37 protein-coding genes are annotated in these 40,953 nt (G+C 73.5%); 15 read left to right on the top strand and 22 right to left on the bottom strand.

Translation table 11 applies throughout. The features are described from left to right. Positions 1 to 107: 107 nt before the first annotated feature. Together NX794_RS34010 and NX794_RS34005 are read right to left on the bottom strand one after the other, a co-directional pair. Positions 108 to 785, bottom strand: coding sequence for an AIM24 family protein (locus tag NX794_RS34010; RefSeq protein WP_258783547.1), 678 nt, complete (start codon positions 783 to 785; stop codon positions 108 to 110). Positions 786 to 824: 39 nt separating this feature from the next. Beyond that, complete coding sequence (locus NX794_RS34005; protein WP_258783546.1) at positions 825 to 2,012, bottom strand: serine hydrolase domain-containing protein; 1,188 nt, start codon at positions 2,010 to 2,012, stop codon at positions 825 to 827. A 307-nt stretch (positions 2,013 to 2,319) separates the two neighbouring features. Between NX794_RS34005 and NX794_RS34000 the strand changes: the two genes are divergently transcribed. Beyond that, positions 2,320 to 4,092 (top strand): M4 family metallopeptidase, encoded by a 1,773-nt coding sequence (locus NX794_RS34000; protein ID WP_258783545.1) that lies wholly within the window; start codon positions 2,320 to 2,322, stop codon positions 4,090 to 4,092. A 194-nt stretch (positions 4,093 to 4,286) separates the two neighbouring features. Continuing rightward, the gene (locus NX794_RS33995) at positions 4,287 to 5,507 is read left to right on the top strand and encodes an SGNH/GDSL hydrolase family protein (RefSeq protein WP_258783548.1); all 1,221 of its coding nucleotides are present in this window, start codon (positions 4,287 to 4,289) and stop codon (positions 5,505 to 5,507) included. A 22-nt stretch (positions 5,508 to 5,529) separates the two neighbouring features. Here the strand turns inward: NX794_RS33995 and NX794_RS33990 are convergent, their stop codons facing one another. The 4 genes from NX794_RS33990 to NX794_RS33975 form a co-directional block, all read right to left on the bottom strand. Beyond that, positions 5,530 to 5,880 (bottom strand): UBP-type zinc finger domain-containing protein, encoded by a 351-nt coding sequence (locus NX794_RS33990; protein ID WP_258783544.1) that lies wholly within the window; start codon positions 5,878 to 5,880, stop codon positions 5,530 to 5,532. Continuing rightward, positions 5,877 to 7,337 (bottom strand): ATP-binding protein, encoded by a 1,461-nt coding sequence (locus tag NX794_RS33985; RefSeq protein WP_258783543.1) that lies wholly within the window; start codon positions 7,335 to 7,337, stop codon positions 5,877 to 5,879. The genes NX794_RS33990 and NX794_RS33985 overlap by 4 nt, the downstream gene beginning before the upstream one ends. Continuing rightward, on the bottom strand, positions 7,334 to 9,010 hold the full coding sequence (locus NX794_RS33980) for an NAD(P)/FAD-dependent oxidoreductase (protein WP_258783542.1): 1,677 nt from the start codon (positions 9,008 to 9,010) through the stop codon (positions 7,334 to 7,336). Before NX794_RS33980 ends, NX794_RS33985 begins: the two co-directional genes overlap by 4 nt. 120 nt (positions 9,011 to 9,130) lie before the next feature. Next, a complete protein-coding gene (locus NX794_RS33975; protein WP_258783541.1) occupies positions 9,131 to 9,487 on the bottom strand; it encodes a VOC family protein in 357 nt (118 codons plus the stop codon). Positions 9,488 to 9,659: 172 nt separating this feature from the next. On the opposite strand from NX794_RS33975, the gene NX794_RS33970 reads away from it, so the two are divergent. Then, a complete protein-coding gene (locus NX794_RS33970; RefSeq protein WP_258783540.1) occupies positions 9,660 to 10,526 on the top strand; it encodes a universal stress protein in 867 nt (288 codons plus the stop codon). Between the two features lies 1 nt (position 10,527). Here the strand turns inward: NX794_RS33970 and NX794_RS33965 are convergent, their stop codons facing one another. From NX794_RS33965 to NX794_RS33955, 3 genes are all read right to left on the bottom strand, one after another. After that, on the bottom strand, positions 10,528 to 11,778 hold the full coding sequence (locus NX794_RS33965) for a DUF4032 domain-containing protein (RefSeq protein WP_258783539.1): 1,251 nt from the start codon (positions 11,776 to 11,778) through the stop codon (positions 10,528 to 10,530). 31 nt (positions 11,779 to 11,809) lie between these two features. Then, positions 11,810 to 12,556 carry an MBL fold metallo-hydrolase gene (locus NX794_RS33960; RefSeq protein ID WP_258783538.1) on the bottom strand — a complete coding sequence of 249 codons (747 nt, stop codon included), beginning with the start codon at positions 12,554 to 12,556 and terminating at the stop codon, positions 11,810 to 11,812. Between the two features lie 102 nt (positions 12,557 to 12,658). Then, positions 12,659 to 13,297, bottom strand: a complete 639-nt coding sequence (locus NX794_RS33955; RefSeq protein ID WP_258783537.1) for an alpha-ketoglutarate-dependent dioxygenase AlkB — start codon at positions 13,295 to 13,297, stop codon at positions 12,659 to 12,661. Between the two features lie 139 nt (positions 13,298 to 13,436). Here NX794_RS33955 and NX794_RS33950 point away from each other — a divergent pair, with 139 nt between their 5' ends. Next, a complete protein-coding gene (locus tag NX794_RS33950) occupies positions 13,437 to 14,072 on the top strand; it encodes a TetR/AcrR family transcriptional regulator (RefSeq protein WP_258783536.1) in 636 nt (211 codons plus the stop codon). 17 nt (positions 14,073 to 14,089) lie between these two features. Further along, complete coding sequence (locus NX794_RS33945) at positions 14,090 to 15,763, top strand: FAD-binding dehydrogenase (RefSeq protein WP_258783535.1); 1,674 nt, start codon at positions 14,090 to 14,092, stop codon at positions 15,761 to 15,763. A 281-nt stretch (positions 15,764 to 16,044) separates the two neighbouring features. Here NX794_RS33945 and NX794_RS33940 read toward each other — a convergent pair whose 3' ends face one another. Continuing rightward, entirely contained in the window at positions 16,045 to 17,034 is a 990-nt protein-coding gene (locus NX794_RS33940; protein ID WP_258783534.1) for an alpha/beta hydrolase, read from the bottom strand. 134 nt (positions 17,035 to 17,168) lie between these two features. On the opposite strand from NX794_RS33940, the gene NX794_RS33935 reads away from it, so the two are divergent. From NX794_RS33935 to NX794_RS33915, 5 genes are all read left to right on the top strand, one after another. Further along, positions 17,169 to 17,819, top strand: coding sequence for a helix-turn-helix domain-containing protein (locus tag NX794_RS33935; RefSeq protein ID WP_258783533.1), 651 nt, complete (start codon positions 17,169 to 17,171; stop codon positions 17,817 to 17,819). Positions 17,820 to 17,989: 170 nt separating this feature from the next. Then, the gene (locus tag NX794_RS33930; RefSeq protein WP_258783532.1) at positions 17,990 to 19,417 is read left to right on the top strand and encodes a M1 family metallopeptidase; all 1,428 of its coding nucleotides are present in this window, start codon (positions 17,990 to 17,992) and stop codon (positions 19,415 to 19,417) included. A gap of 64 nt (positions 19,418 to 19,481) precedes the next feature. Further along, positions 19,482 to 20,225 carry a L,D-transpeptidase family protein gene (locus NX794_RS33925; protein WP_258783531.1) on the top strand — a complete coding sequence of 248 codons (744 nt, stop codon included), beginning with the start codon at positions 19,482 to 19,484 and terminating at the stop codon, positions 20,223 to 20,225. 11 nt (positions 20,226 to 20,236) lie between these two features. Continuing rightward, entirely contained in the window at positions 20,237 to 20,941 is a 705-nt protein-coding gene (locus NX794_RS33920) for a response regulator transcription factor (protein WP_258783530.1), read from the top strand. Next, a complete protein-coding gene (locus NX794_RS33915) occupies positions 20,938 to 22,872 on the top strand; it encodes a HAMP domain-containing sensor histidine kinase (protein ID WP_428986013.1) in 1,935 nt (644 codons plus the stop codon). The genes NX794_RS33920 and NX794_RS33915 overlap by 4 nt, the downstream gene beginning before the upstream one ends. A 74-nt stretch (positions 22,873 to 22,946) precedes the next feature. Here the strand turns inward: NX794_RS33915 and NX794_RS33910 are convergent, their stop codons facing one another. Further along, entirely contained in the window at positions 22,947 to 23,198 is a 252-nt protein-coding gene (locus tag NX794_RS33910) for a WhiB family transcriptional regulator (RefSeq protein ID WP_258783528.1), read from the bottom strand. 212 nt (positions 23,199 to 23,410) lie between these two features. Continuing rightward, a complete protein-coding gene (locus NX794_RS33905) occupies positions 23,411 to 24,298 on the bottom strand; it encodes a LysR family transcriptional regulator ArgP (protein WP_258783527.1) in 888 nt (295 codons plus the stop codon). Positions 24,299 to 24,365: 67 nt separating this feature from the next. Here NX794_RS33905 and NX794_RS33900 point away from each other — a divergent pair, with 67 nt between their 5' ends. Further along, a complete protein-coding gene (locus NX794_RS33900; protein WP_258783526.1) occupies positions 24,366 to 24,980 on the top strand; it encodes a LysE/ArgO family amino acid transporter in 615 nt (204 codons plus the stop codon). Positions 24,981 to 25,073: 93 nt separating this feature from the next. Continuing rightward, positions 25,074 to 26,408 (top strand): MFS transporter, encoded by a 1,335-nt coding sequence (locus NX794_RS33895; RefSeq protein ID WP_428986014.1) that lies wholly within the window; start codon positions 25,074 to 25,076, stop codon positions 26,406 to 26,408. A 2-nt stretch (positions 26,409 to 26,410) separates the two neighbouring features. Here NX794_RS33895 and NX794_RS33890 read toward each other — a convergent pair whose 3' ends face one another. Both NX794_RS33890 and NX794_RS33885 read right to left on the bottom strand, forming a co-directional pair. Further along, positions 26,411 to 26,869: a cyclic nucleotide-binding domain-containing protein gene (locus NX794_RS33890; RefSeq protein ID WP_258783524.1), complete on the bottom strand. Its 459-nt coding sequence runs from the start codon at positions 26,867 to 26,869 to the stop codon at positions 26,411 to 26,413. Positions 26,870 to 27,136: 267 nt separating this feature from the next. Next, on the bottom strand, positions 27,137 to 27,379 hold the full coding sequence (locus NX794_RS33885; protein ID WP_258783523.1) for a hypothetical protein: 243 nt from the start codon (positions 27,377 to 27,379) through the stop codon (positions 27,137 to 27,139). A gap of 128 nt (positions 27,380 to 27,507) precedes the next feature. On the opposite strand from NX794_RS33885, the gene NX794_RS33880 reads away from it, so the two are divergent. Both NX794_RS33880 and NX794_RS33875 read left to right on the top strand, forming a co-directional pair. Beyond that, complete coding sequence (locus tag NX794_RS33880; protein ID WP_258783522.1) at positions 27,508 to 27,942, top strand: ATP-binding protein; 435 nt, start codon at positions 27,508 to 27,510, stop codon at positions 27,940 to 27,942. Positions 27,943 to 28,162: 220 nt separating this feature from the next. Beyond that, entirely contained in the window at positions 28,163 to 29,005 is an 843-nt protein-coding gene (locus NX794_RS33875; RefSeq protein WP_258783521.1) for an RNA polymerase sigma factor SigF, read from the top strand. A gap of 21 nt (positions 29,006 to 29,026) precedes the next feature. On the opposite strand, the gene NX794_RS33870 is transcribed toward NX794_RS33875, so the two are convergent. From NX794_RS33870 to NX794_RS33855, 4 genes are all read right to left on the bottom strand, one after another. Next, on the bottom strand, positions 29,027 to 31,249 hold the full coding sequence (locus tag NX794_RS33870) for an FUSC family protein (protein WP_258783520.1): 2,223 nt from the start codon (positions 31,247 to 31,249) through the stop codon (positions 29,027 to 29,029). Positions 31,250 to 31,436: 187 nt separating this feature from the next. Continuing rightward, on the bottom strand, positions 31,437 to 32,813 hold the full coding sequence (locus tag NX794_RS33865) for an NAD(P)/FAD-dependent oxidoreductase (RefSeq protein WP_258783519.1): 1,377 nt from the start codon (positions 32,811 to 32,813) through the stop codon (positions 31,437 to 31,439). Positions 32,814 to 32,964: 151 nt separating this feature from the next. Further along, positions 32,965 to 33,399, bottom strand: a complete 435-nt coding sequence (locus tag NX794_RS33860; protein WP_258783518.1) for an ATP-binding protein — start codon at positions 33,397 to 33,399, stop codon at positions 32,965 to 32,967. A gap of 153 nt (positions 33,400 to 33,552) precedes the next feature. After that, on the bottom strand, positions 33,553 to 35,448 hold the full coding sequence (locus NX794_RS33855) for an AMP-dependent synthetase/ligase (RefSeq protein ID WP_258783517.1): 1,896 nt from the start codon (positions 35,446 to 35,448) through the stop codon (positions 33,553 to 33,555). Positions 35,449 to 35,599: 151 nt separating this feature from the next. Here NX794_RS33855 and NX794_RS33850 point away from each other — a divergent pair, with 151 nt between their 5' ends. Beyond that, positions 35,600 to 35,833 carry a DUF6480 family protein gene (locus tag NX794_RS33850; protein WP_258783516.1) on the top strand — a complete coding sequence of 78 codons (234 nt, stop codon included), beginning with the start codon at positions 35,600 to 35,602 and terminating at the stop codon, positions 35,831 to 35,833. Positions 35,834 to 35,878: 45 nt separating this feature from the next. Here the strand turns inward: NX794_RS33850 and NX794_RS33845 are convergent, their stop codons facing one another. From NX794_RS33845 to NX794_RS33830, 4 genes are all read right to left on the bottom strand, one after another. Then, complete coding sequence (locus NX794_RS33845) at positions 35,879 to 36,967, bottom strand: glutamate--cysteine ligase 2 (RefSeq protein ID WP_258783515.1); 1,089 nt, start codon at positions 36,965 to 36,967, stop codon at positions 35,879 to 35,881. A gap of 105 nt (positions 36,968 to 37,072) precedes the next feature. Further along, complete coding sequence (gene glgB, locus NX794_RS33840; protein ID WP_258783514.1) at positions 37,073 to 39,316, bottom strand: 1,4-alpha-glucan branching enzyme; 2,244 nt, start codon at positions 39,314 to 39,316, stop codon at positions 37,073 to 37,075. A gap of 4 nt (positions 39,317 to 39,320) precedes the next feature. Further along, complete coding sequence (locus NX794_RS33835; RefSeq protein WP_258783513.1) at positions 39,321 to 40,685, bottom strand: maltokinase N-terminal cap-like domain-containing protein; 1,365 nt, start codon at positions 40,683 to 40,685, stop codon at positions 39,321 to 39,323. A 30-nt stretch (positions 40,686 to 40,715) separates the two neighbouring features. Then, the coding region (locus tag NX794_RS33830) for an alpha-glucosidase C-terminal domain-containing protein (protein ID WP_258783512.1) at positions 40,716 to 40,953 on the bottom strand (238 nt) is incomplete at its 5' end.

Below are 40,953 nucleotides of genomic sequence, written 5' to 3'. Positions count from 1 at the left end.
CCGGAAAAGGTCCCCCGGCCGCCCGGGGCGGGGGCTGGGTCTTTTGTGGAAAAAGGCGGGGGCCCGGGGGGGGGGGTTCCCCGCCCCGCCGGTTCAGTTGTGAAGGTTCAGTGCTGCTGTGCCTTCTGCGGCGTCACCTCGCTCGGCCGCACCACGACGAACCCCTCGCCCTGGAGCATGAGTTGCACCGCCTCACCCGAACCGCCGCGCAGCATCGAGCCGATGGACTGCGAGCGGTGCAGCGAGGTCTCCAGGTGCGCGGACCAGCCCACCACGGCGTCGGTGTCGACGTACACCGGCGCCTGCGGCGAGACGGGAATCACCAGCGGATTGCCCTCGCAGACCAGTCCGAGCTCGCCGTGCCCGCTGAACACGCTGTTGAACAGGCCGCCGCCCGCGATGCCCGAGCCCTTCACCGTCTTGATCTCGTACGACAGCGAGGCGTCGAAACACAGGACGTTGCGGCCGTTGACGGTGAACCGGTCGCCGGGCTCCACCTCGACGATGAAGCAGTTCTGCGCCTCGTGCGCGAACCAGGCCTCGCCCTGCCCGCGCACGGCCATCAACGGCAGCCCCTCGCCCGTGACGGCGCGCTTGAGCATGCCGCCCACGCCCTGTCCCTTGCGCTCGAAGGCGAGGCCGCCGCGGTAGGCGATCATCGCGCCCTGCCGCGCGTACATCTCCCCGTTCACCGCGTACCGCAGGCACTTGGCGTTCTCGACGGACATGCCCGGCGCCACGGCCGGCTGCACCACGTGCTGACTGGAGAAAAGATCACCCTTCATGTGGTGCATGGTGGCCCGGAGCCTCCCGTTCCGCCAAGGTCAGGTGCGCGGCGGGACGCCCCGCGCCTTCCGCGGCGCGCCGCAGAACGCGGAATCCAGCGTCCCCGCCAGCGTGTCCAGCACCTTGCCGTTGTTGGACGTGTTGGCCACGGCGGTCAGGGCACGGCCGCCGTCCTTGGTCGCGAAGGCGTACGTGTAGTACCCCTGCACCGCGCCCGTGTGGCCGTACACCGAGATCCCGCAGGACAGGTCCCGGCGGCGCAGCCCGAGCCCGTAGGCGGTGGTGCTGTTGACCCGCTGGAAGCGCTCCATCTCGGCGAGCCGGGCCGGCGACATCAGCTTGCCGCCGAGCAGCGCCGCGTAGAAGGTGTCCAGGTCCCGGGCGCTGGAGATGACAGCCCCCGCGCTCTGCGCCCAGGACACCGTCTGCGCCGTCGCGTCGACCAGCTTGCCGCCCGCCGTGTCCGGGGTGAGGTATCCGCGCGCGTACCGGCCGGGGATCGCGGTGTCCGGGTGCACATAGAAGGTGTCGCGCAGCTTCAGCGGCTCGAAGACCCGCTTTTCGTAGGCGTCCTTGACCGGTTTCCCGGTGAGCTTCTCGATGAGCAGCCCGGCGACGACGAAGTTGGTGTTGGAGTACGCGTAGGCGGCGCCCGGCGCGTTGGTGCGCGGCTTCTTCAGGGACAGCGCGACGAGCCGGCGGTAGGTGAACACCTTGTCGCGGACCGCCTCGAAGCCGGAGACGCTGCTCGCGAACAGGTCGTTGCTGTAGTCGTACAGCCCGCTGCGGTGGCCGAGCACGTGGCGGACCGTGATCCGGTCGTCTGGCAGCAGCCCGGGCAGGTAGCGGTTGACCGGCGCGTCGAGCGACAGCTTGTGCTCGTCGACGAGTTGCATCAGGACCACCGCCGAGAACGTCTTCGTGACACTCCCGACGCGGAACCGGTCCCCGGTGGCGATGGCCCGCCCCGTGCCCCGGTCGGCGACCCCCCGGGTGACCCGGTAGGTGCTGCCGTGGTCGTCGATCCGGGCCAGCGCCCCGGGCGCGCCCTGGTCGACGGCCCTGCGCAACACCGCGGCCAGGCCCGTGGTGTCGGGCGCCGGCAGTGCCGGGGCCGCACGCCCCGCGGGCTCCGGCCGCCTGGTCGCCGCCTGCGCCGGAACCGCGAGGAGCGACAGCGCCACCACCCCGAGAACCGCGCCCCGCCCCACCGTTGCTGAGACCATCCGGCATCCCTCCATCCCCGCACCGACCTGATGCGATATCGGTCACATTCCGGCCTCGGAACCTAGAGGGTCAGGGCAACATCTCCACAGTCGACACACAGAGGTCGACTGGTGATCACTCTCTGGCGTCCATTTGTAAAGGATTGCCATAGAAGTTCGCGAAACCGATCATTCCGGCTTTACGCGTACATGACTGATCCGTAAGGGTGGACCCCGGGGCCCGACCAGCCCCCGTGGCGCGAACCGCGCCATGCGCAAAGGCGGTTCGGGACACCGGCCGCCTTCGAACGAAGGAACCCTGATCAGATTGCGTAGACCGCACATACGCACCGTGGCGGTCGCCGTCGCGGTGGCGACGGCTGCCACAGGCCTGGCCGGCACGGCCTTCGCGGGTCCCTCCACGGCGGGGGTGGAGCGATCCGCCACGGCCACCGGCCCCACGGCCGTCGTGAAGGCGGCGCAGGCCGCGGCCTTCGCCCACGCCTCGGCCACCGGCGTCTCCCAGGGCGACGAACTCCAGCCCCAGGACGTCCTGATCGACCCCGAGGGCGCCCGGCACGTCCGCTTCGAGCGCACCCACGGCGGCCTGCCGGTCCTCGGCGGCGACCTCGTCGTCCACCTGGACCACAAGCTCGCCTACACCGGGGTGACCCGCGCCGCGGACCACGCCGTCAAGGCGGCCACCGGCACGGCCAAGCTGACCGAGAAGCAGGCCGCCGCCAAGGCCGCCCAGGCGGCCAAGGGCGACGCGGGCAGCGTCCAACTGGTCGTCGACGCCCGCGAGGGTGCCTCGGCCCTCGCCTACCAGGTGAAGGTGACCGACCAGGGCACCTCCCACACGGTCGTCGTCGACGCCGTCACCGGCAAGGTGCGCAGCAACACCCCCGACAGCGACGAGTTCCTGTCCCCGAAGCTGCTCGACACCCTGCAGGAGCGCGGCGAGAGCGCCGACCCGGCCACCGGCACGCCCGCCTCGGGCCTGCTCGGCGCGGGCGCCTCCGGCGCGGCGGCCTACCCGTCGTCCGCCAAGGGCACCGGCAAGACCCTCTTCGTGGGCAACGTCGGCCTCACCACCACCCAGACCTCGCGCGGCCACTACCAGCTCAAGGACCCGAGCCGGTACGGCACCGAGGTGCGCGACGCCAAGGGTTCGCAGACGGAGAAGTTCAGCTCCGGCAGCAAGCTCACCAACACGAACAACGTGTGGGGCAACGGCAAGACCACCAGCCGGGCCAGCGCCGCCGCCGACGCCCAGTACGGCATCACGAAGACGCTCGACTTCTACAAGAGCACCTTCCAGCGCAAGGGCATCGCGAACAACAGCAAGCCCGCACAGGGCATGGTGCACTGGGGCAAGAAGGTCGCCAACGCCTTCTGGGACCCCACCTGCAACTGCATGCTGTACGGCGACGGCGACGGCGACATGTTCAAGAAGCCGCTCGTCGTCCTCGACGTCACCGGTCACGAGCTGACCCACGGCGTGGTCGAGGCGACCGCCGACCTGCAGCCGACCTTCGTCGACGAGGACGGCAACCAGTACGGCGAGCCCGGCGCGCTCAACGAGTCGCTCGCGGACATCTTCGGCTCGAACGTCGAGTTCTACGCCAAGAACACCAAGGACACGCCGGACTACCTGATCGGCGAGAAGCTGGGCCTCGCCCAGAAGTTCCTGCGCCGCCTCGACCACCCGTCGCTGGACAAGCTCGAAGGCACCATCGACTACTGGTCCTCGGACACGTACTACACCGAGGTGCACGCCGGTTCCGGTGTCTCCTCGCACGCCTACTACCTCCTGGCGGAGGGCAGTGGCAAGAAGACCATCGGCGGCGTCGCCTACAACTCGCCGACGTACCAGAACATCGCGGTCAAGGGCATCGGCCGGACCAAGGCCACCGCCATCTTCTACCGCGCGCTCACCCGCTACATGGTCTCCACGACCGACTTCCACCAGGCGCGCACCGCGACCCTGAAGGCGGCCAAGGACCTGTACGGCGCGAGCAGCACCGAGTACAAGACGGTCGACAAGGCCTGGTCCGCGGTCAACGTCACCGCGGCCAACACCCCGAGCGCCCGTCACTGACACCGGACGCACGACACCGCAGCACCGGATGCCCCGCCCCGCGCGGGGCATCCGCCTGTCCGGGCCGCTCCGCTCCCGCCGGGGTGCGCGGCCGTGGCATCGGCGGGACCATGTCGAGCGTGGGACACGCAAGGCATGTCCCGGAGGGTCCGGCCCCGGCCCGGCGGATCCGCGACGATCCGGGACCCCGCCCGGTGAGCGGCCGTCCGGCCCGCGTGTGCCGCCTCGCCGCCGCCCTGCTCGCCGCCACCGCCTGTCAGACCGGGCCCGCACGGGCCGGCGAGGCGCCGGCCGGCCTCACCTCGCGGGTCACCGGCGTGGTCACCTGGGCGGCGAGCGCCGACCGCCTCGGTGCGGGCACACCCGGCCGGGACTACCGGCTCATCGTCCGCACCAGCGTCGGCGGCACCGGCCTCCGGGTCCGCTTCACCAACGCCTTCGGCGACCGGCCGCTCACCCTGGACGCCGTCTACGCCGGGGTACGGCAGCGGGAAGCGCGGCTACGCCCCGGCAGCAACCGACGGCTGACCTTCGGCGGGGCACGCACCGTCACCGTGCCCGCCGGGTCGGCCGCCTGGAGCGACCCGCTGCCCGGCCGGCTGCCCGCCGGCACCGACCTCGCCGTCAGCCTGCGCACCCCGGACGCCGCCGGCCCGGCCACCGGCCACCCGGAGGCCCGGCAGACCTCCTACACCGGCCAGGGCGCGGACACCGCCCAGGAGAGCGGCGCCGGCTGGACGGGGACCACCGGCTCCTGGTGGTACGCGGACGCCGCCTCCGTACGGCCCGACGACGAGGGCACCGGCGCGGTGGCCGTGCTCGGCGACTCCCTCACCGACGGCAGGGAGTCCACCAGCGGCCTCGACCGGCGCTGGCCCGACTACCTCGCCCGGCGCCTCGCGAGTGCCGGCACACGGCTCAGGGGCGTGGCCAACGAGGGCATCTCCAGCAACCGGCTGCTCGCCGACGGCGCCGGACAGGCCGCCGTGCACCGGCTGGAGCGGGACGTGCTGTCCCAGCCCGGGGTGCGCACGGTCTTCCTGTTCGAGGGCGTCAACGACATCAGGGCGCACACCGGTGTCACGGCGGCCGGCCTGATCGCCGGCTACCGGGACATCGCCCGGCGGGCGCACACGGCCGGTGTCTGCGTGGTCGCCGCCACCGTGGGCCCGTTCAGGGACGCGCCGGAATGGGACCCGGCCGCCGAGGCGGTACGCCAGGACGTCAACCGGTACCTGCGCACCAGCGGGGACTTCGACCGCGTCACCGACTTCGACCGTGCCCTGCGGGACCCGCACGACCCCGAGCGGATCGCCCCCCTCCTCGACGGCGGCGACCATCTGCACCCCGACGACCGGGGCATGCGGGCGCTGGCCGACGCCGTGGACCTCGGCGGCCTGGACTGCCGTCGCTGACCGGCACCGGCCGGTGCGCGTCTCAGTGCAGGGTGCGCGCCCAGTCGGCCGGGACCCGCCCGGCAGGGCCCGGCACCGGCTGGTTGGCGGGATGCTCGGCGGGCGGGGCCAGTTCGGGACCGGAGGTGAACAGTTCCTCGGCCGCGAAGTCCCAGAACCAGGCCTCACCCGGCTCGAAACTGCGCATCACCGGATGCCCCGTCTCCCGGTAGTGGGCGGTGGCGTGCTTGCCGGGGGAGTCGTCGCAGCAGCCGATGTGCCCGCACTGCGCGCAGCGCCGCAGGTGGAACCACCAGCCGCCGCTCTCCTCGCACTCCACGCAACCGGACCCGGTCGGGGCCGCGTTCGGATCGATGCCTTCGGGCATGCTCATGCGATTGCCTCCGGTTCCTCCGCCGCGGGTTCGGCGGTCAGCGGGAGCAGCACCTGGAAACGGGTGTCGCCGGGCACCGACTCCACCCGCAGGGTGCCGTGATGCTTGTTCACCACGATCCGCCAGGAGATGTCCAGGCCCAGGCCCGTGCCCTCGCCGACCGGTTTGGTGGTGAAGAACGGGTCGAAGATACGGCCCTTGATCTCCGGCGGGATCCCCGGCCCGGTGTCGCGGAACTCCACCAGCAGCCGCTCGTGGTCGAGCGCGGTCCGCACGGTCAGCGTGCCCGTGCCGCTCGCGCCGCCCATGGCCGACACCGCGTTGTCGATCAGGTTCGTCCACACCTGGTTCAGCTCGGCCGGGTAGCCGGGCACCGGCGGGACGGAACGGTCGTACTCCTTGATGACCTTGAGGCCGGGGCCGCGCTTGCCGGAGAGCATCAGCAGGGTGCTGTCGAGGAGTTCGTGCACGTCCACCACCCGGTAGGGCGCCCGGTCCAGCTGCGCGTACTGCTTGGCCGCGTCCACGAGATGCGAGATCCGGGTGGTGGAGTCCTCGATCTCGGTCATCAACAGCTCGGTCTCGACGGTGTAGTTGAGCCAGCCGACCGCGCCGGGCAGGATCTCCTCGCCCACCGTCGCGGCGACCCGCTCCAGCCAGTCCACGTCGAGCCCGGCCTGCACGAAGGTGGGCGACAGCTGCCAGCCGTGGTCGATGCCGTGGTCCTCCAGCCAGTCGGTCAGCAGGTCCTCCCGGTCGGCGGCCTCCAGCGGACTGAGTACCGGGGCCTTCGCGACCCGCTCCGCCGTGCGCTCCTGGATCTCGATCAGACTCGCCAGCGCGTCCCGGGAGAACGGCCCCTCGGCGATCACACCCAGCTTGTGCCGCATCTTCGCGACCCGCTCCCGCAGCGTCGCGGTGGCCCGCACCGCCGCCGCGGCCGGGTTGTTCAGCTCGTGCGTGAGCCCGGCCGACAACGAGCCCAGCGCCAGCAGCCGTTCGCGCTGCCCGATCGCCGCCTGGGTGTTCTTCGAACCGAAGAACAGGCCCTCCAGCAGGTGCACGGCCATCGGGAACCACTCGCGCATGACGTCCGCGAAGATGTCGGCGGGCAGCACGAAGAACCGGGTCGGCTCGGTGACCCGCATCGAGTTGTTGTAGACCTGCCGCACCCGGTCGCCGAGGTAGGCCTGCATCGCCCCCGCGTACACGCCCGGCTGCGCGGTCCGGGTGACCTCCACGTCGTCGCCGCCGACCCGGCGGGAGAGCACCACCGTGCCCTCGACCATCACGAAGAAGCAGGTCGCCGGGTCGCCCTCGGTGTAGACCGGGCCCGGCTCGAACAGCTCCACCCGCCCCTCGCCGCACAGCCGCCCCAACTGCTCGGGGGCGAGCCGCTCGAACAGGAACAGTGCGGCGATCTCCCGCGGGTCGCACGGCATGACCCGCCCGCTCATGACTGCTCCAGGTACCGGTGGACGAGCATCACGGCCATGGCTCCTTCTCCGACGGCGGACGCGACGCGCTTGGCGGACTCGGCGCGCGCGTCGCCCGCCACGAACACGCCGGGAACGCTGGTCTCCAGGTGGTACGGCGGCCGGTCGAGATCCCAGCCGTCCGGTGGCCGCCCGTCGGCGGTCAGGTCGGGCCCGGCCAGGATGAAGCCCCGCCCGTCGCGCAGCACCGTCTCGCCGAGCCAGTCGGTGAGCGGGGCGGCGCCGATGAACACGAACAGCCACTGCGCGTCGACCTGTTCGCTCTCCCCGGTCACCGTGTGCCGCAGCGTCAGCCGCTCCAGGTGGTCCGAGCCGTGCGCCGCGTCCACGGTCGTGTGCGGGCGCACCGAGATGTTCGGCGCCTCCTCGATCTGCTGGATCAGGTAGTGCGACATCGACGCCGACAGGTCGGGGCCGCGCACCAGCAGTGTCACGGACTTCGCGCCCCGCGCCAGGTACATCGCCGCCTGGCCCGCCGAATTGGCGCCGCCGACGATGTGGATGTCCTGCCCCTGGCAGGCGGCGGCCTCGGTCAGCGCCGAGCCGTAGAACACCCCGCAGCCGGTGAGGTCGAGGCAGCCCTCCGCCTCCAGCTGCCGGTACTGCACCCCGGTCGCCAGGATCACGCTGTGCGCGGCGACCGCCGAGCCGTCCGTGAAGCGGACGACCCGGGCGGCGCCGTTCACCTCCAGACCGCTCACCTCGCGCGCGGTGAGGATCTCGGCGCCGAACCGGGCGGCCTGCCGCCGGGCCCGGTCGGTGAGCTGCGCGCCGGAGACGCCGTCGGGAAAGCCGAGGTAGTTCTCGATCCGGGAGCTCTGCCCGGCCTGTCCGCCGGTCGCCGACCGCTCCACCAGCACGGTCCGCAGCCCCTCGGAGGCCCCGTACACCGCGGCGCCGAGCCCGGCCGGCCCGCCGCCGATCACCACCAGGTCGTAGAAGTCGGCGGTGGGCGTGGTGGCGAGCCCGACCCGGGCCGCGAGTTCCGGCGCCTCCGGCTCGACCAGCACCCCACCGTCCGGCGTGATCACCACCGGCAGCCGCTGCCCGTCCGCTCCGGCCGCCCCCAGCAGCCGCCGCCCCTCCGGCTCCTCCACCGAGTACCAGCGGTACGGCACCTGGTTGCGGGCCAGGAACTCACGCACGTCCGAGGAGCGCGCCGACCAGCGGTGCCCGACCACCTTGGTGCTCGGCACCGGCTTGGAGCCGCTGCTCCGCCACGCCTCCAGCAGGTCGTCCAGCACCGGATAGAGCTTCTCCTCCGGCGGGTCCCAGGGCTTGAGCAGGTAGTGGTCGAGGTCGACGACGTTGATCGCGTCGATCGCCGCGTTGGTGTCCGCGTACGCCGTCAGCAGCACCCGCCGGGCCGCCGGGTACACGTCCAGGGCCTGTTCGAGGAACTCGATGCCGTTCATCCGCGGCATCCGGTAGTCGGCCAGGATCACCGCCACCAGATCACCGCGCAGCTTCAGCTCGCGCAGCGCCTCCAGCGCGGAGGCGCCCGACTCGGCGCGCACGATCCGGTACGACTCGCCGTAACGCCGTCTGAGGTCCCGGGCGACGGCACGGGAGACCCCCGGGTCGTCGTCCACGGTCAGGATGACGGTCCGCGCTGCGTCGGCGGCCTGTGCCATGCGTCTCCCACCCGGAGCGTCGGTCCGCCCGGCCCGGTGCCGCGGGACCACCGCGCCGCTCCACCGTTCATCGTAGGTGCGGGCTCCCGCCGCCGCCCCGGTACCTGGTCGCGGCCTTGATCAGCCCCCGGGACGCTGCCCGAGGACACAGAACTCGTTGCCCTCGGGATCTACCAGCGTCACCCACGACTGCTCGCCCTGCCCGATGTCGGTGTGCCGGGCGCCGAGCGCCAGCAGCCGGGTCACCTCGGCCGCCTGGTCCACGGGGCGGAAGTCGAGGTGCAGCCGGTTCTTGACCGACTTGGCCTCGGGCACCCGCACGAACAGCAGCCCCGGCAGCCGGTCCGGCGTGGGCCGGATCTCGAACTCGTCGGCGCTGTCGTCCACCACGGCCCAGCCGAGCGCCTCGGCCCACCAGCGGCCCAGCGCCGCCGGGTCGGCCGCGTCCACGATCACCTGTTCCCATTCCAAGGTCATGGCGGCAGCGTAATCATGGAAGGGCCCGGCGTCTCGTTGTTTTTCCCGGGCACCCCGGCACCCCGGGCGACCGGCCGCCGGCGCGTGGCGAGATGATCACGGTGGCGCTCGCGGACGCCCGACAGTGGGTGCCGTGTCCGCCGGCAGGTGGCGACGACGAGGAGGCCCGCGCATGACACGCCCGATCACGGCAGGGGTGGACGGTACCGAGGAGAGTCTGGCCGCGCTGGACTGGGCGGCCCGGGAGGCCGTGCGCCGGCGCCTGCCGCTCCGTGTGGTGCACGCCTGGCGCTACGCCGAGGCGCTCGCCGCGGCCGACCGGGACACCCAGCACGGCTGGGTCACCGACGGCGTGGACCAGGCCGTGCGCACCGTCTCCGAGCGGCATCCGGAACTGGAGGTGGGCGTCGACGTCGTCGAGGGTGACGCCCCGCACGCGCTGGCCACGGCCGCGGCAGGGGCCGAGATGCTGGTGCTGGGCTCACGCGGGCACGGCCCGGTCGTCGGGTTCCTCCTGGGCTCCGTCGGCCAACAGGTGATCGCGGGCGCGGACCGGCCCGTGGTCCTGGTCCGGGCCGGCGACTTGGCCGCCGCGGAGGCCGCCGGGCGGGAGGTCGTGGTCGGCCAGCACGGCAGCCCCGAGGACAGCGCCGCGGCCCTGCGCTTCGCCTTCGAGACGGCGGCGGCCCGCGGTGCTTCCGTCCGCGCCGTCCGCGCCTGGACCCTGCCGCCGGTCTTCGCCTACAGCCCCGGCTCGCTGAAGCTGCTGGACGACGCGGGCGGCCTGGAGCCGTACGAGAGGCAGGCGCTCGCCGAGGCGCTCAAGCCGTGGCGGGAGCGGTTCCCGGACGTCCCCGTCGCCGAGCACATCGAGATGGGCAGCGCCGGCCAGGTCCTGCTGTCCGTCTCCGGCCGGGCCCAGCTGATGGTCGTCGGCCGCCGCGCCCACCGCACGGCCGTCGGCGCCCGCATCGGCTCGGTCGCCCACGGCGTCCTGCACCACGCGGACTGCCCGGTCGCGGTGGTCCCGCACGACTGAGCTAGCCGGCGTCCGTCCGCTCCGGGTCCGTCGGCCGCAAGGTGCCCCGGGCGCGGGGCAGGACGCGCGCGATGTAGTCCGCGACGGCCGTGTCCAGGCCGAGGTCGTGCTCGGCGCGCTCGGAGAGGTACCAGCGGTGTTCCAGCAGCTCGTGGTAGATCTCCGCCGGGTCCATCGAGCCGCGCAGTTCCGGTGGCACCGCCCGCACGGTGGGCCGGAACACGTCCCGCACCCACCGGTGGGCGAGTACCTCGGGGCGGGCGGCGAGGGGGTCGCCCGGGGCGTGGTCGTCCTGGGTGGCCATCCAGCTCTCCAGGTCGTTCAGCAGCCGCCGCGCCTGGTTCTCCTCGGCGTCCAGGCCGGTCAGGCGCAGCAGTTGGCGCTGGTGGTGGCCGGCGTCCACGACCTTGGGCACGAAGGTGACCGAGTCGCCGTCGAGGGAGTGCTCGATCTGCATCTCGGCCACGTCGAAGCCGAGGTCGTTCAGCCGCCGGATGCGGCGCTCGATGTAGTGGTACTTGCCCGCCGGGTACACCGAGGTGCGGGTCAGCTCCCGCCACAGCCCGTCGTACCGGCCGCGGATCTCGTGGCCGAACTCGACCGGGTCGACGGACGGGTGCAGCGCCCCCGACGCCTCCAGGTCCAGCAGTTCGCCGCTGATGTTCACCCGGGCGAGGTCGAGGTCGTACGCGCGCTGCCCGGGGCTCAGCCGCGGCCGCAGCTCACCGGTCTCGGCGTCGACCAGATAGGCGGCGTAGGCGCCGGCGTCCCGCCGGAACAGGGTGTTGGACAGCGAGCAGTCGCCCCAGGCGAACCCGGCCAGGTGCAGCCGCACCAGCAGCACGGCCAGCGCGTCCATCAGCCGGTGCATGGTCGCCGGGCGCATGGTCGTCTCGAACATCGACCGGTACGGCATCGAGCCGCGCAGGTGCCGGGTGACCAGCACCGGTTCCAGCGGCTGCCCGGAGCCGTCGGTGCGGCCGGTGACCACGGCGAGCGGGTCGACGGCCGGGATGCCGAGCCGGTCCAGGTCGCGCAGCAGCCCGTACTCGCGCAGCGCGGGCCGCTCGGCCAGCTCCTTGACGGCGATCACCTCCTCGCCGGCGCGCGCGTAGCGGACGACGTGCCGGGAGATGCCGCGGGGGAGCGGCACGAGGTACTCCTCGGGCCACTCCTCCAGGGGCACGTCCCAGGGCAGGGCGAGCAGCAGCGCGGGGTGCTCCGGGTTGGTCGCGTTGATCTGCAGGGCCATGGCAGGAACCCTACGGCCCCGCGCGGGCTCGCTAGGAGGCCCGTTCCCGGGCCTGTTCGGCCGCCGCGCGGACCGCGCCCCGGTGCACCGGCCCGTGTCCGGGCAGCAGGGTGTCGCCGTCGAGCGCCGCGATCACGTCCAGGGACGCCACGACCCGCGCCCGCTCGTGGTGGAAGAAGTCGGGCAAGATCTGCGGGCCCTTGACCCGGGAGGTGGCGTGCCCGCTGACCAGGGCGTCCCCGGAGATCACGATGCCCTGTCCGGGCAGGTGGTAGGCGCAGTGGCCGTCGGTGTGGCCGGGGGTGTGCACGGGCACGGGCCGGCCGGGCAGGTCGAGCGCGCCGGTGCCCGGGAACGGCTCGGGCGCGGTGACCGGGTGCTGTTCGATGCCGCCCACCCGGATCGCGTGCACCGCCCAGGGCAGCACGCCGGGCCGCCAGGCGTTGCGCACCACGTCGCCGATGGTCGCCTGCTGGAGGAACTCCCGCCGGGCGTGCGGGACTTCGGCGGGGTGCAGATAGACCGGCGTGCCGTGGGCGGCGCGCAGGTACTCGGCCGAGCCGAGGTGGTCGTTGTGCGCGTGGGTGATCAGCACCGCGGTGACCGCCTCCGGTGAACTGCCCACCGCCGCGAGGGACTCCAGCAGCCCCTGCCGGTCCCCGGGATACCCGGTGTCCACCAGCGTGACGGCGTCCCCGTCCTTGAGGATGACCCAGTTGGTCTCGTGCCCGTGCACCAGATAGGTGTGGTCGGCGACTTGGCGTACGTCGGCGGTCATGATCTCCCCGGGGGCCTTGATCGACAGAGCGTCGGGACCAGCCAAGCAGACCGGCCGCCGCCCCGCGCGACCGGGTGGCGGGCACCGAGCCGTCCGGCGGTGTCAGCGCACCGCGTGCGGCCGGAACTGGATGCTGACGCGCGGGCCGGCCGCCCGCCCGGTCTTGGGCACGCAGTGCTCCCAGGTGCGCTGGCAGGAGCCACCCATCACGATGAGGTCGCCGTGGCCCAGCGGCCGGCGCACCGTGGCGCCGCCCCCGCCGACCGGACGCAGCAGCAGGTCGCGGGGCGCGCCGACGGAGAGGATCGCGACCATCGTGTCCTCGCGGGCGCCGCGCCCGATCCGGTCCCCGTGCCAGGCCACGCTGTCCCGGCCGTCCCGGTAGAGGCAGAGCCCGGCCGTCGTGAACGGCTCGCCCAGCTCCTCGGCGTAGTGCCGGGACAGAGCCGTCCGCGCCTCGTCCAGCACCGGGTGCGGCAGCGGGTCGGCCGCCTGGTAGAAGGCGAGCAGCCGGGGTACGGCCACCACGTGGTCGTACATCTTCCGCTGCTCGGCCCGCCACGGGACCTCCGCCGCGAGCCGTTCGAACAAGGCGTCGGCACCGCTCAGCCAGCCCGGCAGTGCGTCGATCCAGGCGCCGGAACCCAGCTCGGTGCGGCGCAGCCCGTCGAGGGGGCCGAGCCGCGTCTCGTCGGCCTGGTCGAACAGGGAGCCCTGGAGGCCCGGGAGGTGCGTGGCCATGCGTCCAGCGTACTCCGTAATCGAAAATCTGTTCCCATGTGATCGACAGGGGGTCCGATGGGTGAAGCCGGGGGCTTTCGATACATGGGTGTATCGGATACGTTCCTGTATCGAACAGGTCGGGAGAGGAGCGGCGCCCATGGACGACACCGTCAAGCGCGTCACCCGGCGCCGGGGCCGGACCCGGGCCCGGCTGCTCGACGCCGCGTTCGAGGTGTTCGCCGCCAAGGGCTTCGGGCGGGTCTCCATCGAGGAGGTCTGCGAGGCGGCCGGGTACAGCCGGGGCGCCTTCTACTCGAACTTCGCCACCCTGGACGAACTGTTCTTCGCGCTCTACGGCGAGCGCGCCGACCTCATCGCCGCCCAGGTGGCCGACGCCCTCGCCCACGACGGGCCCGACCTGGACGTGCCGGCCTCCGTGGACCGGGTCACCGAGGTGCTGCTGCTCGACGTCGACTGGCTGCTCGTCAAGACCGACTTCCTGGTGCACGCCACCCGCGACCCGGCCGTGGCCCGTGCCCTGCTCGACCACCGCGCCCGGCTCCGGGAGGCGATCGCCGACCGCCTCTCCCGGGCCCGGGGCCACACCGAGCTGCCCGCCGTACTCGGCGACGTGGACGGCGCCGCGCACGCCGTCGTCGCCGCCTACGACGGCGTGACCACCCAACTCCTGCTGGACCGGGACGTCGAGGCGGCCCGGGCCTGGCTGAAGCGACTCCTCACCGCGCTGCTCACGGACGGCGGCGGCGCCCCCCGACACACCACCACGCACTGAGGAAGGAACCCCACGCCATGGACGCGGACGTCATCGTCGTCGGAGCGGGCCTCGCCGGTCTGGTCGCGGCGCACGAACTCACCAGCCGGGGCCGCCGGGTCGCCCTGGTCGACCAGGAGAACGCCGCCAACCTCGGCGGCCAGGCGTTCTGGTCCTTCGGCGGGCTCTTCCTGGTCGACTCCCCGGAGCAGCGTCGCCTCGGCATCAAGGACTCCTTCGACCTGGCCTGGAACGACTGGCGGGGCAGCGCGCGGTTCGACCGGCCGGCCGACGAGGACTCCTGGGCGGTGCGCTGGGCCCGCGCCTACGTCGCGTTCGCGGCCGGCGAGAAGCGGTCCTGGCTCCAGGGCCACGGCATCGAACTGCTGCCCACCGTCGGCTGGGCCGAGCGCGGCGACCTCCGGGCGGACGGCCACGGCAACTCCGTCCCCCGCTTCCACATCGCCTGGGGCACCGGCACCGGCGTGGTCGAACCCTTCGTCGGCTACGCCCGGCAGGCCGCCCGGGACGGACTGCTCACCTTCCACCACCGCCACCGCGTGGACGAGCTGGTGGTCGAGGACGGCACCGCCCGCGGCGTACGCGGCACCGTCCTCGCCCCCGACGACTCGCCCCGCGGCGTCGCCTCCGGCCGCGACCGCGTCGGCGACTTCGCCCTCACCGCCCAGGCCGTGATCGTCACCACCGGCGGCATCGGCGCCAACCACGACATCGTCCGCCGCTACTGGCCCGAGCGCCTCGGCACGCCCCCCGCCGACATGGTCACCGGCGTCCCGGCCTACGTCGACGGCCGGATGCTGGACATCAGCGCCGAGGCCAGCGTCCGGCTCGTCAACCGGGACCGCATGTGGCACTACACCGAGGGTCTGCAGAACTGGGACCCGGTCTGGCCCGGCCACGGCATCCGCATCCTGCCCGGCCCGTCCTCCGTCTGGCTCGACGCGCTCGGCCGCCGGCTCCCCGACCCCTGCCTGCCGGGCTACGACACCCTCAGCACCCTGGAGTACCTGCGCACCACCGAGGACATCGCCGGGTACGACCACTCGTGGTTCATCCTCACCCGGAAGATCATCGAGAAGGAGTTCGCGCTCTCCGGCTCCGAGCAGAACCCGGACATCACCGCCAAGGACCGCAAGGCGGTGCTGCGCGACCGGCTGCTCGGCAAGGGGGCGCCCGGACCGGTGCGGGCCTTCCTCGACAACGGCGCGGACTTCGTCACCGCCGGCACGCTGGAGCAACTGGTCGGCAAGATGAACGCCCTCACCGACAAGCCGCTGCTCGACGCGGCCGAGGTGCGCCGCCAGATCGAGGCCCGCGACCTCCAGATCGCCAACCCCTACAGCAAGGACGCCCAGGTCCAGGGCATCCGCAACGCCCGCCGCTACATCGGCGACCGGCTGGGCCGGGTGGCCGCCCCGCACCGCCTCCTCGACCCCGCTGCGGGCCCGCTGATCGGCGTACGGCTGCGCGTGCTCACCCGCAAGACCCTCGGCGGCATCCAGACCGACCTCGACTCCCGCGCCCTCGGCACCGACGGCTCGCCCATCGAGGGCCTGTACGCGGCCGGCGAGGTGGCCGGCTTCGGCGGCGGCGGCGTCCACGGCTACAACGCCCTGGAGGGCACCTTCCTCGGCGGCTGCCTCTTCTCGGGCCGGGCGGCGGGCCGGGCGGCGGCGCGGGACGCCGGCTGACGGGGCGTGGGCGCGGGGCGCCGCCTTGACGCCGCGGGCGGGGAGTGAGGGGAGCCGCGCCGGGGCGGGGGACTTCCGTGCGCGGCGGACGACTTCACGGCCTGCGTCCCGGGCTGACGGGCCGCCCTGAGGCGGCGGCCATGCGGACGACGGCACGTGAAGGAACGCCACGGAACCAGCCGTCGGCCGGACCGGGCGGTTCGCGGATCCGGCCGCACGTGAGGGAAGTACGCGCGGATTCCGAAAGCGTGCCGACAGCCTGAGAACGCCTACCCGGCCCATCAGCCCCGGAGGCCGGCGAGCCAGTCGGTCAGCAGGCGGTTGACCTCGTCGGGGCGCTCCTGCTGGACCCAGTGGCCGCAGCCGTCCAGGAGGTGGGAGGCCGACAGGCCGGGGAGGGTGGCGGGGTAGGCGTCGATGGCGTCGGACATCCAGGTGGTGGAGGCGTCCAGGGTGCCGCCGATGAACAGGGACGGCTGCCTGATCGGGGCTCCGCGGTGCGGTGCGAGGTCTTCCCAGTCCCGGTCCATGCTGCGGTAGCGGTTGAGCGCGCCGGTGATCCCCGTGCGCTCGAACTCCCCGGCGTAGACGTCGAGGTCGTCCTCGCTCAGCCAGGCGGGGAGGACCCCCGTGGGGAAACGGTCCCGCAGCCGGCCGCCGCCGCGGGCGACGAAGTGCGGGTCCGGCTCGCCCTGGGCGGGCATGGTGTCGGCGGACAGGGCCGCGTAGAAGCCCGCGAGCCAGCCCCGGACGTCGGGCTCGATCTCCGCCTCGGCGCGGCCGGGCTCCTGGAAGTAGGAGACGTGGAACTCCTGCTCGGGGCCGCCGATCCGGCCGAAGACGTCGGTGGGGCGGGGGCCGCCGGGCGGCGCGTAGGGGACGCTCAGCAGGCCGACGGCGCGGAAGACCTCGGGGTGCAGCAGGGCGGAGGCGGCGGCGATGCTGGAGCCCCAGTCGTGGCCGACGACCACCGCGTTCTCCTCGCCGAGGGCGCGTACGACGGCGACGTTGTCCGCCACCAGGTCCAGCATCCGGTAGGCGTCGGTCGCCTCCGGCTTGGAGGAGCGGCCGTAGCCGCGCACGTCGATCGCCGCCGCCCGGTAGCCGGCCGTGGCGAGGGCGGGGAGCTGGCGGCGCCAGGAGTACCAGGACTCGGGAAAGCCGTGCACGAGCAGGACCAGCGGACCGGTGCCCTGCTCGACCAGGTGCAGGCGCCCGGCCGGGGCCGCGACGGTGTGATGGCGGAGTGCGGCGGTCGGCTGGGCTCGCATGGGGGCTTCTCCTCGGTTCGCGGCGGACGCGGTCACCCGTCGATCATGCGACGCGGCCCCCGGCCGACGCGATCAGCTTTGCCATGCTGGCAAACTCGCAGGACAGGGCACTGTCCAGGAGAAGGAGCGGCATCGTGGCGGTCGACGACGCGGACGGCACAACGGCCTCGATGGGGCCTCGGTTGCGGGCCGCGCGTGAGCGCCACGGCAGGACGCTCGTCGGTGTCGGTCACGCGACCGGCATCCCGATCAGCACGCTGTCCCGGATCGAGACCGGCCGGCGCAGGCCCACCCTGGAGGTGCTGCTGCGGTTGTCGAAGGAGTACGGCGTCTCCCTGGACGAACTGGCCGGGCTGGCAGCCGCTCCCGCCGCCGAGCCGCGCGCCACGGCGCCGCTGAGCTTCGGCGACGACAAGGCGGTGCTGCCGTTGACCCGGTACGTCGGCGGCCTGCACGCCCACAAGCATGTCCTGCCCGCCCTCGGCGACCCGCCCGCGCGGCCCCGTACGGTCTCCCACGACGGCTACGAGTGGCTGTGCGTCCTGTACGGGCGGCTGTGGCTCGCGCTCGGCGACCACGACCTCGTCCTGACCGCCGGGGAGGTCGCCGAGTTCGACACCCGCACCCCGCACGGGATGGCGAACACCAGCCCCGACGGCCCGGTCGAGTACCTGATCATGTTCGGACCGCAGGGTGAGCGCCTACGGCCGCGCACCCTTCCAGCCCCCGGTCGCGGGAGCCGCCGGCCGGATCGTGCCCAGGCCGGCCGGGACGAACAGCCGTAGGCTCCGGAACCCGTACCGGGCCGGCCCGACCCCTCCCACCAGCGAGGCGCCCCGCTCCACCGCGCCCGGATCCCTCGCGACTTGACCTGGACAAGGGGGAAATCGGCGGGACACCGCGCCTAGTCTTACGGCCAGTCGATCATCAGCCACCCCCCTTGAGGAGCGCGCCCGTGACGTCGCCCAGCAGACAGCCCGCCCGACGCCGTACCGCCGTCCTGCGCCGCGAGGCGGTCCTCGCCACCGTGCCCGTCGCCGTCGCCGCACTCCTCGCCGCCGCCGGGCCCGCAGCGGCCGGCACCACCGGAGGCGCCGGCGCCGGCGACCCCTACTTCCCGCTCGCCGGCAACGGCGGCTACCACGTCGGCCACTACGGCCTGACCCTCCGCTACGACACCGGCACCCGCCACCTCGACGGCAAGGCCGTCCTCACCGCCCGTGCCACCCAGAAGCTCACCCGCTTCGACCTCGACCTCAAAGGCCTGAAGGTCACCTCGGTCACCGTGGACCGCACCCCCGCCACCTTCAAGCGCGGCGGCCAGGAACTCGTCGTCACCCCGCGCCACGCCCTGCGCGCCGGCCAGGACTTCCGCGTCACCGTCGCCTACCACGGCACCCCGAAGCCGGTCACCGACCCGGACGGCTCGGCGGACGGCTGGATCCCCACCGACGACGGCGCCTTCGTCGCGGGCGAGCCGCAGGGCGCCATGACGTGGTTCCCGGCGAACAACCACCCCAAGGACAAGTCGGCGTACGACTTCACGATCACCGTGCCGAAGGGCCGTACCGCCGTCGCCAACGGCGTGCTGCTCGGACAGCGCACCACCGGCGGCCGTACCACCTTCCACTGGCGCGAGACCCAGCCCATGGCCGCCTACCTGGCCACCGCCACCGTCGGGAAGTTCAAGGTCGAGCGGTACACCACCGCCGGCGGCATCCAGGTCTACAACGCCGTCGACGCCCGCGAGGCCACGGCCGCCGCCCCGGTGCTGAAGAAGCTGCCCTCGGTCCTCGCCTGGGAGAGCAAGCTGTTCGGCCCCTATCCGTTCCGCGCCGCCGGCGCCATCGTGGACCACGCCCCGGGTGTCGGCTACGCCCTGGAGACGCAGACCCGGCCCGTCTACGACTCCGCGCCCGACACCAGCACCCTCGTGCACGAGAGCGCCCACCAGTGGTTCGGCGACTCCGTCTCGCTGACCTCCTGGAAGGACATCTGGCTCAACGAGGGCTTCGCCACCTACGCCGAGTGGCTCTACAGCGAGCAGCACGGCGGCGACAGCGCCCAGAAGTCCTTCGACCGGCTCTACGCCCGGCCCGCCGGCGACGGCCTGTGGGCTTACCCGCCCGCCGACCCGGGCAGCGGCGAGAACATCTTCGGCACGCCCGTCTACGCCCGTGGCGCCATGGCCCTGCACGAACTGCGCGAGGCCGTCGGCGACAAGGACTTCTTCCGCATCCTGCGCGCCTGGGCGTCGGCACACCGCGGCGGCCACGGCACCACGGCCCAGTTCGAGAGGCTTGCCGAGCGGACGTCGGGGAAGCAGCTCGACGGGCTGTTCCACACCTGGCTGTACACCCAGGGCAAGCCGGGCCGCGCCTGAACACCGTCCGGTTCCGTGCGACGGCCCTGACCGATTCCACACAACTCTCGGCCAAGGTCGATCCATGATCGAACGCAGAACCGCCGTCGCCCTCCTCGCCTCCCCGCTGCTGCTCGCCGGCTGCGGCGGAGCCGGGGAGACCGGGCGCCGGGCACCGGGGCCCCGTGGCGCCGCCGCCCCCCGGGTCGCGGCCCAGCAGGCACCTCGGACACCGCGTGGCATACCCGGCCTCGGCCCCCGGCGCTCGGCGGCGATATCCGAGCGCTGCGGGCAGGCCGTCGTCGTCACCGGGCGGGGCCCCGACTCCCCGCTGTGCACGGTCGTCCTGCACCAGCGCACCTCCGACGGCTGGCAGGCAGGCCCGGCCTGGCCCGCGCACAACGCCCTGCACGGCTGGAGCGGCCACCACCTCCTCGACGACCTGCGCTCCCCGCTCGGCGTCTACACCCTCTCCGACGCCGGGGGACTCCTCCCTGACCCCGGCAGCAGGCTTCCGTACCACCGGTCGCGCGGCTTCCACTCGCCCGGCACCGGCTTCAAGGGCGAACCCCTGGAAGGCTCCTTCGACTACGTCATCGCCATCGACTACAACCGCAAGCCGGGCACCTCGCCGCTGGACTGGACCCGGCCCCTCGGCCCCGGCCGGGGCGGAGGGGTGTGGCTGCACGTCGACCACGGCGGACCCACCCACGCCTGCGTCAGCGTCGCCAAGGCCCACATGAAGGAGTTGCTGCACACCCTCGACCCGGACCGGCACCCCGTGGTCGTCATGGGGTACGCCGACTGGCTCGCCGAGCGGGCGGCCTAGGATTCGCACTCGTGTGCGCACATGTACTGGTCGCCGAGGACGACGAGAAGCAGGCCGAGCTGATCCGGCGCTCGCTGCTGGCCGAGGGACACACCGCCACGGTGGTCCACGACGGGGGCGCCGCCCTGGACGCGGCCCGTCGGCTGCGGCCCGACCTCGTCGTGCTGGACCTGATGCTGCCGGTGGTCGACGGCTTCGGCGTGTGCCGAGTGCTGCGGGGCGGCGCGGACCCGGAGATCCCGGTGGTGATGCTCACCGCGCGATCCGGCGAGGACGACGTCCTGCTCGGCCTCGAACTGGGCGCCGACGACTATCTGACCAAGCCGTACAGCCCCCGCGAGCTGATGGCCCGCATCCGCACCGTCCTGCGGCGCAGCGGACGGGGGGTGGACGGCCGGGGCGGGGACCCGGTCGTACGGGCCGCCGGGATCAGCGTCGATCCGGTACGGCACGAGGTGCGCTGCGAGGGGGTGGTGGTGGAGTGCACCCCGGCCGAGTTCCAGATCCTGCTGGCGATGGCCGGGGAACCCGACCGCGTGTTCACCCGGCGGCAACTGCTCCACTGCACCCGCGGGTTCGACCGCTCCTCCACCGAACGCGCCATCGACGTCCACATCATGAACCTCCGCCGCAAGACAGAGTCCGACCCCCGCCGGCCGACCCGCCTGCTGACCGTCTTCGGCGTCGGCTACAAACTCGACGGCACCCGCCCATGAGCCGGGAGCGGTACGGGAGTCGGGGGACCGGCGCGGCGCGCGCGTGCGGGGCAGAGACCGGGACGCACGGCGACCCCGGTCGCGCGCCTCGGCGTCGGATACCGCTGCGCAAGCGTCTCCTCACGCGGCTGCTGTTCGTGTCCGCGCTGATCGCGGTGTGCTCGGTCGCCGCCACCGCCTGGCTCGCGGTGACCACCACCACCAGGGCCCTGAAGGAGGAGCAGGGGCAGGATCTGGCCGCCGACAACAGCATCCTCGCCCGGCTCAGCGGGTACGCGGCCACCCACGCCGACTGGACGGACGTCCGCCGTACCGTCCGGGACCTGGCCGCGCGCACCGGCCGCCGGATCGCGCTCACCACGGCCGACCGGTCCCTGGTCGCCGACTCCGCGCCGCGCGGCACCCCGTTGCCGCCCCGGCCCGCCGCCTCTGTCGACCCGCTGCGCACCGACACCTACAGCGAGACCGGCGCCCAGCTCAGCGGCATCGACCCGCGCGTGGTGGGCCCCTACCGGCTGCCCGGGAAGGAACGGGCCGGGCTCGACACGCTGGCCGCCCGGCGCAAGGCCTGCTACGACCGCTACGGCCTGCGGACGAAGGTCGTCCGGACCGCGAGCGGACGCCCGGTGGTCACCACGGCGGACGGCGGCGACCCCGCCGGCTACGGCGCCACCGCCTGCGAGGACGGCCAGCTCAACACCCCCACCGCGACCGAACGGCGCGCCCTGGACGCCCTCTCCGACCTGGCCAGGCCCTGTCTGAAGCGGGCGGGTCTGGACCTCGGCGGCCCGCTGTTCCTCACCTACGACCCCAGCGGCAAGGACCCCTTCGGCGGTGGCTACCTGATCGCCAAGTACGCCGCGGCGAAGAAGGGCGAGGCCACGAAGGCGGCCCGGCGCTGCGTCCTGACCGCCCGCCGCGCCCAACTGGAGCCTTACGTGGCTCCCACGACGGAACTGTTCCTCGGCATCGGCGACCAGAACCCCACCCGGTTCCACATGTCACCGGCCAACAAGGCCAAGGTCGTCGGCGCGGCCGGCCTGGTGCTCGCCGTCACCGTCGCCGTGACCGCCGTCGTCGCCGTCCGCCTGGTCCGGCCGCTGCGCGCGCTCACGGAGGCCGCGGGTGCCCCGCCCGAACTGCACGTCCGGGTCCCGGTGACCACCCGCGACGAGACCGGCATCCTCGCGGAGGCCTTCAACGACCTGGCCGAGCGCCGCGAACGCCTGGAGGCCCAGCGCAAGGCGATGGTGAGCGACATCGCCCACGAACTGCGCAGTCCCCTGACGAACATCCGCGGCTGGCTGGAAGTGGTCCGCGACGGCGTCGTCGAGCCCGACCCCGCGCTGCTGGACTCCCTGCACGAGGAGGCCCTGGTCCTCCAGCGGATCATCGACGACCTCCAGGACCTGGCCGCCGCCGACGCCGACACCCTGCGCCTGCGTCCCGAACCGCTGCGCGCCGCCGACCTGCTGGACCAGGTCACCGCGGCCCACCGGGTCGCCGCCGACGCGGCCGGGGTCGCCGTCACCGTCGAGGCCGAGCCCGCCGCCTGGCTGGACGCGGACCCGGTGCGGATGCGGCAGGCCCTCGGCAACCTGGTCTCCAACGCGCTGCGGCACACCCCGGCCGGCGGCACGGTGGCACTCGCCGCCCGGCGGGCCGGCGACCGGGTGGTCCTCACCGTCACCGACACCGGTCCCGGTATCGCGCCCGAGGACCTGCCGTACGTCTTCGACCGGTTCTGGCGCGCCGAGAAGTCCCGCAGCCGGCGTACCGGCGGCAGCGGCCTCGGCCTGCCGATCGTGCGCCACATGCTCGCCGCGCACGGCGGCACGGCCGAGGCCGCGAGCGAGCCGGGCCGGGGCGCGGTCTTCACGCTGCGGCTGCCCGCCGGCCGGCCGCCCGGGGGCGAGCCGGACCAGCCCTGAAGCCGGACCAGCCTTGAGGCCGGACCAGCCCTGGGGCCGGGGCGCGTCCCAACGCGCCGCCGACGGAAGCCCGTTCAGCCGGAACGCGGCCGGGAGCGGGCGCGGCGGCGCAGCGCACGGCGCTCCAGCTCGGTCGTACCGCCCCAGACGCCGATGCTCTGCCCGGTGTCCAGCGCCCAGTCGAGGCACTGCTCCCGGACCGGGCAGCCCGCGCAGACCGCCTTGGCCTGCTCCGCCTGCACCTGGGCGGGCCCGGTGCTGCCGATGGGGAAGAAGAGGTCGGGGTCCTCGTGACGGCACGCGGCGTGTTCGCGCCAGTTGTCCATGGAAGTCTCCTGGGTTCGCATCGCATCTCCCGGTTCCGGGTCGCGGTCGTCCGTCTCCTGTCGGGTTCAGGTATTCGGGTCACCGGTCGTGGCGTTGTGAAACGGGGTGATGGGCACTTGATCGGCCGAGCGGACCCGATCCGGTCACGACCGCGGCTCAACTCCAGCCCCCACGTAGGTGGTTCAGGGACCGGATGAAAAGAGGGCCGGCGTCAGCGGCGCAGCGCCTCGGCCGCCGTCGCCGACACCGCGTCGGCCAGGGCCGCGAGCCCGGGGGAGTCGAGCCGCCACTGCTGCCAGTGGAGCATGGCGTCCACCCACCGCCCGGGGGCGAGCAGGGCCAGCCGGCCCGTGCCGAGCAGCGCGGCGGCCTGGCTCTCCGGGACCAGGCCCCAGCCGAGCCCGGCGGCGACCGCTTCCACGAACCCCTCCGAGGTGGGCACCTGGTGCCGCAGCGGGCCGGCGGAGCCGCCGCCGAGGCGCCGGACGAAGCCGTCCTGGAAGTCGTCCTTGCGGTCGAAGACGATGACGGGGGACCGGGACAGCGCCTCCGGCAGCGGGGCCCCCTGCAGGTGGACGCGGACGAACTCCGGTGCGGCGACCGGCAGATAGCGCAGCCGGCCGAGCGGCCGGACCGTGCAGCCCGGCACCGGCTCGGCCGCGGTGGTGACGGCCGCCATCACCAGCCCCTCGCGCAGCAGGGCGGCGGTGTGGTCCTCGTCCTCCCGGTGCAGTTCGAAGCAGAGGCCCGGCGCCCGGCTCAGGGCCGGCAGGAACCAGGTCGCCAGCGAGTCGGCGTTCACCGCGACCGACACCCGCTGCGGCTGCCCGGCACCGCTCAGCCCCAGCTCGCCCCACGCGTCCCGCTCCAGCCGGGCCAACTGCCGGGCGAACCGCACCAGTACCGCGCCGGACTCGGTGGGCCGTACCGGCTTCGTGCGCTGCAACAGCACCCGGCCGGTGCGCTGTTCGAGGGCCTTGATCCGCTGGCTGACCGCCGACGGCGTCACGTGCAGGGCCGCCGCCGCCGCGTCGAAGGTGCCCTCGTCCACGACGGCGAGCAGCGTGCGCACCTGCTCCACCGGAAGATCTGCCATCACAAGTGCTAAGGATACGTAAGAATCTTTAGCTGTACTTGCGCGAGGCCTGCTGCCTAGCGTCGAGCGCATGAACCAAGCACTGACCGCCGCCCTCGCCGGATTCGCCTCCGGTCTGTCCCTGATCGTCGCCATCGGCGCCCAGAACGCCTTCGTGCTGCGGCAGGGGATACGGCGGGACGCCGTCCTCGCGGTGGTCGGCATCTGCGCCCTGTCCGACGCGGTGCTGATCGCGCTCGGGGTCGGCGGGGTGGGCGCCGTCGTGGTGGCCTGGCCGGGCGTGGTCCGGGCGGTCGGCGTCGTCGGCGGTCTCTTCCTGCTCGGCTACGGCGTCCTGGCCGCCCGCCGGGTCCTCAGGCCCGGCACCGGACTGCGCGCGGCCGACCCGGCGGGCGGCTCGCGGCGCCGGGCGGTGCTCACCTGTCTGGCCATGACCTGGCTCAACCCGCACGTCTACCTGGACACCGTGCTCCTGCTCGGCTCCCTCGCCGCCGGCCACGGGGCGCTGCGCTGGACCTTCGGCCTCGGCGCCGTCCTCGCCAGCCTGTGCTGGTTCACCGCGCTGGGCTTCGGCGCCCGGCTGCTCGCCCGGTATCTGGCCCGGCCCGGCGCCTGGCGCGTCCTGGACGGTCTGGTCGCGCTCACCATGCTGGCGCTCGGGGCCACTCTGCTGGCCGGATCCTGAGACGGACTGCTCGCCGCGCACGGGTCCCACCTGAGATAGTTAACTTCGCGAAGCGAAAAGCTGTAACAGGCAACCATGACATCCAGGACACCCGTGGACACCAGCGAGACCAGCGAGACCAGCCAGACCGGCGACACCAGGAGGACCGGCGGCGCCGACACCGCGCTCACCGCGCCGTCGGCCGGGGCCCCGTCCCGGCGCGGCTGGCGCCGCTGGGCGATGGACACCCGCCCCCTCGCGGTCCCCGCCTACCGGCGCCTGTGGTCGTCGACCATCGTCACCACCGTCGGCAGCCAGCTCACCGCCGTCGCCGTACCGAAGCAGATCTACGACATCACGCACTCCTCGGCCTGGGTCGGCTACGCGAGCCTCGCCGGCCTGGTGCCCATGGTCGCGTTCGCGCTGTGGGGCGGCGCGGTCGCCGACGCCGTGGACCGCCGCAAGCTGCTGCTGGTTACCAACATCGGCATCGCGGTCACCTCGGTGCTGTTCTGGGCGCAGGCGTTCGCGGGCGTCGGCTCGGTGCTGCTGCTGATGGTGCTGCTCGCGCTGCAACAGGCCTTCTTCGGGCTCAACGCCCCGGCCCGCACCGCCTCCATAGCCCGGCTGGTGCCCGCCGAACAGCTGGCCGCGGCCAACGCGCTCGGCTCCACGGTGGCGCAGACCGGTCTGGTGGTCGGCCCGCTGCTGGCCGGCGCGCTGATCCCGGTCGTCGGCCTGCCGGAGCTGTACCTCCTCGACGCCGTGGCCCTGTGCGTCACCGTGTGGGCCGTCTACCGGCTGCCCGCGCTGCCGCCCCTCGGGGACAGCGCCCGCCGGGCCGGCCTGCGCGAGATCGGGGAGGGGTTCCGCTATCTGCTGCTGCGCAAGGTGCTGCTGCTCTCCTTCCTGGCCGACATCGTCGCCATGGTCTTCGGCATGCCGCGCGCGCTCTTCCCGCAGCTGGCCGCCGAGACGTACGGCTCCTGGGGCGAGGGGCTCGCGCTCGGCCTGCTGTTCGCCGGCATCCCGGTCGGCGCGGTGCTCGGCGGGCTGTGCTCCGGTGTCTTCTCCCGGGCCCGCCGGCACGGCTGGATGGTCATCGGGTCGGTGGTCGGCTGGGGCGCGGCCATCGCCGGGTTCGGGCTGAGCGGCAACCTCTGGGTGGCGCTGGCCTTCCTCGCCGTCGCCGGTGTCGCCGACATGGTCTCGATGGTGTTCCGGGGCGCGATCCTGCTGTCGGCCGCGACCGACGAGATGCGCGGCCGGATGCAGGGCGTGTTCACGGTCGTCGTCGCGGGCGGCCCGCGCCTGGCCGACGTGCTGCACGGCACCGCCGGCTCGGTGTTCGGGCCGCGCGCCGCGGTGGCCGGGGGCGGCGCCCTGGTGGTCCTGGTGATGCTGGTCCTGACCCTCGCGGTCCCGGCGCTGCGCCGCTACCGGATCTGAGGTCAGAGCAGCCCGGTGCGGCGCCGGATCGCGTACTGGTCCATCAGCTTGCCGCGGGTCGTCTCCAGCCGGTGGGCGAGGATCTCGGCGACCGTCCGCACCAGCGACAGGCCCAGCAGCGGATCCTCCACACACACCGCGAGCACCGAGGGCCCGTCGAACTCGTAGGCCCGCACGTTGCTGAAGGCGACCGCGCCGAAGTCCCACCGGTACGGCGGGAACAGCCAGGACCAGCCGAGCAGGTCGCCCGCGCCGAGCGTGGCCACACTGACCCGCTGCCGGGAGGTGACCTGCTGGTCCAGGTGGACCGCGCCCGAGCGGATCACCCAGAACCGGTCGGCCGTACCGCCCGGCTCGAAGATGCGGGTGTCCTCCGGGAAGGACACCTCCCTGGCCAGTTCCATCAGGCGCTCGCGCTGGGCCTGGGGCAGCGCGGTGAGCAGTTTGATCGCTTTGGTCATGGCGCGGGGCTCCTCGCCGGCTGCGGTCCTGGTGCGGTGCTCACGTCCATTTCAGCCGCTGCCGCCGCCCCGAGCACCTCGAAGGGAGCGGATTTCTCCGCTCCGCCCCGGTGCGGGGCAGAAAAACGCCCTGGCTGGACGGGGGAAGCCAGCCAGGGCGGTCTGTGGTGACGCGGGGCGCGCGAAAGCACGGTTCCGGATGGACCCCAGTGCCACGTTGTAGAACGATAAATCATTCTGGGTGCGGGGGGAAAGCCCGGAAACGGATCAGGTGACCCGCCTCGTGCCCTCCGCCGCAGCCGGCGCCCTTCCGGGATCGACGATCTCCTCGAGCACCCGCAGCACCGCCCCGAACGCCAGTGCCCGGCCCGCCGCCTCCCGCGCGCCCTCCGGGTCCGTCGCCGTGAGGTCCCCGGCCCGCTCCAGCCAGGCCCGCTCCTCCTCGGCCGCACGCTCCCGGCCCCGCCTGATCCGCCGCAACAACTCGTCCGCGTCCACCACATCGGTCATGACCGACGGATACCCCGCGGGCGCGGTCGTGATGGCACCGGCACCGAACGCGTTTGAGGATGCGGGAAAGGGTCAGCCGAAACAGCGGAGAACCGGACCATCCGGTCACCGCTCAGGGGAGGAAAGGGATGCGCGACACCAACCGGACCAGCTCCTCCGCGACCTTGCGGGAACCCGCCCGCCGGCTGCCGGGCCGGCCGGCCGACGCCCGCAGAACCGTCCGGCGCGCGGTGGCCGAGGGATGCAGGGCCCACGCCCTGTCGTGCGGCACCGACGCCATGGCGGACGCCCTGCTGGTCACCTCGGAACTGACCACCAACGCCCTCCTGCACGGCGGCGGCATCACCGGTTTCGACGTGGACGTCGACTCCGGTGGCGTCCGGGTGTCGGTGAGCGACCGCAGCGACGAACTCCCGGTGGCCGCCGCGCCGGTGGACGAGAGCGGGCGCTTCCGGCCCGGCGGCCGCGGCTGGCCCATCGTCTGCCGGCTGGCCCGCGATGTCCGGGTGGCCGAACTGCCCTGCGGCGGCAAGCGCATCACCGCCGTCGTGCCGCTGAGCTGAATCGGTTGTTCCGCCCGCGTTTGCCTGCGCGGGCGGGGGGCAGGCGGAATCTCGTGCTTCGGACCGGAGGCGCGCGCCCAGCGGGGAGACCACCGCTGTCCGGGCCCCCTGCCGGCGGGCCCGGTGATTCCCCGCGGCGACCCTGACACCACCGTTCGGGCGAGATCCCGGAGCCTCGGTTCCGGACCGGCCCTGAAACCATGTTCAGGAGCGATTCCGCATGCTGACCGACATGTCGACAAGCCGTCCCGGTGCGCCCGGCACGACCACCGCCGCGTCCACCCGGCGCCCCCACGACGACGCACCGGAGACCGCCGAGCTGTTCACCCGGCTGGCGGAACTGGAGGACGGCCCCGAGCGGGACGCCGTACGCGACGAACTGGTCACCGCCTGGCTGCCCATGGCCCACCGGATCGCCGGCCGGTTCCGCGACCGCGGCGAGTCCGTGGAGGACCTGCGCCAGGTGGCGGCGCTCGGCCTGGTGAAGGCCATCGACCGCTTCGACCCCTCGCGCGGCGCCTTCGAGAGCTATGCCGTGCCGACCATCACCGGAGAGGTCAAGCGGCACTTCCGCGACCGGATGTGGGCCCTGCGGGTGCCCCGCCGGGTCCAGGAACTGCGCAACCGGGTACGGCTGGCCCGCCGCGAGCTGACCCAGCACCCCGGCAGCCCCGAGCCCACCGTGGCCGCCATAGCCGAGCACACCGGCCTCAGCGAGGAGGAGGTGTCCGCCGGGATGGAGGCGCTGGAGAGCTTCAGCACCCTGTCCCTGGACGCCGAACTCACCAGCGACGAGGACGGCTACAGCCTCGCCGACACCCTCGGCACGACGGACGGTTCCTTCGACGTCGTCGTGGACCGCGAGGCCGCCAAGGAGGGGCTGCGCCGACTGCCCGAGCGGGAGCGGGCCATCCTCTACATGCGCTTCTTCGAGGACATGACGCAGAGCCGGATCGCCGAGCACCTCGGCATCTCCCAGATGCACGTCTCCCGGCTCATCAGCCGCAGCTGCGCGCGCGTCCGCGACGAGGTGATGGGCCGCCGTCCCGGCGGCGCCGTGTGACACCGGCGGCCGGACGGGCCGTCACGTCTTCGGCCGCGCGGCGCCCGTACCGACCCCCAGCGGTCGCGCCAGACCGGAGACCGCCTCGTCCAGCCGCTGCAGATGGCGCAGCACCCGGTCCGTCACCCGCCCGTAGCGCGGGGTGCCCAGGGTTCCCGGCTCCAGCATCGACGCGATGCTGGGGCCGGACTCGATCTCGGCCTCGCCCCGCGGGTCGCCGAGGTGCGCGGCGATCGTCGCCATGTTCTGCACGATCCGCCCGCAGGCCCCGCGCAGCCGCGGGTCCGCCGCGATCGCCGGATGCGTCGGCAGCAGCTCGGCCGTCGCCGCGAGGGACCGCGCGTGGTACGCGCAGGTCTCCAGCAGCGCCACCACATAGCGGGCGGTGTCCCGCCGCGAGCGCAGCGGGGTGATGGGATGCGTCAGCGGCTGGGTGGCCCCGCGCAGATCGGCCAGCGCCTGGTCCAGCTCGCGGGCCAGCTCCACCAGATCGCCGCCCGTCGAACCGCTCAACTGCTCGACGGCGGCCCGGGTGACGTCGGCCAGCCGCTCCAGCACCGTCTCCAGCAGCTCGTTGGTGCGCCGGTTCGTGTGCACGGGCAGCACGACCGCCGCCGCGATCACCCCGCAGGCCGCGCCCAGCGCCGTCTCCTCGATCCGCAGCACCAGCACCGCCAGGCTGTAGGTGTTCAGCAGCGTGTAGAGCAGGCCCAGCATCGCCGTGACGAAGAACGACATCAGCGTGTACGACAGCGGCGCCGTGTAGAACATCGCGAAGACGAACAGCAGCACCAGCGCGAACGCCGTCCAGGTGTGGTGCCCGACCAGGCCGGCGAGCCCGATGCCCGCCACCACCCCGAGGACCGTGCCCAGCAGCCGCCGGTAGCCCTTGACCAGGATCTCCCCGGTGGAAGCGGTGTTGATGAACACGATCCAGCAGGTCAGCACCGCCCAGTACCAGCGCTGGCTGGACAGCAGCTCGCCGCCGAAGATGGCCAGGGACGAGCCGACGGCCACCTGGAGCGCCGCCCGGGTGGTGGGCCGGCTGAGCCCGGACGGCTCCGGCTCCTTCTCCTCGGCCTCCTCCTGGCTCTCGATCGCGGCGTCCTCCGCGTCCAGCTCCTCCCGCGACCGGGTGGTGGCCGGGCTGTCGTCGGACTCGTCCTGCGGCCCGTCCAGGGCGGTGCGCAGTCCCAGCACGGCCCGGGAGGCCTCGCCCAGACCACGGAAGACGTCCTGTACGGCCGGCGCGGCCGCGGGCAGGTTCTCCTCCTCCCGGTAACCGAGCAGCCGGTTGCGCACCTGGGCCAACGCCGTGCCGGACGCCTCGCTGCGGGGCCGCCGCACCAGCAGCCGCAGCGCGGTCAGGTCCCGGCGCAGCACGTCCGTCGCCGCGTCCCGCACCGGCAGCTCCGGCACGGCCGGCAGGACGGCGCCCGGCAGATGCAGGGTCAGCGTGTCGGTCCGTTCGGCGCTGCGCGCGGTGAGCAGCAGCAGCCCGAGCCGCTCGGCGGCGATCTCGGCGTCCGCGACCCGGCGTTGCAGCAGCCGGGCCGTGGCCGCGTCGCCGGTGCCGTCCTCCAGCCGGCCCTGGATCATCAGCGCCGTCTCGTGCAGCCGGGCGGTACGGGTGCGCAGGTCGTCCAGGACCTTGTCCACGTCGTCCGGCGCGGCGTCCAGCAGCTCCGTCTGGCGGGCGATCAGCTGGCCGAGCCGGGCGCGGAAGGCCCGCCGCAGCCGGTCCAGGGTGCCGGCCGGGGTCTGCGGCAGCAGCACGAACCGGGCGGCGGCGCTGCTCGCGAAGGCCACGCAGATCACGCCGTACAGCGCGGGCAGCGTGCCCGGGGTCGCGCCCACGAACAGGGACAGGAAGTAGACCTGGAAGCCGATCAGGCCGAGCGCCGTGCCGCGGTCGCCGAACCGGCGGCCGTAGACGGCGCAGAAGATCAGCACCACGAAGAACAGGTCGCCGACGACCACCCGCTGGTTCAGCCACGCGCCGAGCGAGACCGAGGCGAGCGCCACGGGCAGACCGAGCGCCAGGGTCACGGCCTGGGCCGCGCGCTGCTGCTCCCGGATCGCGAAGGTGGCGACCATAGCCGCGATGGCACCGGCGACCAGCCGGGGCACCGGGACGCCGACCAGGCCCAGCACGGCCAGGGTGAGCGCGATGGCGGTCACCGTGCGCAGCCCCGCGGTGAGTCTGATCAGTCCTGGGTCGGACGCGGCGAGCCGGTCCCACATCCGTGCCCAACCCGACCGCACCGCTTGCCTCACGCCGCCGCGCTCTCTCTCCCGTACCGGAAATCGATCTAGGACCAGCATCGCACGAGCCTCGGAACCGTCCCGTCCCGGCCGCCCGCCGCGGACCGCGAGAGGCCGCCGGCCAGATGGTGACGGCCGACGGCCCCGCGTGGCGCTCCCGACTCCGTCAGGAGTCCTCCAGCTCCCTGCCCTCCACCCGCGCCCGCACCTGCTCCGGTGTCAGATAGGAGTCGGTGTACTCGAAGTCCTTCAGCCGGGCCGGCTTGCGGGCCTGGAAGCCGGTGCGGACGAAATCGTCGCCCGCCACCGCGTTCAGCAGCCAGTTGGTCATCACCCGGGTCTTGGCGACACCGGTGCGCAGCGCGGACCAGTGGTAGCCCCGGGCCACCGCCTGGGCGGGCAGCCCGCGCAGCTCGACACCCAGCGGCTTGGACACCGCGTCCTTGCCGCCGAGGTCGACGACCAGACCCAGGTCCTTGTGGACGTAGGGCTCCATCGGCCGGCCGCGCAGGGTCGCGATGACGTTGTCGGCGACCTTGCTCCCCTGCCGCATCGCGTGCTGCGCGGTGGGCGGGCAGACCGCGCCCTGCTGACCCTTGGCCTCGTCGGGCACGGCCGCCGCGTCGCCGAGCGCGAACACCCCGTCGTTGCCCGGCAGGCACATCTCCGCGGTGACCGCGAGCCGCCCGCGGACCGTCTCCGCGCCGAGCGTGGCGATCAGCGGACTGGCCGCCACGCCCGCCGTCCAGATGAGCGTGTGCGTCGGCACCACCCGGCCGTCGGTGAAGGTGACCTCCTCCGCGCCGGCCTTGTCGATCGACACCCCGAGCGACACGTCGATACCGCGCCGCTTGAGGACCTCCTGCGCGCTGCGCCCGAGCTTGTCGCCCAGTTCGGGCATGAGCTTGGGCGCGATGTCGATCAGATGCCACTTGATCAGGCCGGGGTCGAGGCGCGGGTAGCGCCGTACGGCGGCGTGCGTGAGCCGCTGGAGGCAGGCCGCCGTCTCGGTGCCGGCGTACCCGCCGCCGACCACCACGAACTGCAGGCGCGCCGCCCGCTCGGCCGGATCGTCACTGGCGTCGGCGAGGTCCAGCTGCGAGATGACGTGATCGCGGATGTAGGCGGCCTCGGCGAGCGTCTTCATGCCGAAGGCGTGCTCGACCAGGCCGGGGATGTCGAAGGTGCGGGTCACGCTGCCCGGGGCCAGCACGATGTAGTCGTACGGCTCGTTGACGATCTTGTCCGTGATGGTCCGGACGACGCACACCTTGGCTTTCAGGTCCACCCCGATCGCGCCGCCCGGCAGGATCCGGGTCCGGTACTTGCTGCTGCGGCGCAGCGACAGGGCGATGGACTGCGGCGTGAGCACACCGGAGGCCACCTGGGGCAGCAGGGGCAGGTAGAGCTGGTAGGAGAACGGCGTCACCAGGGTGACGTCGGCCTCGTCGGGGGCGAGTTTCCGCTCCAGGCGGCGGACGCACTCGACTCCGGCGAAGCCGGCGCCAACCACCAGGATCCTGGGTCGTGTCACGGTGTTCATCCCTTTCTGCGGCTCCAGGCGGTCCGACTCGACGCCGTTCGCATGCCCTGGATCGCGGCGCACAGGCTTCGATCCCACCGCTGTCCGTGCGGCTGCGCGAGCCGGACGCGGCAGGCGGCCGAAAGGGCGGGTACCCGCGCGGGGCCGCGGATCACCAGGGCAAGAAGACGTGGATGTCCTTGCCGTCCTCGTGCACCACCACGCTGACCTGCGTGCACAGCGTGTGCACCAGGTGCCAGCCGATCCCGCCGCCACCCGTGCGCGGATGGAAGGGCCGCGGCTCCGGCCTGGTGGTGTTCGAGTCCCGCATGGTCACGTGCACCCCGTCGAAGGTGCGGCGCATCCGCAGGCCGAACGGCCCGGGTGCGTACTGGATGACATTGGCGGCCAGTTCGGTCACCACCAGCAGGATGTCGTCCCAGTACTCGGGCGCGCCCGGCGGCGACTTGCCGGCCAGGGCGAGCAGGAAGTCCTCCGCGGCCAGCCGCGCCTCCGTGACGTTGCGCAGCTCACCCGCGAAGGAGAACGTACGCTCGTACCTTTCCTCCGAGGGCGGTGTGTCGTCCCAACGCGGCTCCGTCGCCATCTCGCAATCCCCGGTCCCGGCCGGCGAGGGCCCGGTGGGCGCCTTGCGGCCGGAACGGTCGTCGTTGCCGATCTCTTTCGTGCGTGCGGGTTCCCACAGCCGCACAGGCTATCCGTCCGGCACCTGTGCCGGTTCCGTGACGGATGCCCCTCCTCAGCGGAAGACGTCGTCCGGCTCGTCCCAGTCGGCCGGCTCCCGCGCTCCCCGGCGGGCCGGGGAGCGTGCCGCGTACATGGCGTCGATCTCGGCGGCGTAGTGCCGCGCGATCGCGTCCCGGCGCGGCTTCATGGACGGCGTCAGCAGACCGTCCGCGACGGCGAACGGCTCCGGCAGGACCCGGTGGACGCGGATGGACTCCGCGCGGGAGACGGCGCTGTTGGCCGAGGCGACGGCCCGCGCGAGCTCCTCCCGCAGCGCGTACTCCTCCCGGCTCTCCCGGCCGGCCGGATCGCCGCGCAGGGCCCGCGCGGCCCGCCAGTGTGCGAGGAACTCCGGGTCCAGGGTGATCAGGGCACCCACACAGGGCCGGTCGTCGCCGACCACCACCGCCTGGTGCACCAGGGGATGCATGCGCAGCCGCCGCTCCAGCGGGGCCGGGGCCACACTCTGGCCGCCGCTGGTGACGATGATCTCCTTCTTGCGCCCGGTGATGGTCAGATAGCCCTCGGCGTCCAGCCGCCCGATGTCCCCGGTGGCCAGCCAGCCGCCGCGCAGCGCCGCCCGGGTGGCCTCCTCCTGGCCGACGTAGCCCTGGAACACCGACGGCCCGCGCACCAGGATCTCCCCGTCGTCGGCCACCCGGACCTCGGTGCCCGGCAGCGGCCGGCCCACGGTTCCCGACTTCTCCCGGCCGGGTGGCTGCAGCGTGATCCCGCCGGAGACCTCGGTGAGCCCGTACCCGTCGTGCACGTGCACCCCGATGCCCTGGAAGAACAGGGACAGTTCCGGGCCCAGCGCGCAGCCGCCCGAGCCGCCCCGCCGGACCCGGCCGCCGAGCGCCGCCCGCAGTCCGCGGTACACCGTCCGCTCGTACAGGGCGTGCCGGCCCCGCAGTTCGAGCCCGGGGCCGGTGCCGCGGCCCAGCCTGCGCCGTTCCTCGGCCGCGGCGAAGTCCCGCGCGGTCCGCGCGGCCCGCTCGAAGAGCGCGCCCCGGCCGGCCCGTTCGGCCGCCCGCACGAACCCCTTGTACGTCCGCTCGAACACCGACGGCACCCCGTACAGGTACGTCGGCCGGAACGTGGCCAGCGCCGACGCCAGCGCCCCCTCGCCCGGCTCCGGCAGATGCGCCATCAGCACACCGCCGCGCACACACGACACCATGATCATGATGCCGTAGACGTGGGAGAACGGCAGGAAGGCCAGCACGGACGGCTGCTCGCCCGGCGCCGCCGCGGCGTGCGCCCCGGCCGGCAGCGTGTCGGCCCGGTAGGCCAGAGCCCGGTGGCTGAGCGCGCAGCCCAGCGGGCGGCCCGAGGTGCCCGAGGTGTGGACGACGGCCGCCGTGGCGTCCGGCAGCACGATCCGGCGCAGCGACTCCACCGTGGTGTACGGCACCCGCGCGCCCCGCCGGGCCAGTTCGCGCACCGCGTCCGCGTCGAGCTGCCACACGTGCCGCAGCCGGGGCAGCCGGGCGCACACCGTGCCCACCGTCATCGCGCCCTGCTCGTCCTCGACCACGACGGCCACGCAGTCGGCGTCCCGCAGGATGCACTCGGCCTGCTCGCGCGCGGCGGCCGGATGCACCGGCACGACCTCGGCGCCCACCGCCCACAGGGCGTACGCGAACACCGTCCACTCGTACCGGGTGCGGGCCATCAGGGCCACCCGGTGCCCGGGCGAGATCCCGGCGGCGACCAGCCCCTTGGCCAGGTCGACCACCTCGTCCCGGACCTCCGCCGCCGTCACCTCCTCCCACCCGCCGGCGTCCGTTCCGGCGCGGCGCGCCAGCAGCGGCAGGGCCGGGTCGCGGCCGGCGAGGTCGAAGAGGCCGTCGGCGAGGCCGCCGGTGAGCGGCGGGACGACGGGCGGAGCGAAGGCGATGTCCCGCATGCGCTGCTCCCGGGTGTACGCAGGGTCACTCCGCCGACCGGCTCGGTGTCGGCGGTGCTCGAATGTAGCCCAGCCGACCGCGTCCGGTACCGGGATCGCGGAACTCGTGATCGTCCTGATGAAGTGGACGTGTCCGGGGGACTCGGGGGACATGACCCATGTGAACCCCGACCCGGAACCGGAGCGCACCAGCGGGCTGGAGCCCGGCGGCGGCGTCCCGCCCGGCGAGACCCCGCCCGCCGAGAGCAGTCTGCCGGAGGCCGGACCCCGTCAGCCGGACACCCGGCAGAGAGGCTGGGGCAAGGCGCCGCTGACGCTGATCCTCGCCCTCGTGATCCTGATCGCCGCGTTCTTCCTGGTGTACGCGCTCATCCTGATCCTCTGAACCGGCCCGCCCGGGGGTGCCGAGCCGGACCGGTCCGGGGCGACCTCAGTCCTGGGTGAGCCGCACGCACTCCGTGACGACGTCCCGCAGGCTGCCGGTGCGCTCCATCAGCCCGCGCTGCACCCGGGCGCCGTTGCCCGAGCGCAGCAGCTCCTCGACGCCCTGCTCGGCGCCGGCCGTGTCACCGTGGTCGGCGAGCGCGTCCGCGGTGTGCTCCAGCAGTGCCCGCAGCACCTCGGCGGCCGGCCGGGGGCGCAGCGTCACCGGGTCGAGCAGCTTTCCGTCCACGCCCTCGCGGGCGGCCTGCCAGGAGGCCATCCGCAGCAGGTTCACACTGTGCTCCAGCGGTGGCCGGCCGGCCCGCCAGTCCCGCGCCGCCGTCTCCACCAGACCCCGGGCCAGGGTGGCGATCAGCACCGGAGTGCGCGCGCACAGGCTCACGTCCGACACCCGGATCTCCACGGTGGGGTACCGGGCGGACAGCCGGGCGTCGAAGTAGACCATCTTCTCGTCCAGGATGACGCCGGTGTCCACCATGTCCGCCACCCGCCGGTGGTAGCGCTCGGGCGTCTCGAACAGCTCGGTCGGACCGGCCGACGGCCAGCGCTCCCACACCCGGCTGCGGTAGCTGGCGTACCCGCTGTCCCGGCCCTGCCAGAACGGCGAGTTCGCGCTGATCGCGGTCAGCACCGGCAGCCAGGGGCGGATCCGGTCCAGGACCGCGACGCCCTCCTCGTCGGACTCCACCGAGACGTGCACATGGCAGCCGCAGACCAGCTGGTCGCGGGTGCCCACCCCGTACCGCTCGGCGAGCCACTCGTAGCGCTCGTTGACGGTGAGGGAGGGGCTGACCGGGAGCGGGGACGTGGCGAGCGCGGCGACCGCGCAGCCGATCTCCCCGGCGTGCCGCGCCGCCTCCTTGCGGCAGCGCACGATCTCCTCGCCGAGGGCCGTCATGTCCGACTGCGGATGCGTGGCGAACTCCAGCATCTGCCCGAACAGTTCCTTCTCGAAGACCTCCTGGCCGGGATCGTCCTGGGCGGCGCGGGCGAGCACGGCCGCCGCGAGTGCCTTCGGGTCGCCGCTGTCCGGATGGACCAGGAGGAGTTCCTCCTCCACACCGACGGTGCGCACGTGGTGCCGCCTCTCTCCCATGCCACGAGGGGCAGTCTCGGGTCTGTACGACCCAGACTGCCCCTGTTGCCGCCGCCGACACCTGCGGCCGCCCGGCCCGCCCGGTCAGGTCACCGGTGTCAGCCAGACCGTGGCGAGCGGCGGGAGCGTGAGGGAGAGCATGCCGTCCGCCGGCTTCAGCGGGCCCTCGGCCGTGACCCCGCCCCCGCCGTAGCGGACGTCGTCGGTGTTCAGGACCTCCTGCCAGGCCGGCACCTCCTCGGGCACCCACAGCCGGTAGTCGTGCCGGACGACGGGGGAGAAGTTCGTCACCGCCAGCAGCGGGGAGCCGGCGGCGTCGAAGCGCAGGAACGCGAAGACGTTGTCGTCCGCCGCGTCGCACAGCACCCACCGGAAGCCGCCCGGGTCGGTGTCCCGCTGCCACAGCGCGGGCAGCTCCCGGTAGCGGCCGTTGAGGTCCCGCACCAGGTCCCGCACACCCCGGTGATCGCCCGCCGAGTGGTAGTCGTCGCCCAGCAGCCACCACTCCGGGCCGTGCGCCTCGGACCACTCGGCGCCCTGTGCGAACTCCTGCCCCATGAAGAGCAGTTGCTTGCCCGGGTGCGCCCACATGAAGGCGAGATAGGCGCGGTGGTCGGCCCGCCGCTGCCACCAGTCGCCGGGCATCTTCGACACCAGCGCCTGCTTGCCGTGCACCACCTCGTCGTGCGAGATCGGCAGCACGTAGTTCTCGCTGTACGCGTACACCATCGAGAACGTCAGCTCGTGGTGGTGGTACTTGCGGTGCACCGGCTCCTTCTGCACGTACTCCAGCGAGTCGTGCATCCAGCCCATGTTCCACTTCAGCCCGAAGCCCAGCCCGCCGCCGTCCGTCGGCCGCGTGACCCCGTCCCAGGCCGTGGACTCCTCGGCGATGGTGACGACACCCGGGCAGCGCCGGTACACGGTCGCGTTCATCTCCTGGAGGAACGCCACCGCGTCCAGGTCCTCCCGGCCGCCGAAGACGTTCGGCTCCCACTGCCCGGAGTCCCGGGAATAGTCCAGGTACAGCATGGAGGCGACGGCGTCCACGCGCAGCCCGTCGATGTGGAACTGCTCGCACCAGTACACGGCGTTGGCCACGAGGAAGTTGCGCACCTCGGTGCGCCCGTAGTCGAACTCGTAGGTGCCCCAGTCCGGATGCTCGGCCCGCCGCCAGTCCCCGGGCTCGTACAGCGGCTCCCCGTCGAACCGGGCCAGTGCCCAGTCGTCCTTCGGGAAGTGCGCCGGCACCCAGTCCATGATCACGCCGATGCCCGCCCGGTGCAGGGCGTCCACCAGGTACCGGAAGTCGTCCGGAGAGCCCAGCCGGGGCGTCGGCGCGTAGTAGGAGGTCACCTGGTAGCCCCAGGAGCCGCTGAACGGATGCCCGGCCACCGGCATCAGCTCCACATGCGTGAAGCCCATCTCCGCGACGTACGCCGGGAGTTCGTCGGCGAGCTGACGGTACGTCAATCCAGGCCGCCAGGACGGCAGATGCACCTCGTACACCGAGAAGGGCGCCTCGTGCACCGGGGTGTCGCCGCGGTGCGCCATCCAGTCCGCGTCGCCCCACGTGTAGTGCGAGACGGTGACGACCGACGCCGTGTCCGGCGGCACCTCGGTGCCCCGCGCCATCGGGTCGGCCTTGAGGAACCGGTGCCCGTGCCGCGAGGTGATCTCGAACTTGTACCGGCTGCCCTCGCCGATCCCGGGCAGGAACAGCTCCCACACCCCGGACGCGCCCAGCGAGCGCATCGGGTACTGGGTGCCGTCCCAGTACGTGAAGTCACCGGCCACCCGGACACCCCGGGCGTTCGGCGCCCACACCGTGAACCGGGTGCCGGCCACGCCCTGGTGGGTCATCGGCTCGGCGCCGAGCGCCCGCCACAGCTCCTCGTGCCGGCCCTCGCGGATCAGATGCAGGTCCAGCTCGCCGAGGGCGGGCAGGAAGCGGTACGGGTCGTGCGTCTCCTGCTCGCCGTCGTCGTACGCCACCAGCAGCGTGTACTCCGGGATCTCCGGGTGCGGCAGGACGGCCGAGAACAGACCGCCGCCGTCGGAGGCCAGCCGGGTGCTCATCCCGTCGATCACCACGCTCACCGAGCGCGCGTTCGGGCGCAGCGCCCGGAACACGGTGCCGCCCGGCACCGGGTGCGCGCCCAGCAGGGCGTGCGGATCGTGGTGCGTGCCGCCGAGCAGCCGCTCGCGGTCCGCGGCGTCGAGCGCGGTGGGCGGGGGCTCGGCCCGGACCGGGTCCGCGGCGGGAACCGCCGCGCGCCGCCGCCGGGGGCCCGCCGTCTCCGGACGTGTCGTGTCGCGCAGTGCCATGCCGTCAGCCTCCCCACACGGCGAGTCGCTTGATCGCCGCCATCGGTACCGGCAGCCAGTCGGGCCGGTGTCTCGCCTCGTACAGCACTTCGTAGACCGCCCTGTCCGTCTCGTGCGCGCGCAGCAGCGCGTGCTTCTTGCGTGGGTCCCAGCCGGCCCGGGCCGCGTAGCCCGCGCAGAACGCCTCCCGGCAGCGGCGTGCCCACTCGGGTCGCCAGGGGCGGCGCTGCCGGGCCGCGTAGTCGAAGGAGCGCAGCATCCCGGCCACGTCCCGCACCGGGGACTGCGGGGTCCGCCGCTCGGCCAGCGGCCGGGACGGCTCGCCCTCGAAGTCGATGACGAACCAGTCGCGCCCGGCCCACAGCACCTGCCCGAGGTGCAGGTCGCCGTGGATGCGCTGGGCCGGGGGCCCGGTGTCGCAGGTGGCGAGCGCCCCGAACGCGGCCTTGAGGCCGGGCACGTAGGGCCGCAGTCCGGGCACCGCGTGCGCTGCGGCGTCCAGCCGTGCGCACATCTCCTGCGCGGTACGGCCGTTCTCGCCCGGCCCGGCCGGCGGGAACGCCCCGGCCAGCGCCAGGTGCACCTCGGCCATGGCCCGGCCCAGTGCCCGCGCCTCGGCGGTGAAGTCGTCCCCGGCGGCGAGCGCCCGCAGGGCCAGCGTCCAGCCGTCGGTGGCGTCCGGCAGGAACGGCTGGAGCACGCCGAGCGTGGCGGGGCTGGGCGCGGTGGTGCTGAACCAGGCCACCGGCGCCGGCACCCGGGTGCAGCCCTGTCCGGCCAGCGCGGCGGACACCTCCAGGTCCGGATTGGTCCCGGGCTGGATGCGGCGGAACAGCTTCAGGATGTACGCGTCGCCGTACACGATCGACGTGTTGGACTGCTCGGCGTCCAGCAGCCGCGGCGGCAGGCCCCCGGGCAGGTGCGCGGCCGGGTCGGCCTCGAAGCGCAGCGGCCCCGCCGTCCCCGGCTGCCGCAGCCGCTCCAGCAGCAGGTGGGCCGAGCGCGGGTCGTGCAGCGCGTCGTAGACCGTGAGTCCGGCGAGCGGTCCCTCGGTGGCCCGGCCGATGTACGCCCGCTCAAGACGCGGCGCCGGACGCTCGCGCAGGCCCAGCAGCAGCTGGTAGCAGTCGCCGGGCAGCGAGGTGCCGCCCGGGGTGGGCACCGGCGCGTGGGAGGCGTGCACCAGCAGGTGCAGACACCCGGGGAACAGCTCGGTCACGGACAGCACCGACAGATCGGTGACCGGCCGGTCCTTGCCGGCGAACCAGCGTTGCCTCGGCAACCACTCGCGCAACAGGGCGCCGAGCGAGACCAGGGGACCGTCGACGCCGACGGCGGTTCTCGGTCGGGGAGTGATGGTCTTCGGCATGGTGACGCGTCCTTTCCTCGGCGCCGGGCGTCAGCGGCGGCGGCCGATGCGGGATGCGACTCGGGTGAGCCGGAACCAGTAGAAGCCGTGGCCTTGCAGGGTCAGCAGGTAGGGGAGTTCGCCGATGGCCGGGAAGCGGACCCCCCCGAACAGTTCGACCGGGTGGCGTCCGTCGAAGACGCGCAGGTCGAGTTCGGTGGGCTGCGCGAACCGCGAGAAGTTGTGCACGCACAGGACGAGGTCGTCCTCGTACTCGCGCAGGAAGGCG

It is taken from the genome of Streptomyces pyxinicus (assembly GCF_024753135.1).
GTDB lineage: Bacteria > Actinomycetota > Actinomycetes > Streptomycetales > Streptomycetaceae > Streptomyces > Streptomyces pyxinicus.
This window is presented reverse-complemented; position numbering and strand designations above follow the sequence as displayed.

Bases quoted from the DNA above. Each gene is read 5' to 3' on its own strand.
- NX794_RS33945 (WP_258783535.1), top strand. From the start codon at position 14,090: ATGGACGCGGACGTCATCGTCGTCGGAGCGGGCCTCGCCGGTCTGGTC.
- NX794_RS33885 (WP_258783523.1), bottom strand. From the start codon at position 27,379: ATGACCGATGTGGTGGACGCGGACGAGTTGTTGCGGCGGATCAGGCGG.
- NX794_RS33890 (WP_258783524.1), bottom strand. From the start codon at position 26,869: ATGACCAAAGCGATCAAACTGCTCACCGCGCTGCCCCAGGCCCAGCGC.
- NX794_RS33915 (WP_428986013.1), top strand. From the start codon at position 20,938: ATGAGCCGGGAGCGGTACGGGAGTCGGGGGACCGGCGCGGCGCGCGCG.
- NX794_RS33950 (WP_258783536.1), top strand. From the start codon at position 13,437: ATGGACGACACCGTCAAGCGCGTCACCCGGCGCCGGGGCCGGACCCGG.
- NX794_RS33985 (WP_258783543.1), bottom strand. From the start codon at position 7,337: ATGAGCGGGCGGGTCATGCCGTGCGACCCGCGGGAGATCGCCGCACTG.
- NX794_RS33955 (WP_258783537.1), bottom strand. From the start codon at position 13,297: ATGGCCACGCACCTCCCGGGCCTCCAGGGCTCCCTGTTCGACCAGGCC.
- NX794_RS33970 (WP_258783540.1), top strand. From the start codon at position 9,660: ATGACACGCCCGATCACGGCAGGGGTGGACGGTACCGAGGAGAGTCTG.
- NX794_RS33980 (WP_258783542.1), bottom strand. From the start codon at position 9,010: ATGGCACAGGCCGCCGACGCAGCGCGGACCGTCATCCTGACCGTGGAC.
- NX794_RS33870 (WP_258783520.1), bottom strand. From the start codon at position 31,249: ATGTGGGACCGGCTCGCCGCGTCCGACCCAGGACTGATCAGACTCACC.
- NX794_RS33860 (WP_258783518.1), bottom strand. From the start codon at position 33,399: ATGGCGACGGAGCCGCGTTGGGACGACACACCGCCCTCGGAGGAAAGG.
- NX794_RS33850 (WP_258783516.1), top strand. From the start codon at position 35,600: ATGACCCATGTGAACCCCGACCCGGAACCGGAGCGCACCAGCGGGCTG.
- NX794_RS33940 (WP_258783534.1), bottom strand. From the start codon at position 17,034: ATGCGAGCCCAGCCGACCGCCGCACTCCGCCATCACACCGTCGCGGCC.
- NX794_RS34010 (WP_258783547.1), bottom strand. From the start codon at position 785: ATGAAGGGTGATCTTTTCTCCAGTCAGCACGTGGTGCAGCCGGCCGTG.
- NX794_RS33975 (WP_258783541.1), bottom strand. From the start codon at position 9,487: ATGACCTTGGAATGGGAACAGGTGATCGTGGACGCGGCCGACCCGGCG.
- NX794_RS33900 (WP_258783526.1), top strand. From the start codon at position 24,366: ATGAACCAAGCACTGACCGCCGCCCTCGCCGGATTCGCCTCCGGTCTG.
- NX794_RS33875 (WP_258783521.1), top strand. From the start codon at position 28,163: ATGCTGACCGACATGTCGACAAGCCGTCCCGGTGCGCCCGGCACGACC.
- NX794_RS33855 (WP_258783517.1), bottom strand. From the start codon at position 35,448: ATGCGGGACATCGCCTTCGCTCCGCCCGTCGTCCCGCCGCTCACCGGC.
- NX794_RS33835 (WP_258783513.1), bottom strand. From the start codon at position 40,685: ATGCCGAAGACCATCACTCCCCGACCGAGAACCGCCGTCGGCGTCGAC.
- NX794_RS33990 (WP_258783544.1), bottom strand. From the start codon at position 5,880: ATGAGCATGCCCGAAGGCATCGATCCGAACGCGGCCCCGACCGGGTCC.
- NX794_RS33865 (WP_258783519.1), bottom strand. From the start codon at position 32,813: ATGAACACCGTGACACGACCCAGGATCCTGGTGGTTGGCGCCGGCTTC.
- NX794_RS33925 (WP_258783531.1), top strand. From the start codon at position 19,482: ATGATCGAACGCAGAACCGCCGTCGCCCTCCTCGCCTCCCCGCTGCTG.
- NX794_RS33960 (WP_258783538.1), bottom strand. From the start codon at position 12,556: ATGACCGCCGACGTACGCCAAGTCGCCGACCACACCTATCTGGTGCAC.
- NX794_RS33910 (WP_258783528.1), bottom strand. From the start codon at position 23,198: ATGGACAACTGGCGCGAACACGCCGCGTGCCGTCACGAGGACCCCGAC.
- glgB (WP_258783514.1), bottom strand. From the start codon at position 39,316: ATGGCACTGCGCGACACGACACGTCCGGAGACGGCGGGCCCCCGGCGG.
- NX794_RS34005 (WP_258783546.1), bottom strand. From the start codon at position 2,012: ATGGTCTCAGCAACGGTGGGGCGGGGCGCGGTTCTCGGGGTGGTGGCG.
- NX794_RS33880 (WP_258783522.1), top strand. From the start codon at position 27,508: ATGCGCGACACCAACCGGACCAGCTCCTCCGCGACCTTGCGGGAACCC.
- NX794_RS33965 (WP_258783539.1), bottom strand. From the start codon at position 11,778: ATGGCCCTGCAGATCAACGCGACCAACCCGGAGCACCCCGCGCTGCTG.